Below are 54,808 nucleotides of genomic sequence, written 5' to 3'. Positions count from 1 at the left end.
CTGTCTCACGTAATCGTTGACGAATTCAGGAATAACAAGAAGCTCCCCATTATCCCGGTTCCCCCGGAGGTTCTCCCTGAGGGGACTTCATCAATCGGAATTCCGGAGTCAGTTCTCGTTGCTGAACTCCGAGCCGAGATTTACAAGTTCATCACCGAGTTGCCCAATGCTCAACGGAAGGTTGTTGACCTCGCTATTGTGAGAGAACTTCCGTTGGAGGAAGTGGCAGAGGAGATGGACGTCGAAGTGGACACCGTCCGGAGGTATCTCGGGGCGGCCCGTCGACGGTTGGAGAAGGCAATGGTTGCGTCATCCGAGGAGGTGTCAGCATGAGCAGTTGGATGTTCGATGAGGAGCGCGAAGCGTTCGGACGCCTGGTCCTGCTGGAGCTCTTTGACCAGGCATTGCGCGAGGAAAACCGGTTGGGTGAGGTCTCTTACCTCACCCTCAACCAGGAGGGCCGGCCTTCGGGCCGGCCCCCGGCCGGGGCCTGCCTCGTGACGGTTGAAAACCCGCTTCGGGTGCGGGACCTGCTGCGCGACCGGCGTCAGCGGGATCGACTGTGCGAGCTCTTCAAGCTGCTCAACAAAGACACGAAAAACCAACTAGAGCCCGCCGAAGAAAGAAGAGTCGCCGAAATCGCCGAGGCTTTTGGTGATCTTAAGGCTGCTTACGGTTGGTGGCGAAGGGCTGCTGCCAGCGGCGACGAGGACGCGAAAGACTATGTAGAGATCCTAGAAGAGGAGTTGGGGGTGAGCGATGTTCCAGACGATGCGGCTACATCTAGAAGGCTGTTTCGCGAACACTTCACTGTCCCTCAGGTACGACTCTTGAGGCGTTTCTGCAGTCGTGAGCAAATCGCGGAAGCTGAACTGAACGATCTATTCGGGGAGATCGAGCAGTTCCTTTCCAACCCAGACCAAGTCGCGGACGGTGGAAGGCGTATTTGAGCGAACCTCATTGGTGATCCCTGAACTCTCTCCATGAGAGGGAGTGGGTGAGAACTTCAGCGATGCGGCGGCTACCTCTTGGCAGAGGTAGCCGCCGCGGCCGTTCCGGCAGCACTCAGCAAGGACCGCGAGACAAACAAGGCGATGGTCGGCGCGGTCCTACCGGCGGGCCACAGGAACCTCGCCCCAGGGCAGGTGGAGCGAGGGCGAGGTTCGCCGACCTCGTCGACGCCGACGGCCGCCTGCCCGACATCGCACCCGGCGTCCTCTTCGGCGGCGACGACATCGGACGATGGCTCGCACGGCAACGCGACGCGAGTACCTGGGCGCAGTTGTCCACGAGCAGCAGGAACGGCTGTCCCAGCTGGGGGTGAAGCCCGTCCAGCCGTCATCTTCGGCCCCGGCGGCCACCCGCGCGACGAAGCCGGGCAAGGCGCAGCAGGCGTTCCAGCGCGGCCTGGCTGCCCGCACGCAGTGGGTGGAACGGGAAGGTCACCGGCCTGTACCGCGCGGCCACGCTGAGGAGATCACGGTCGACGGCGCGACGGAGCCGGTGGCCGTGAAGCTGGGCGTCTGGGTATAGAACACCAAATCGAGGCGCGACAAGCTCACCCAGGAGCAGCTGAATGCGTTGCGGGAGCTGGGCGTCACATGGGCGTGACGGAGTAGGTCGCCATGTGCCCATTACCTGATGGGATGCTCGTCAGTTGATGGTGCGTGTGGCAGCAAGGCTCCTCGGCGCACCTGGCGGTCGCTGATCCAGGTTCGTACAGCGCCCGTTTCCTGGATCCGTACGGTGGAGAACAGCTGATGCCGTGGGGCGAGGCCGCTCGTGTCGTTTCGTCTGGAGGACTGCGGTCCGGTACGTCCGTTTCCCCTGCGGTCTGGCCGTCGTTTCGCGCCGGGCTGGTGGTGGTCGGCTACCACCGGGCGGCTGGTGCACTACGGGTCGGGTGTCATGCGCCCCAGGTGATGCTGCTGGACCGTGATCCTTCGGTCACGGCGATGGCATGCCGCCCTGTGGAGCTGTCCTGGCGGGGATCTGAGGGGTCCGGGGTGTCGCATGTGCCGCATCTGATGGCGCGGTTCAGCGACGGCGGCGGTCTGCTGCTCGACTGTGCCGGACGAGGGGAGATCTCTCCCGGCTCGCACACCGTGCTGACGTCATGGCAGCGGCGGCACGTGCGGTGGGATGGCAGTACCGGGTCGCCTCGCCTCCCGAACCGGTTGTCGCCGCCTGGGCTGGCTGTCGGATACCGGCACCCTCGCTACCGGGACACCGCGCTCTTGGAAGAGGCGGTGCAGGTCTTTGCCCGTCCTCGGCCGCTGATCGAAGGGGCACGTGACCTCGGGGACACCATCAGGGTTCTCCCGGCCCTCTTCCATGCCCTATGGACCGGGTCGCTGTCAGCCCCGCTGAACGAGCCTTGCATGAACGGGTGACCGTGACAGCAGGCCCGGGCGAGGGGGCGTCTGCGTGACGGCGGCAGTACTCGATGTGGGGAGCCAGGTGCGGTTCGAGGACCGCTCCTGGACGGTGGTGATGCTCGAAGGGGCCGTGCCAGGTTGGTCGACTCGGACAACTCCCCGGCGACGGTGCTAGTGAGCTATCTGTTCGCCGCTCCTGACTTCGAACTCGTCGGAGCGGCCCGCCCTCAGGTGCCTCCGTTCGGGCTCCTGGAGGAACTGCCTGTGCAGGCACGTGAGCGTGCTGAGGCCTGGGAGCGGCACGTGTGCCGAGGTGGAGACCGGCCTTCCGGTGCCGGGGCAGGGCGGTGTGCCGCGGGCGGAGTTCGATCCGGCGCAGCGGACTGTGGCGGAACGGGAGGAGGCCAAGGCAGCGGAGTTGACCGTGGCGGGGCAGCAGACGAGTGCGGTGACCGTGCGGCGGATGCGGGCCCGTTACCGCGAGAAGGGGCTGTGGGGGCTGGTCGACCAGCGCACGGCGCGTAGGCGTTCTGTGGTGGGACGGGCCGATGAGCGTGTGGTCGCTGCGATCACTCAGGTGCTGGAGGCGCAGCGGGAAACGCTCCAGTGGCACGCTGAGCCGGCTGCGGCGCATGGTCGGGTGGGTTCTGGAGGAACCCATGGTCCCGGCGCGGTGGAGGTGCCGCCGGTGACGACGTTCAACCGGCTGGTGCACGCGCTCGCCGACGGCCACGGGCTGCTGGGGTCGGCGGCACAGCAGCGGCGGCGCACGTCGCGGCCGGCCCTCCCTTCACCCGACCGTGGCGCTGCGGCCGGGTGAGCTGGTGATGCTGGACAGTACGCCGCTGGATGTGCTGGTGGTGCTCGCCGAGGGGGTGACGGGGTCGGTCGAGTTATCGATCGCGTTGGACGTGGCAACGCGCAGTATCTGTGCCGCGGTGGTGCGTCCGGTGGGCACAAGATCGGTGGACGCGGCGGGTGCTGCTGGCGCAGATGGTCACGCCCATGCGGATGCGCCCGGGGTGGGAGACGGCGCTGGCGATGTCCCGGTCAGTCATCCCCTATGAGCGGCTGGTGTCGTTGGATGCGCGGCTGGAAGGGGCAGCGGCCCGGCCGGTGATCATGCCGGAGACGGTGGTGGTCGATCAAGGTGCGGTGTTCGTCTCCCATTCCTTCATTGCCGCGTGCGAGAGCCTGGGGGTGTCCGTTCAGCCCGCGCCGCCGGCCAACGGCCCGGCCAAGGGCCATGTCGAGCGGACGTTCCGCACCATCGGGGACCGGTTCTCCCAGTACGTGGCCGGCTACAGCGGCTCGGATGTCACCCGGCGCGGCACGCGCGTTGAGGACGAGGCGTGCTGGACGCTTGCGCAGGTGCAGGACCTGCTGGATGAGTGGCTGGTCACGACTGGCAGCACCGCCCGCACGCCTCGCTGCGCCATCCGCTGGCACCGGAAGCTCGCCCTGTCGCCGAACGAGATGTGGGGCGCGCTCGTGGGAGTCACCGGCTATATCCCGGTGCCGCTGAGCGCGGACGACTACATCGAGCTCATGCCCATCAAGCGGGTGGCCATCAACGACTACGGCATCCGCTTCGACTACCGCACCTACGACCACAAGGTCCTCAATCCGCACCGCAGCAACCGGTCGGGCGCGCCGGACGGCAGATGGGAGGTGCACCACAACCCCTACGACCCCATCAGATCTGGGTGCGGCTGCCCACCGGGTGGGAAGAGGTGCCGTGGATCCACCGCGGCTGTGTCAGCCTGCCCTTCACCGACTTCACCTGGCAGCACGTCCGTGCCGCAGTCGAGCGCCGCGGCGACCGCGTCGAGCACGAGCGGCAGCTCGCCCAGGCCCTGGACCGCCTCCTGCGGCGTGCGAGCAACGGTGCCGGGACCCGCCGCGAGCAGACGGTGGCGGCGCGCGCCAGCGCAGCAGCGTCCCTGGCCCGACCGGCCGTGCCGCAGGCGGCCCCGGACCCCGTGGCGGCTCCGACCCTCTCCTACGGCCTGGTGGGTGCCTTCACACCGCTGGAAGAAGAGGATCAGCAAGGGGAGACAGGGTTCGAGGACGGCTGGGACGAGGACGACGACCTGCCCGGCCCCGCTGACGTCGATGAGCCTGCCGGAGACGAACAGCCGGACTCCTCAGCCAAAGTTCCGCGTCCCTCTCGGATCTATGACGCCTACCAGGAAGCAGCACAGTGGTGACAGACGCCCCTGCCGACAGCACCCTTCACGACGGAGCGAGGGCTGCGGCGTACGCACCGCCGACCACGCGGGACGGCTGGCAGCAGTTCGTCGCCACTCCCCGCTCCACCCCCGCCAGCAGCACCTCCTCGCAGACCTGGGCCTCACCGCCGAAGGCGCCCGTGCCGCCCGGCCCCGCCGCATCCCCCAAGCCGCAGCCTTCGCGGCCGGTCTCGCCCACGCCCGCGCCTGGGCCCAGCAACACGGCAACCTCGCCGTCCCCGAACCCGCCCGCCACGACGGCTACCGCCTCGGCACCTGGCTGCGCACGCAACGTCGCCGCGCCAGCCGAGGAAAACTGCCCGCCGACCGCATCAAAGCCCTGGAAGCCATCGATCCCCACTGGAACCCGGCGGGAGGACTGCGCTGGCGCCAGGCCTACCTCACCGCCTGCACGCATACCACCGGCCGATCCCCGGCCACCACGGCCGATTTCAACGCGCTCCCAGCCGACACAGCGAAATGGCTGTTCACCCAGTGCTCCAGCTACGACAACCTCCAACCCGAGCAGCAACAGCAGCTCGCCGGCATCGGCCTCACCAGCGAACGGGCCCGCGCGCTGGCGCCACCACCGAAACCTCCCCAACCAACCCGCCCAGCCCGCCCACGGCTGAAGAACCCGCCCTCGGCCGTCGCCGCCGGCCTGCCGTACGCCCGGTCGTGGGCCGCCCAACACGGCAACCTCTCCTCAGCCGGCTACCGCACCGAACACGACGGCTTCCCCCTGGGATGGTGGCTGTACAAACAACGCCGAGCCGCCGGGGCCCACGTGAAACGCACCGGCCGGCCCTGGCCCCACAACCCGCCACTCACCGCGCTCGACCCGTGGTGGAACCCACCCTGGCGCGCCACCTGGAACCACAGCTGGCACCAAGCCCACACCTGCTACAGCACCGGCATGCCCTTCCCCAACCAGACCACCAAATGGATCCGCACCCAACAACGCACCTGGGACCAGCTCCACCCCCACCAACAACACCTGATGGGCACCATCGGCATCCACGGCCCCACACCCCTGCACCGCTACAACAGCCACCCAGCGAACCTGACCGACCAGCCAACAGAACTGATCAACACCCACGAAACCAACCCAGAGCAGCAAACCCGCAGTTCACAGGCCCACCCAGCCGGGGCCCGCAAGCAACGCCCGCCACCTCGCCAGCACACACCACACCGCCAGACCCAACCAACCAACTGATCAGCCCAGCTCAACCCTCCGGCCACCGATCAGAAAGAACGAACCACGACAGGAAAGATGGAAATGGTGGAATCCTGCGGCAGCTCCGCCTGCGCCCGCTTCAGCGCCTCGTAGACCAGCACTTCCTCACGGGAGTCGAAGACGAAGCCGTCCCGGTTGAGGGTGGGGGCTGTTCTCTTGGCACGTGCCCTAGATGCCTGGTTGGATGCTGTTCCCGCAGTCAGTCGCTCCTGCAGGATCTGCCGCCAGTGTCCATCGATCTCGGGGAGCGCGGGTGCGGCGGTGATGCCGCCGATGTCCAGGCCGTGCCGCCCCGCCACATGTTCGAACACCGGCTGGATCGCTGCGGTGACCTCTTCGGTGAACCGGGGGACGAGGTAGGGGGGCACGATGAGGACGGCGTCCTCCCAGTCCCCGAATCGGTTGCCGGGCACCAGTTCCACGTCTTCCACATCCGACAATAGGGCAGCAGCCCGGCTGTTGCCCTGCTCGTACATCAGGAACGCGGTCTGCGCCAGGACGAGTTGCAGGGTGGACGCCGCGGATTCGCCTGGCTGAGGCGAGGGGTCCGCGGTCGTGACGGCGACAGACACATGTACCTGCGCGGCCTGGCCTTCCGGCACGGAGTGGGCGAGGGAAGGCGGTGTTTTCCCCTGCACGACCAGCTCGATGGCGGGCGGGGGATTGAGAAGTTCTGCAAGCGCATCCTCGAGTACCCCGCGCGAACCCGAGCTGATGAAGTTGTCGTACGCGCCCTGATTGTTCCAGCTCAGCGTCAGCGTGGTGCCGTCGTAGGAGAGGACGTTCGCATTCTGCCCCAGGAGGATCCAGGCGAACCGCCGTCGGTTCCTGACCACTTCCAGGAGCTTCGGCCACAACTCGTGCATGCCGGCCGTCTTGTCCGCCATTCCGCCTCCCCACGTTCTGTTCCACCGCCAGCGTACGAGCAGACGCCGACAAGACCGTGCGCCTGAGCTACAGGGCTCCGGACGCCACGGCGCGGTCGCGCAGAGTTCGCAGGCTGGTGCGCACCCCTTGCTCGTCTTCGATGTGCCATTCGTTCATGCCCTGGCAGGTCTTGGTGCCGCGGGCGACAGCGCCGGCCTCGTCGACCCGCCCGTACGGGGTGCCTCCGGTGGCAGTGAGGATGATGCCGCCGTCTTCGTCGATGGTGGCCCAGTGGTCGGTGGAGCGGTAGGTGAGCACGATCCTCGTGCCGCCCGTGAGGATCCGGGCTGCGACCATTCTGGCGACATCCGTGCGGCGGCGCCCTGCAGCGGGCCTGCGGCGCGCGGCGACCACGGGCCTGATCTGAGCAGTCGGCTCGTTGGAGCCGGACGCGCTGGGCAAGGTGACGGGCAGGCCGAGGCGCTCCGGGTTCCAGATGTGCTCGAGCAGGCTCAGATACAGTTCCTGGCGGGTCTGGACGACGGAGGTCATCGCCTCCCGGGGTCCGAACGGTCTGAGGACCTTGTCAAGCTTGTGGGTCTTGATGAACTCGCGCAGCAGGGGATTCCGTTGGTCGTAGCCGGGGGCGATAATGCCCAGCAGGACGTTGCTGCGGGCGTAATAGGCGGCCTTTCCGTTGAGGGGCAGGTCGTTGATGCTGGAGTTCTCGCGCCCCATGAGCAGGCCGAGGCCGCCCAGTTGGTTGCGGCGGCTGCGGAAGACAACCGGGTCGGGTATCTCCTCCTCCACACGGTGGTGGTGGTTGGCCCACAAGTGCTCGATGTGGAACCGTTCCCGGTCGAGGTAGGCGAGCACGTCGTGCGGCCGCTGGCAGGCCTCTTCGACGTAAGCGGTGGCCCGAGCCAGCAGGTAGCGGATCTGGTGGGCGTTGTTGCCGCGCAGTCCCAGGGTGGCCGCATCGCGTATCGAGCCCCCGTCGTGGGTGACGCGATCGCCCAGCGCGGAGGCGACGTCGGCCGTGGTACGGCACTTGCGCAGGAGCGGAACGAGCGTGTCATGGACCAGGGAGTTGGAGTCCGCTGACTGCACAGGCAGGTCCTGCAGGACTCTGAGGGCGTACCAGCGGTCCATGTAGACAGCGACCAGACGGCCCTTGTCCTTGGCGTCGGAGGGCCGGTCGTCGGGATCGATGGCGGCGAGGATGGCGATGGCCTGGCAGCTGAGTCCGTTGCGTTCGTTGAAGAGCACCGTCTCCAGGCGGTCGCCGCCTGTCTTGAGTGCTCGGCTGGCGGCGAGGAACGGCCGAAACAGTCTGGCCGACTTCAGCAGGTCCTGCACGAAGTGCAGAAAGTTACTGGGACGTTCGGGTACCAGTCCCAGGTAAGCGGCGTTGTGGCGGACCCACACATTGAGGTTGCTGTCGATCTGCCGGCGGTCGTCTTCCCGGCCCTCACGTGCGCAGCGGGCCATAAGGAAGGCTTTGATGAAGCGGGAAGCGGCGGTGGGGTCCTCCCGGTCAGTGGCCAGTTCCCGCAGCATCTCGTGCCATTGGGTGTTGAGGTGGTCTTCGTTCGCTCCGACGTGGGAGAGCAAGTGGCTCTTCAGAAGGTCCACGGCGGTGAGGCGGGCGCCACGGTCGTTCATCGTCTCGAACATCCGGTAGCCATGATCGGAGCTGGCCGCCCGGATTCCGACCAGGACCACCCGGTCCAGCAGCCACTCGGTGAACCGGGGGAGGTTCTCCGCATCGAGCTCTTCCGCGAGCTGGGATTCGATCTGCTGGCTACGTGCCCACAAGTTGCGACGGGAGAGGGAGTCCCCCACGCCCGTTTCGTACTTGCGGGCCTCAGCGACCGCCCTCAAGACGGGCTCGTGATCGGTGATGCCGAGCGCGAAATGTTCTCCGTCGATCGTGATCACCCGGTTGAGCCGGTCGACCGCCCTGGCGTCCCCACGCTCCTGCGCCGAAAGCCGCAGCTGCAGGAAGAGCAGATGCAGCGTGACGAACCGCTGCTGCCCGTCGACGAGATAGCGCCGGTTCTTCGACGGCTCGTAGTAGACGAACGGCCCCAGGAAGTACTGCGGTGCGGTGTGCGGCCGGCGCAGGTACGCCGGATCCGTCGACCAGTTCCTGAACGATCCACACAGATCCCGCAGCAGGGTGCGGATTTCGTCCTCGCCCCAGGTGTAGTCACGCTGGTAATAGTCGATCTCATAGGTCACTTCACGGAACAGTTCCTTCAGGCAGAAGCCCTGGGACCTGATCTCGTCCGAACCCATGACACCACTCCCCACCTGCCCGGTTATCTACTCATGCTCCCAACTCCCCCGGTTCCCGTACAGATAGCGTGTGCGCGGCAGGGCCACGGCGGACGGTGCGCCTCACGTGGGGGTGGAGAAAACGGCCACTCTGCAGCGGACTGTTCCGGCTCCCCACCGGTCAGTGAGTGCCCTAGCTGTTGCGGGGCGCGAGGTTGTTGACGGATCGATCGTGACCTCGACCAGCGGCGGGCTGTTCGGTCCCTTTGATGTTGGAGTCGTCCTCGCCCGCGATGTGACGGGTGAGGAGGTGGAGTGCGTCTGCTGAGGATGCGTCGTTGGGGGTGTAGATCTCGAGGCGGTGGTCCGGGCTGTCGGGCTGGAGCCACACTTGGTAGGCGATGCTCGCGGTACCGACGGTGGGGTGTTGCAGGTGCATGTCGCCGGTGGTGCAGTCGGCGACCTCTCCGGTTGCCCACATCTGGGCGAACTGGTCGCTGCGCATGGTGAGCTCGCCGATGAGGTTCGCCAGTCGCGCGTCGGTTGGGAACCGGCCGGCGGTGAGCCTCAGGTACGCGACGTGGACGCGCGCGAGCTCGTCCCAGTTGCGGTGCAGGTCCCGGGTGAGGGGGTCGAGGAAGAACATCCGCGGGATGGAGGGACGACGAGCTGGGTCTGCCGGGGCGTCGAATTCCGTGTGTTCGGCGAGCAGCGCGTGACCTGTGCGGTTCCAGGCGAGCACGTCCCCGCGCCTGCCGAGCACGATCGCGGGAGTAGCCTCGCCCAGCGAGTCGAGCAGCGCGAGCACACGAGGATGGGGATGTTCGGCGGGCGGTTCGGTGAGGCCGGGCCGGTCGGTCTGGCGGGCGAGGTTGTGTAGGTGGACTGTCTCGACCTCGTCGAGTTCCAGCACCCGGGCCAGTGCGTCGAGAACCTGCGCCGAGGCTGTGCCCGCTTGTCCCTGCTCCAACCGCGTGTAATAGCCGGCGCTGACGCCTGCGAGGTGAGCCAGTTCTTCTCGGCGCAGCCCTGGAACGCGCCGACTATTGCCGTAGGTGCGTAGCCCGATCGCGTCCGGTGTGACCTGGTCGCGGCGGCTCTTCAAAAATGCTCCGAAGCTCTCCACACCATCGAGCCTAGACATGGTCCGCGGTGGTGTGGGTGCACCTGCTGGGTGTAGCCACACCAGGTGTCTGGATGCAACGCTCCAGGCGCCTGGAGCGTTGACGACATGACTCACCACGCCTCACCCACGACCAACGCCGGTAACCTCCGGGCCTGGCTCGGTCTGCTCGTCGTCCTCGGCCCCGTGCTGCTGGTCTCGATGGACGGATCCATCCTGTTCCTCGCGATGCCCCGGGTCAGTCAGGCGCTGAGCCCCAGTGCCGACCAAGCACTGTGGACCCTGGACATCTACGGCTTCGCCGTAGGGTCACTGCTCATCGCGTTCGGGAACATCGGCGACCGCTACGGACGCCTCAGGCTCCTCATGATCGGCGCGATTTTCTTCGGCCTCGGCTCTGCTGCCGCTGCCTTCGCCCCCACACCGGAACTGCTCATCGCCGCCCGCGCGGTCATGGGGATCGCCGGCGCGACCCTGCTTCCCTCCGCGCTGGCGGTTCTGAGCGAACTGTTCACCGACCCCAAGCGACGCGCACAGGCCATCGGCATCTTCGCCGCAGCATTCGCTGCCGGCTTCGCGATCGGACCGGTCATCGGCGGCGTGCTGCTGGAACGCTTCTGGTGGGGATCGGTGTTCTTGATCAACCTCCCCGTCATCGTCGGCTTCCTCTGCTTCGCACCGGTGCTGCTCGGCGAGGTCCGGGCGACCCAGCCTGGGCGGATCGACACCGCCAGCGTCGTGACCTCCGCCGTCGGGCTCCTGCTGGCGATCTACGGCATCAAGCACGCGGCCGCCCAAGGCCTGACAGTTACCGCCGTGGCCACCGTGCTCGCGGGCATTGCCGTGCTGGCGTGGTTCGGTCTACGGCAACGGCAACTGGAGCACCCGCTCATCGACTTCTCACTCTTCCGCGACCGGATCTTCACCGTCGCCGTCATCACCGGTCTGCTGCCGCTCGCAGCATGGTCAGCTGCCGCGTACCTGGCCGGGATCTACCTGCAGTCTGTCCTCGACGTCCCCGTCTTGCAGGCCGCGCTCTGGGCGCTGCCTGGAGCCGGCGTACTCACCACCACCTGCATCGTGACCCCGCTGGTCGTCGACCGCGTCGGCAAGCGCGCCGCGCTGCTCGTGTGCCACTTCTCCATCGCCGCCGGTTTGCTCCTGCTGCTGCCCACCACCATCACAGGCGGAATCGGCTGGTACGTCGCATCCACCGCGGTCGCGGGCCTCGGCTATGGCATTTCCTTCGCTGTCGTCGCCGACACCGCCGTTGCCGCAGTCCCTCCCGAGCGCGCCGGATCCGCAGGTGCGATCGCGGAGACCAGCAACGAGATCGGCAATGCTCTCGGCATCGCGTTGCTCGGTTCGCTGGCAGCTCTGCTGTTCCGCCTCCAAGGCCCCGACCTCGCCCCAACCCTCGACGAGACACTCCAGCTGCCTGAACTGACAGCGGCGATCGTGACCGACGCCAAGTCGGCCTTCCTCACCGGACTGCACGTCGCCGCGGCGGCAGCCAGCGTCCTGCATCTCATCCTCGGCCTCGTCGCGCTCCGCTGGCTGCCCCGGCCGGCCAAAGTCACCGCGGCTGAGAATGAGACGGCCGAGACCCGATGACCCACACCAACGCACCTCTCTCAGAGCCTGTCGGGTGGCCGGTTGATTACGCTGCGATGAGGTTCTCGACGGTCTCGGTTCGCGCGGTCTTGCGATGGGGTTCATGGCTCCAGCGTGCTGACTGCCCGGCGAGTCGGACGAGCATCAGGCGGATCATCGCCACCTTAATCATGGCCTCGGAGGTGGCGGTCAGCCGTTCGTAGTCGCGGGCCAGGCGGCGGTTGCGGACCAGCCACCCGAAGGTCCGCTCTACCACCCAACGGCGGGGCAGGATCTTGAAACCCTTGACGTCGTCGGTCCGCTTCACGATCTCCACGACGATATTCAGCGCGTCGCGGGCCCATGAAAGCAGCGTGGAATCAACGGAGTTGGCGTATCCGCCGTCGGCCCACACCAGGCCGACCGTGCGGAAGCCGGCGGCGAGCCGCGCCAGGACAGTGCGGCCTCCGGCCCGGTCCTGCACGGAGGCGGAGGTGACCGCGACAACCAGGAGGAGTCCCATCGTGTCCACGATCGCGTGTCGCTTGCGACCCGTCGTTCGCTTGCCGGCGTCGAATCCGCGGGCCTCGCCGCCCTCGCTGGTCTTGATCGACTGGGCGTCGATCACGGCGGCCGAGGGTTCGGGGTCGCGCCCGGCCTCGACGCGTACCTGGCGGCGGAGCTCGTCGTGGACGCGGTCCCAGGTGCCGTCCTCGCGCCACTTGGTGAACCAGCGGTGGGCGGCGTCGAAGGGCATCAGGTCGTGCGGGAGCATCCGCCACTGGCAGCCCGACCGCAGGACGTAGAAGATCGAGTCGAGGACCAGCCGGTCGCCGTACTTGCGTATCCCGCCACCTTTTCGCAGGTCACGCACGGGAAGGAGCGGCTGGATGGTATCCACATCTCATCGGTCAGGCTGGACGGATAACATGGGCCGCTGACGGCCCCGGAGTTGTCGCACGTACACACACCGCGTGATCATTCCGGGGCCTTCGTCATGTCCGGCGACCCAGGGCCTCAGTTACACACCGCTCTCGATCGTCCACCCGACAGGCTCTGAGATTGGCTGAGACAGCTGGAACTGGGCTGTCTCAATCAACGGCTCAGGGGATCACCTCGATGCGTTCCATGTGTTCCTCGCCCCACTCGCCGAGCGGCTCCAGCGCGGTGTTGAGGGAGCGGCCGAACTCGGTCAGCGAGTACTCCACCTTGGGTGGGACCTGGTGATAGACCTCGCGGTGCACGAGGCCACTGGTCTCCATCTCCCGGAGTTGAAGGATCAGCATCCTTTCGCTGATGCCGGGCACGGCTCGCCTCAACTCGCCAAAGCGCAGCGGTCCTTCGCCGAGTGAGAACAGGATCAGCCCCTTCCATTTCCCCCCATGACGGCGATGGCGGCGTCGAATCCGCAGGTGTAGGTCCGCTTCGTCATCAGCACTCCTACTACTGACGTTGTCGCCGTGGTGTCGTCAAGGTGAGGCCGGTTTCGGCGAGGCATCCGTCGATGAGGTGGCTGCGGTACTGGATCTGGCGGAGACCGTGTCGGAGCGTGCTCATGAGGTGGTCGGGGTCGGTGAAGGCGGTGTTGGCCTGGCTGCTGCGTCGCAGCAGCGACCAGATGCCCTCGACGGGGTTGAGGTCGGGTGCGTAGGCCGGCAGGAAGTAGCAGGTTATCCAGTCGCGGGTGTCGATGAACTGCCGCAGTCGGCGGTCCTTGTGGACGTTGAGGTTGTCCCACACGAGCACGATGGGTGCGCCGAGCTGCTGGTGGGCGGCGATGAGCAGGTCGCGGTAGTCGGTCCAGGTGAAGCTGCGTCTGCCGCCCCGCTTGTGATCGACGTGCCGCTTGGGCCGGTAGATCAGCCGTGAGCGTTCACCGTGCTTGTAGCAGGCCAGAGCGGCGATGGAGAAGCGGCGCTGGGATCGTCCCCGGACCCGGATGAGGGGTGTGTGTCCGCGCCTGGCCCAGGTGCGGCTGGTGGGCGGCGTCATCGAGAAGCCGGCTTCGTCTTCGAAGCACAGCCAGGCATCGAGCGCCGCCACGGACCTTCCACCTGCGGCCAGGTCTCCTTCACCCAGCCCGCCACGGCCTCCTCGTCGCGCTCGACCGCTCGGCGGGCCGGGACCTGGTGGCTGAACCCATGCCGGTGCAGCATCTGCGCGATCGCCGACAGCGTCATGCTCTTGTGGAACCTGCGCCCGATCAACGTCTTGATCCGCGCCAGGGTCCATGTCTGGTCCGGCCATCCGTGCGCGACGGGACCCGTGGCGAGCTCCTGCTCGAGCACGGTGAACAGGGCCTCACTCAGCTTGGGCCGTGACACCGGCCCGGCAGACCGCAGCCCCTCGGTGCCGGCGTCGTGCCAGGCCCGGCGCCAACGCTGCACCGAGCGCACACTCACCCGTAAGTCCTTGGCGACCTCGGCGTTGGAGGCACCGGCAGCGAATCGCTCCGCGGCCTGCAGCCGGATCCGCTCGCGAAACGACTGCCGTTCAGGCGTCAGCCCACCACCCTGCGGATATCTCACACAACCGGCATACCGCGACGATCACGCATCGTCAGCCCCCAACGACATCACGCCGAAAAGGTCAGTAGCGGTGAGGGCCCATGGTGGACCGTCCGGTGGCGGCCACACATTTGCCTCGCCCCTCCTGCGGAGAGCAACCTCAGGCCTGCGCAACCCGAAGCGAAGGAACACCCCGTGCTCGGCCCCGGCCTGCAGCCGGAAACACCACCCTGAGTCGCTGCACCGGCGCGATCTCGGTTCGTCACCTGTAGGTGGCTGGACTGAGCGCGCCCGCTCTGTCCGGCCTTGTTGAAAGGACGGGACGGATGGACGAGGTCACGATCGGTGTGCTGGCACTGTTCGGTTTTCTCAGCATGGCTCTCACTCATGGCGCGAAGCTGGCACGCGACATCGACGAGTTCATCGAAGCGTGGCGTGGGCCGGCACACAGTCTGCGACGGTGGTGGCGTCGGTGGCAGGACCGCCGACGGTGATGCGGTCGGCGGCCCTGTAACTGTCCTTCCTGAAGCCTGCTGGTTGAGTCGCTCGGTTGCTGGAACACAGTGCTGTCGGGCGGAGTGCTCGGCCAACGGAGGCTGTGGCCTGCTGCCATGTTGCCGTCTGACGCCGCGTGGTCGTCACACGGACGGGACGACGAGGAACAGTGGACACCGCGCGGGGACACCCAGATCAATCCGGCCAGTCACCCGCAAGCCAGCACGGCAGATCCCTGCCTCACTCACGACCTAAAGATCAACTACGACACAGCCGCATCGACAGCCAAGTCAGGAAACTATCTATCTAGTTACGACATCTTCTATCTACTCACAGCATCACAGTTGAGAAGCTCAACCGGTCTTCCTGTTAGAACACGCTCAATGAACCACAGCAGTTCAGATGCCATACCAGTCAAGATCACAATGTCATCTCTGGAATCTAAGCACAGCAGGTCAGCAGTGCTCTCATCTCGTAATTACATAGAAGACCGACACGCGGCGCAGCTGCTCCTTGTACTCCCGTTCGCGGGCTTCGTACTCGGCCTGCTGGCGGGCGTCGTGGGCTTCGCGGCGCGGGTTGCCGATCGCCTCCAGAAGTGTCTGGTTGTGCGGGCGGCCGAAGCGCCGGAAGATCGCCCCGGCCGGGCCGTGCTCCTTGAGCTGCTTCATGCCGGTGACGACGATGGGGAGCTTGCCGTCGTACATGTGGAAGCCGTCGTAGGCGGTGCCCTGCCAGTGCCGTTGGGTCAGTTCGGCCAGCTGCGCGATGACGGTATTGGGGTTGCGCGGGCCGACGCGGTTGAAGACGAGCAGCAGCGGCGGGTGCGGCTCATCGGCGTGCCGTCCGTCGGGCACCCACCATCGGGTGCGCCACATCGGCCGTTGCTTGCCGTCGACGTCCTTCACCTTCCGCTGGCAGAACCGCATGTACTTGTCGATCTCCGCGGCGAGGACCTGCGCGGACTCGTAGCAGTTGTCGATCTCCACGAACAGCAGCGGCACCCCGTCCTCGGGAGCGGTGATGACGATGTCCGCCTGGGCGCCGCCCCTGCCGGGGTTGGACCACGTGCCCGTTGCGGGCAGTGCCACCTCGGTCGCGTAGAAGGCGATGGTGGCCAACCCGGGGGGCGCGTCGACGGTGGCCTGCGCGGCGGCGAGGACGTCAGCCAGCTCGTTGGCGAGCTGAGACAGGTCCGGTTTCGGGCGCAGCAGGGCGAGCACGGCTTCGTTGACCACCGGGTGGGAGGCGCCGGTGCGGCCCGCGCCACGGGCCAGGTTGCCCATCTCCCCCACTGGCTGCCCCAGCTCGGTGGAGGCGGCCTTCAGGCCCATGGGCGTCAGGTTGCGCAGCGTGTCCCCGCCTGAGATCTTCCCGCCGTTCTCCGCCAGGCCGTGCTTGCGCAGATCGGAGAGCGCACCCGTGTGCGAGGCGGTACGGGCCTGCTTCCGCTTCGACGGCGTCAGCTTGTCGGTGTGCCGGGCCCCGAGCACGCGCAGCACGTCGCCACGCAGGTTGTTCGACGACCCGGCCGGGTTCTCTTCCCGCTTCCCCGCCATCAGCTCCCCTTCCCGTCGCCTGTCGCGCGCGGCCGCCTGCCGGGCGCCGGCCGCGCCCGGCCGCAGAGGGCATCCGGCCCCCGGACCCGATGATCTCCTCCTCCACGGACAGCTCTGCCTGATCGGCGACTCCGGAACCGGCAAGTCCCACATGCTTATCGCTCTGGGCACCGAGGCCGCCATGAAGGGCTACCGCGTCCGCTACACGCTGGCCACGAAGCTGGTCAACGAGCTGGTCGAGGCCGCCGACGAGAAGCAGCTCAACAAGACCATCGCCCGCTACGGCCGTGTCGATCTCCTCTGCATCGACGAACTCGGCTACATGGAACTCGACCGCCAAGGCGCCGAGCTGCTGTTCCAGGTGCTGACCGAGCGGGAGGAGAAGAACAGCGTCGCCATCGCCTCCAACGAGTCCTTCGGCGGCTGGACCAAGACCTTCACCGATCCCCGCCGCTGCGCGGCCATCGTCGACCGTCTCACCTTCAACGGCACGATCATCGAGACCGGCACCGACTCCTACCGCCTCGCCAGCACCCGGGCCCGAGCCGAAGAGCACATCGCCAGCTGAAGACCTTCCCTCCCGGCCTCCGGACACATCCCCAGGGCCGGGAGGCCCAAGGTGAAGGTGGGGTTCAGCCGAGATGCGCGTCAAGGGGGCAATGAGTAGATCTTGATGCGGCTTTACGCGTGGTCAGCACAGTGACGCCGCACTAAATGCGTACATCTCGCCCTGGAAGCCGGAACGGTCCGCCGCAGGTCGCGACAATTACGGCCAGGGCTCCGTCGCAGTAAAACCGGCATTTACTGCGGCAGTTGTGAATACGTCTCCACGATCGCACAACTGCCCGAATGGGGTTCTGCTGTGGGGGCTTGAGGGGAGGAGACTGTCAGTGCGCGACGCTGACCAGTCCTGGCGCCAGCATGTTTGCCTGGGTCATGCCCCCAGGTCCTCCGTCACGGGCAGGCACTCGGCGAGCAGGTCGACGACGTCGCGCCAGGCTCGCTGCGCGTGCTGTGGGTGGTAGCCGACGCCGGGGACCACGGGGTGGTCGACCGGCGGGTGGTGGAAGGCGTGCAAGGCGCCGCCGTAGACCGTGAGGCGCCAGTCGACGCCCGCGGCCTGCATCTCAGCCGTGAACGCGTTTCGTTGTGCGGGCGGCATGATCGGGTCTTCTGATCCGACCCCGGCCCACACCGGGCAGCGGATGCGCGCTGCCTCGCCCGGTCGGCCCGTGGTAGTTGCGTTGACTGTCCCGATCGCGCGCAGGTTGACGCCGTCGCGCCCGAGTTCCAGCGCGATGGCGCCCCCGGTGCCGTAGCCGACGGCGGCGATCCGGTCGGGGTCGGTCCGGGGCTCGGTGCGCAACTCGTCGAGTGCTGCGTTGCCGATGCTCCGCATCCGGTCGGGATCAGCGAGCAGTGGCATGCAACGGGCCAGCATCTCCTCGGGGTCGCTCAAATAGCGCCCGCCGTGGAGGTCGAAGGCCAGCGCTATGTATCCCAGCTCGGCGAGAGCATCGGCCCGGCGGCGCTCGACGTCGCTGAGCCCCGTGCCCTCTGGTCCGAGCAGCACTGCGGGCCGGCCGTCGACACCGGCCGGGAGCGCGAGGTGCCCGATCATCGTCAACCCGTCGGCCGAGTACTCGACCGTACGCGTCGTAATCGTCGTCATGAGATTGGACTGTAGTGATCGTCGAGCCCGGTCCGGCCGGTGTTCTGCCGCTGGCAGAACAGCGTAGGTGTTCCTCTGAAATACAGGACGGGCCCGGCGCTCAGGGCTTCTAGAGATCTTTAACGGTGCGGGTTACGCAGAGGCGTGACGGCTGTCGTGGGCCGCGCTATGCCGGAAGGATGAGGTATCCCGATGGCGGTGGATTGACGGCCGAGGAACGGACTCGTCGTGAGAGAGTCCGGCTCGCTGCCGCTGACCTGATCGAAGCCGGGGCCAGTGACTGGGAGGTGGCCCGACGGTTCAGGGTGACCCAGATGTCAGCGAATCGCTGGCGGCGGGCGTTGGCTTCGGGCGGTCGGCAGGCACTGGCTTCCAAGGGCCCCGGTGGCGCCCGCTGCAAGCTCGCCCCGGAACAACTCCGCATGTTACAGACGGTGTTGGATGCTGGCCCGGCCGCGTGCGGCTGGAGTGACCAGTGCTGGACTCTGGCGAGGATCGCCGAGATCGTGCGCCGGCGGTTCGGCGTGGAGTACACCCTGGACGGGCTGGACTTGTTGCTGCACCGCATCGGCTGGAGTGTGCAGGTCCCATCCCGTAAGGCCGCCGAGCGGGACGAGGCGAAGATCGCCGCCTGGAAGGACGAGCAGTGGCCCGCCATAAAAGAGGGCGGCGGACTTGGGCGCCTGAGTCTGCTTCGAGGACGAAGCCGGCCAGGGCCTGAGGCCGCCCAAGGGCCGCACGTGGGGCCGCCGGGGCCACACCCCGGTGGTGCGCGTCACCGCCGCAGGCACCAAACGCGTCTCGATGGCGGCACTGATCTGCAGCAAAGACGGTCATCGGCCTCGGCTGATCTACCGCATCCACCTCGACCGTGGTCCCGCCAAGGGCCGCCGCAAGGGCTTCACCGAGACCGACTACGCCCGCCTCCTGGATGCCGCGCACCAGCAGCTCGGCGGCCCCATCGTGCTGGTGTGGGACAACTTGAACACGCACGTCAGCCGCACCATGCACGAGCTGATCGATGCCCGATTATGGCTGACCGTCTACCAACTGCCGCCGTACGCTCCCGAACTCAACCCGGTCGAGGGCGTGTGGTCACACCTGAAGAGGTCGCTGGCCAACCTCACCAAACACAGCCTCGACCAGCTCACCGCGCTGGTGAAGACGCGGCTGAAGCGGATGCAGTACCGCCCCCGTCTCATCGAGGGACTCATCGCCAAAACCGCGCTCGACCTCCAACCTCCGTAACGGAAAGGTCTCCTAGAAGTAGGAGGCCACCAGGTCGCGGTCCACCGTGATGGTGTCGCGATCCAGTGCGGGCAGCCCCAGGTGGTCACAGATCAGCTGGGTCAGCTGCTCCTCGTAGGTCTCGTTCTCGTGGTCCAGTCCGGCCGCCGTGATGAGGGAGGCCATCTTGTTGGGCCAGTAGTCTCCGACGTAGTCGGGGCCTTCGTAGTCGATGCAGGACGATATCTGGCCGTCCTTGTAGTGGTACGCCTTGGGCCGGTGGGCCTGGGCAATGGACGGGTTGGGAACGAACACCATCAGCTCAGCGCCCTGGGGGCACAGCTCGCGGTAGTCGATCTCGTCGAAGTCGCCGCAGGACGGGTTGAACATGTGGTGAACGATCACGCCCCAGTCACCGGGTGCCGTGCCGTTGCCGTAGGCGAACGGCGGCCGGTCGTGCGCGGACAAGCCATCGGCCATGGCGGCCAGGCCGGTCCCCTTGAAGTAGACCAGGACGCTTTCGTCGTCCCCGCCCCACTCTTCTTCCAGCCACGCTATGACGCCGCAGTTGATCCAACTTGTCATGCTCAGCAACATAACCGGCGTCACTGACATACCAACGTCCAGAGCCGCCACTCGACGCCAGGGCCAACCGCCTCCCCGCGCGCCGTCGGGGCAAAACGCTCCACTCTCCGACTCACACGCCCACTCGCTGAAGCCTGCAGTGCCATTCAAATGCCGTAACCCGCACCGTTAAAGATCTCTAGATCATCCCGTTGCCCCTTTGGCGCGTATCTCGGTCACACCCCAAGGTCACAAGGCGATCAGCCCTGCCGCCGTCTCTCTAAAGCCGCAGGCATCGAAGTAGAACGATCGCAAGTGCTCTTCGAAGTCGACATGCATCCACTCACACCCTGCAGCACGGCATCCATCAGCAGCCGCCTTGACCAGCGCGGCTCCCACCCCGTTCGAACGATTGCGCTGAGCTACGACTGTGTCCAGGACGAACGCATGGACGCCGCCGTCCCAGGCGACGTTAACGAAGCCGACCAAACGATCATCCTCCCAGGCGCAGACCCAGCCGAGGCTGTGACGTTGAAGCCTTTCACGCCAGTCCGTCTGCCCGACCGGATGATCGAACCCTTCGGCATGCAGCGCATTGAGAGCTGAGTTGTCGACGTCGCCTCGCCACTCATACGTGATCGTCATGATCCGAACCTAGCGACCACACGGAGTCGGACTGCAGGGCGGGCCGACTCACCTACTCTCGGCTGCCGTCAAAACTGCTGAACAACGAACGCGCCGAAGATCGGTAAGTGCTGCTCAAACTCATCGACAACTGCTGTCGCAACTAACGAACAAAGCCAACCGAGACCATCATCGGCGCCGTCACCGGCTCCCTAAAGGTTGTCCCGCAATTGATCTCCGGCCTCAGCATCGATAGGGCAGGCGGGCATCGGTGTCCACTCTGCGGACCTGGGGTGGCCTGCGAGAGCGGATCGTTGCCATGATCACCTGGTGAACGATGACGAGCGCACTCACCCCTCAAAGGTGGCCGACGACCGTGCGTCGCTCACCTCGTTCCTCGACTACCAGCGGGCGACCCTGGCCCTGAAGTGCGCGGGCCTGACCAGCGAGCAGCTGAAGCAGAAGGCGATCCCGACCTCGGGGCTCACGCTCCTGGGCCTGGTGCGGCACGTGGCCTCCGTTGAGCGGAGCTGGTTCCGCTGGATCATGAACGTCGAGGACGTCAAGATGCCTTGGCCCGGCAAGATCGACGGCACGTTCGCCGAGTTTCAGGTCGAGGACGCCGACGTCGGTGAGGCGTTCGCGGTCTGGCGCGAGGAGTGCGCCCGTGCCCGCGCCGTCACCTCATCCTTCAACTCCCTCGACGACACCGTCGATTTCCGTGGCGAGACCATCTCGCTCCGCTACGTCCTCACCCACATGATCGAGGAGTACGCACGCCACAACGGCCACGCTGACCTGCTACGCGAAGCGATCGACGAAACCGTCGGCGAGTAGTCAGGGGAGCGTCACGGGCCCCATCCCACGAGCACCACGAGATGATCACATCATGGTTGCTGTGATCAGGGTGTCGGAGCCCTCCTGGATAGCCTCGTTCGCCGGGCTGAGTCCGCGTCAGTTCGGCAAGCTCGTCACCGCGTTGCGGCGCGAAGGTGCGGACCCGGTGCGCAGGGGCCGGCCGTGGAGCCTGCCGCTGGAGGACCGGGTGCTGCTGGACGCCGTGTACTGGCGGACCAACCTGACACTGCGGCAGCTGGCACCGCTGTTCGGGGTGTCGAAGTCGGCCGCTGACCGCATCGTCGACCACCTCGGCCCCGCGCTCGCGCTCCAGCAGCGAAAGCGGTTCCACAAGGGCACCGTGTTGATCGTGGACGGCACCCTGGTCCCCACCCGTGACCACACTATCGCCGAGCAGTCGAAGAACTACCGGTACTCGACCAACCACCAGGTGGTCATCGATGCCGACACCCGGCTGGTCGTCGCCGTCGGCCGACCGCTACCCGGCAACCGCAACGACTGCAAGGCATGGAAACTGTCCGGGGCGAAAGCCGCCGTCGGCATGACCACCGTCATCGCGGACGGCGGCTACCGGGGCACTGGCCTGGTCATCCCACACCGCCGAGAGAAAGGCCAGAGCGAACTTCCGGCCTGGAAGGAGGAACACAACGCCTCCCACCGCAAAGTCCGCGCCCGTGTCGAGCACACCTTCGCCCGAATGAAGACCTGGAAGATCCTTCGCGACTGCCGCCTAAAGGGCGACGGCGTCCACTACGCCATGCTCGGCATCGCCCGTCTGCACAACCTCGCCCTCACCGGGTGACCGAGAAGACGAGCAGGTCAGCCAGCACGCCGTAGATCATTTACGGGACAAGACCTAGTGCTGTGACCACGTAGGTTCGCCGGGTTGGTGGTTGGAGCGGTTGGATGTGCGGTGACGTCCGTTCCGACTGCTGGAGGTGTGGTGGCCGAGCCTGTGCGGGTGCGCAGACTGACCGACCAGGAGGGGCAAAAATCGCAGCAGATCGTGCGCCGGGGCAGCACCGGCTCGGTGCGCTACCGGCGGGCGAGGATGCTGCTGGCGTCCGCCGGCGGGAACCGGGTCCCGGTTATCGCCCAGCTGGTCCAGGCCGACGGGGACACGGTGCGAGATGTGATCCACCGGTTCAACGAGATCGGCCTGGCCTGCCTGGATCCTCGATGGGCGGGAGACCGCCCCCGCCTGCTCAGCAATGACGACGAGGACTTCGTCGTCCAGACGGCCACGACCCGCCCCACCAAGCTCGGCCAGCCCTTCACCCGCTGGTCGATCCGCAAACTCGCCGCCTATCTGCGCCGCGCGCACGACCGCGTCATCCGTATCAGCCGTGAAGCCGTACGGTGTCTGCTGCTGCGCCGCGGCGTCACCTTCCAGCGCACCAAGACCTGGAAGGAGTCGCCCGACCCCGAACGCGAGACCAAGCTCGACCGCATCGAGCAGGTGCTGGACCGCTTCCCGGCCGGGTCTTCGCCTTCGACGAGTTCGGGCCCCTGGGGATCCGACCCACAACAGGCTCCTGCTCGGCCGAGCAGAGCAAGCCAAACCGGCTACCGGCGACCTACCGCCGCACCCACGGTGTCACCTACTTCCACGGCTGCTACTCCGTCGGCGACGACCGTCTGTGGGGCGTCAACTGCCGCCGAAAGGGCACCGTTAACAGCCTGGCCGCGCTCAAGTCGATCCGCGCCGCCCGGCCCGACGGCGCGCCGATCTACATCATCCGGGACAACCTCTCCGCCCATACCGGCGCGGATATCCGCCGCTGGGCGCAGAAGAACAAGATCGAACTGTGCTTCACCCCGACCTACGCCTCCTGGGCCAACCCGATCGAGGCCCACTTCGGCCCACTGCGACAGTTCACCCTGGCGAATTCGAACCATCGCAGCCACCCCGCGCAGACCCAGGCCCTGCACCGCTACCTGCGCTGGCGCAACGCCAACGCCCGCCACCCCGACGTGCTCACCGCCCAGCGCAAGGAACGTGCGCGTATCCGCAGCGAGAAGGGCATCCGCTGGGGCGGACAGGCCAGGGCAACCGCAGCCTGACACTCGAGCCGGTCGGCGCCGACAGCGGACGATCAGGGCTCAGACCCGGAGGCAGACCGGTACTCGTCCAAGAGATGGAAGAAGATCGTCAGCGGGTCTTCTCCATCGGCATGCCGCTCGATGGCATCAGCCCAGCCACAAGACATCGACCAGCCTCGACGAGCGCACAACCACTCGGCGAACGGGCCACCGGGCGAAAGGACGAAAGGCTCCTCGACCCCGTGAACGGACAAAGCCGTGGCATAGCCGATCAAGATGTTCTGCAAGTCCCGCAGACGTCCCTGGCGAACCCACATGGAGGGGCGCAGCCGGATCTGGTCCAGGACGTCTTGGAGGTCCCGGCACTGGTCGATCGGTCGCGGACTTTGCCCCTGGTCAACTGACACAGACCAGACTCTACGGCCAGAGCCGGTGAACCTTCCCGGTCACGGCACCAGCGGCGCCCCGAACAGTGCTGCTGGGCCGCTACGACGCTGCGGGCCGCCTGCAGTACACCGGGCGCAGCACAACCCTGTCCCGTGCCGCCAGCCGCGCCCTGGCCGCCGTGCTGGCCCCACCGAGAGGTTCGCACCCGTGGCAGGGGTGGACGTTCTCGGCAGGGTGGGGGACGCAGCGCACGCTCGAGGTGGTCCTGGTGGAACTCGAGGTGGTGATGGAGGTGGCCGTCGACGTCGCCCGGGACAGTGCTGGACGGTTCAGGCACCCGAGATCACTAGGCATGGCGGTGGAGCCTAGCGACAGGCGCCGGAACCATCTCGGACGGGGAGTTCACGTCCACCTTTGACTGAGCGCGAACCGGGTCACCATCGGGCGCGCAGCACGCCGTCGCTGTCCGGCAGGACAGCACAGAGCAGCGGGTGGCGTTCGTCGAGGGACAAGGGCAAGACGCAGGCTGCTCGCGCATCGGTCACTTGGGTGGCGAGCTCGTGGTACTCGGTGTCGTCGACGATCGCGGAACTGATCATCCCGTCTTGCGCCTCCCAGACGAACTCCACGGATCCCTCCTCGGGCAGCGCGGCAAGGACCGCGCCGACGTCCGGGGTCAGGTCAGGCCAGACGGTCAGCCGGGCGCGCGGGCCGAGACCGGCGCGCACTGTGTCGAGATTCTCCTGTGTGAGGCGGTGCCAGCGTGCGGCGTTGCAGACGTAGGTCTCCTCGAGGAGCAACGTCTGCCGCGAGGCAAGCGCGGTGCGCACGCGAGTCCAGAAGTTCTTGTCGGCTGGCTCTATCACTTCCGCTTCGTCGATCTCAGCCGCGTAGGGCAAGGCCGTCAGCGGTTCCGCGAAAAGTCCAAGTTCCCGTGTACGGGCCACGGCGTCCGCGCAGGGCCGATCGCTGCCCACGTACACATACTGGTCCCACCCGACATGCACGGTGAACACATCCCCCGCCTCCAGCCGGCACCAAGCGCCTTGGTCGCGGAGCATGGCCCGGACCAGCTCCAGGGCGACCGAAAGGGAGACCTCGGCCCCGTCGTGGTAGCCAGTGAGGTCGGGCGGGAAAAGGCCGCCGAGGCCGTGCCCCTCAACCGGCGGCTCCACACCGAAGTGGATGAAGCCGGTGACCGCAGGTTCGCGGATCTCCAACCGGTCGATGTCCGAGGCCTCCGCAAAGGCGACGATCGCCGCCAGATACGCCGCTTCGACAGGTCCGTGGTCGCTGACTGTGTCCTCGACGCCGGTGTAGTGGCCGTGCTCGTCGCGGTCGGCGAGGCCGTACTTGGTAATCCGGTACACGAAGGACGGCGGCACACTGCTCCTTGGACGGACGGAAGGGGTGCCAGCGTAGTTTCCAGTTCCGTTTCCGTGACGCACAGAGCGTCACACGCCAACTACCGGCGACCATCTGCCAACTATCGCCGACCGTCTCAGTTCGCCCCATCCGGTGGAGCAGGGAGAAATCTCTGGACTCTGTCCACAGGCCGACCGTCCGAACCTGCTGGGAGTCGTCGTGATCCCCGCGGCGACCGACAGTTGAGGAGACCTCATGCCGAACCTGATCCCGCCCCGCACGCCGCTGACGCCGGAGCAGGTGGAGCAGGGCTTCGACTACCTCCAGGCGCTCCAGATGGGCGGCGGCGCCGCTGTCACCGGGCGGGCGGAAGCGGACCCGGAGCTGGCGTTCGTCATGCTGCGGCTGGCAGAGGACATCGTCTGGCCCGTCACGGCCGTGGACGGGGAGGCCGACCCCTGCGCGGACTCCTTCGCGCTGGACGAGGTCGGGTGCGTGCTGCTGTCCGCGCTGCGGGACTGGGCGCGGGACTCCCCCACCACGGCGGTGCCGGGCATCGCCCGCACCATCATCCGGTTCACGGTGAACGTCATCCCGGACCCCGACCACGCGGACACCGCCGACACCCTGGAGGCGATGCGCGACGAGCGCCTGGTGCTGGCCCACGCGGTGCACTCCGCACCCGATGCGCACCGGTAGCCGCACCACCGTGCGGGTGGATGCGCACCTGGTGCGGTGGTGCGCATCCACCCGGTGCGCACCGAGTCCATCCGTGCGCACCACGATGCGCACCACCCTCTCCATCGCTTCGGCGAGCAGGTGCCGACGGTGGAAGCGGCCGCCTTCGTTCATCACGAACACCGTCGCGGCGACGTCGACGGCCGCCAGGGCCACATCGACCACGGCGGCGACCCGGGCCCGGATCGCCGCAGCCGCAGCCGCAGCCGCAGCCGCAGCGCGGGCGTACTCGAGGAGGGAGTTGATGACGTCGACGGCCACCCCGGAGGTGAGGATCGCGCTCGCCTTCCACCACGCGCGCAGCTGCGCGAGCGGCCGGGCCGACTGCTTCGGCGGGCGAGTCTTGCGGGCGGCCACCCCGTTCAGCTTGGCGCGGGCCCGCTCGGAGACCACGGGCAGGAACTTCAGCTCACCGTCGTCGTCGACGGCGGTGACGTACTCGTGCTCCAGCTCTGCCAGGCAGGCGGCGATCTGGTCACTGCGCCGGGAGGTGAAGCGGATCAGCTCGTGCGGCACCCCGGCAATCTCCATCACAGGCCGGCGCCCCGGGGTGACAACGCGCGGCTCGGTCGCCAGCCCCAGCGCCTCGCAAACCTCAGCGGCCACGAGCTCGTTGTGGAGCGCGGAGGCGGCCACGGTGTTCTCGTGCAGGGCCAGGGTGTGGATCGACCCCCACTTCCCGTCCAGCCGCTGCCCCTTCACGGACAGCAGCAGATGGTCATGGAGCAAGGGCATCCCCGACCGTGCCTCGTAGTGGCGGAAGCGCGCGGCGACCAGACCGCCGGGCGGCCGCACCCGGTAGATGCCGTCCTTGCCGTACCGGATCACCGCAGCCTCGTCCTCGATCCACTCGTCGCGCTCGTTGCCAAGGCGCAGAGGGCGGCAACGACCGGGACGAGGACGCGTGCAGTGCGCATGCTGTTACTCCTGTGAGGTTTGTGTGTCGATGCGTCACAGGGATCCCACAGCAGGCTCTGTTGTTTGAGTGCGGTTGTGATCGAGAATGTCGAATTCCCGATCACAACCGTCCTAATGTTCGACATTGCATGCTCACTGTCATTGATGTACTGCGCTGCGTTGCGGAACCTTTCGGTCCTCTAGTTGGTTCGTCCGGCCTCGTCGACGATGCCGCTGCCGATGACGGCGACGGAGGTGACGACGGTGCCGACCTTGCCCCAGGCGTTGTCCTCCAGGAGGACTGTGCGTTCACCCAGCAGCCGGGCCGTACTCTTGTCGAAGATCCACTCCGTGCGTTCGCCGTCGTGTGTTCGGGCGACGGCGATCCCCTTTCGGCCTGCCGCGTCGACGGCGTCGGGGACGACGTCGACTCCGGGAATGAGGGCAGCGGCACGGTAGAGGGCCGCAGTGGTCTCGGGGGGACTCACCCCGTCGCGCAGCAAGTCGCCGATCGTGACGAAGGCTTCCTGGTCCGGTCCAGTCGTGGAGTCGGAACCGGCTCCGTGATTCTTCTCAGCGTCGTCGCGGATCTGCTTCAGCAGGAGGTCAGGATCAGTTGGAAGGGCAGCCAGGAAATTGTAGGTCGGTGCGTTCAGATTGCCTCGGCCCGGAGTGCCAGGCAGCAGTTTGTCGTTGCCTTCTTTGCGCTGCAGAGTCTGTTCACTGCCGTCCACCGAGGTCCACTGCTCCATGGCCTCGTTTTCGCGCAGGAGTTGCATCTCGCCGGACTTGGTCTCGGACAGCACCGATGTGTGGCCGACCGTTTTCACGTATGAGTACTGCCCGGCGCGTACCTTCGTCTGCGGCGTCGTAGCGGCGGCCAGAGCCGCTCTCTCCAGCAGTTCGACCGACGCTGCAGAAGCCGGTGGCACGTTGGGCGGAGCTCCAGGGGAGCCGAAGTTGAGAGTGAGAACGACGACGGCCGCTCCAGCAGCCACTGCCGCGCCCAGTGCCAGCCCCCAGCGTCCTCTCGACCGCAGTGCCCCGCGGGGGGAGCGGGACCGCGCCTGCCGGTCGATCTCGGTCAAGAAGTGCTCACGGCGGGCTTCAACTCGTCGGGGTGCCGGCTCCGGGTAGGGAGCCGGAGGCAGCATCCGGCTCGCCTGCTCACGCTCGGACTGTTCCCGCTGCTCCAGGCTCATCGTGCACTCCTCCTGTGGGAAGGGCGGGCTGCGGCCTCCCCGCTCTGCGATATGTGTCCGCTGTCGGTGCGCAGTTCCACACGATGCGGATCTGATACAAGCTCCTCCTCGACGAGCTGGCGCAGCTTCTCTCTCGCTCGTGAGAGCCGGGAACGTACGGTGCCTACAGGGATCCCCAACGCCTCTGCGGCTGCGGCGTATCCCAGATCGGACCAGACGACCAGGGTGAAGACCTCGCGCTCGGTCCGCTTCAGACGTTGCAACGCTCGGGCTGCGGCGGCCAGCCGCTGAGCGTCGGCCATCTGGCCGACCACCTCGTCTGAAAAGTCGGGCAACGCTTCCGGCGGTGGTAGACGGGACATCGCCTCCCGATGCCGACGTGCCGCTCGGGCAATGTTGCGCATCACGTTGGTCGCGATGCCCAAAAGCCATGCCCGGACGCTTCTGACTTCCTCGCGCAGCTTGTCGCGCAGCCGCCAGGCCTCCAGAAAGGTGAGGGACATGACGTCCTCGGCTAGGGTCCAGTCACCCGTCGTCCTGATCGCATGGGCATAGACGACACGCGCATGCTCGTCGAAAATCTCGGCGAACGCCGTCCGATCGCCAGACCGGACCCGTTCATGCAATAGGAAGTCCACAACAACAAGTGTCCGCACAGCTGCATCGGTTCCGCTTCTGGTTCCACTTCTCTCCGCCGCAGGCGGAACCCGCTCCGGCCACCAACATGTTCAGACAGTGCGCCACCGCACCAGCCTGGTACGCCGCCGCGCCCTGGAATCGCATCCATCTCTACCCACACCACCGCGAACGCGCCTATGGGAACTGCGGGACACCCTCGCCGCGTGACCACACGCTCCATAGAGCCGGCTGTGCCGTTTCTCTGGTACGACCATTGCACTCACACGAGGGGCGCAACCGCCGTCTCCGGCATGTGCGCCCCAGGTGGGCCGCTACCAACAGGTGCATGAGTACTGCTCTGCTGCGCGGCCTGCCGGCCGCGCTGCTCGCCGTCCTGTCCCTCACCACCGCCCCGCCCGCACACGCGGCGGAGACCGTTCCGCTCGCCGAGGCCGTCGCGAACCTGCCGCTGGCCACCGAGTCCCGCGACGGCTACACGCGCGAGGCGTTCAAGCACTGGACTGGCGGCGACGACCCGGCCGACGGCTGCACCACCCGCAGCGAAGTCCTCATCGCCGAAGCCGTCGAAGCACCCACCGTGGGCCCCAGGTGCCGGATCACCGGCGGCACCTGGTGGTCGTACTACGACCAGATGACGGTGACGTCCGCCTCCGGCCTGGACATCGACCACATGGTGCCCCTGGCCGAAGCCTGGGACAGCGGCGCCTCCGCCTGGACCGCGCAGCGCCGCGAGGCCTACGCCAACGACCAGGGCCAGGAGGCGTCGCTCGTCGCGGTCACCGCCCGCTCCAACCGCAGCAATGCCGACCAGGACCCCGCCCAGTGGATGCCCCCGGCCACCGACGTCCTCTGCCGGTACGCAGCCGAATGGACCGCCACCCTCCGCTGGAACCTCACCACCGACGACACCGAATACGCCGCCCTGAACGACCTCGCCGCAGCTTGTCCCGACCAGACCGTCACCTACACACCCGCCCCGTGAAAATGCCGCCACGGCCCAGCTGCCCAGGACGATGGAGGCATCACGGGGGACATCGGCGGCGGTCGGGAGGAGTTCGGTGAGGCGGTCCGTGCGCGGTCCCGGTAGGCCAGACTCGGCTGGGCGGCGTAGGGGAACGGCTTCGCTCGCTGGAGCGTCCACGAAGGCCGGAGCCCCCGGGAGAGCAGACCTCCCGGGGGCTCGTGGCGCTGTACGGCGGGGCGCTACTGCCCCAGTGCTCCAAGGGCCTGCTCGGCCATCTGGACACCCATCGTGGCGGCCATGGTGGTGCCGGCCTCCCCCAGCTTGTCCTTGAGCTGGGTGGTGAACTGCCGCAGGCGGCCCGGCTCGGGGTTCTCCGAGGTCGCTTCGTCGTGGAGGTCCTGGGCGACGCGCTCGAGCTCTGCGCGTTCCGGCTCGGGCATGCCCAGCGTGGAGCTGATCTGGCCGACGTACCCGGCCAGCTGGACGAACAACGTCGCATCAACGCCATCGGTATTGTTCTGGGTGAAATGCTGCTGCTCGGTGCGCCGCTGTCGGATCGCATCCCGGACTCGGTCCGGCCAGCTGCAGATGCTCAGCAGTTCCTCCGTGGGAAGGATCGCTGCCTCGCACCCGTCCCTGTGGGCGAAGTGGGCGGGGGACTTCCTGCGGAGCAGTCCTTGGGTGCTCTCCTCGTGGAAGATGCCGTTGCAGAGGGGACAGTAGGTGTAGTAGTTCTGCGAGGGCTTAAGGCCTGGATCGGCACCGCTCATGTCGTCACATCCGTTCCTCGGCTTGGCGGACGGGCTGCCTGCGGTGTGGTTAAGGGGATCCGGGTCTTTGGCTGTGCCAGATCCGGGCCGTCGAGATCCCTTCTGTGCCGGCGGAGACTGCGGCGACACCGGACGCCGTCCAGCGGAAGAACGCTTGCCAGAACGTCGTGTCCTCAGGGGGCGCGAGGGCCAGGCAGGCGCCCAGGCCCAGGGTGACGACACCCAGGTTGTAGGCGTTGGTCGCGCCCCGGACGGTTGTGCGCCACTTTTTGACCCCGGCGTGCTGATGCTGTTTCAGGACCGTGTCGGGCGGCCGGTACGCGGTCCCGAACCAGTCGTCGATGTCGGCGGCGCTGAACAGATGCGCCCGCGCGTTGAAGCTGCGTTGGATCGAAAACACGAACAGCGTGACGCAGACGGTCAATGCCAAGACCGCTGCGTCCGGCCACCGCAGTTTGTCGCCGTCCGCGAGGATGACGCCGATTGCGGTGATCGCGGCGGCGGCCAGCAGGGGAGCCGCGACGAAATGGATGGATTCCGATGCCGCGATGTAGCCGATCGGCTTCGGGACCTCCCATCCCTCTTCGCCAGGGCCCGGGTCGGAAGGTGAGGACAAGGCATCGCTCCTTTCAATGCCCCGTGTGCCGGGACGAGTCGGAATGCTCCGCCACGGCCGCCGCGACCCGGCGAGCGTCCCGGCGGCGCATGCCCGGGTGGTACGGGACGCATACGTTGCTGCGCAGCAGTCCTGTCAGTTCCGGGGCGTTGGGCTGGGTCACATCCGAGAATGCGGGATGAGAGGTCCACGGGAAGGCGAACATCACATTGGTGCGGATGCGCCGCAGGTTCAGGTTCTTGCGCAGCAGAGCTGCCTCGCCCGCCGAACGGGCGCGGATCGTGAAGCGTCCCCACGTGTCCTGGGGCACGCGGCCAGGCGGAAGCCAACGAGCCAGCGACGACGCGTACTCCTCGGCCAGCGACCGCAGCCGGTCACGGATCTCGTCCCGGTGGACGAATCGTGCCACGGCAGCAGCGGCGGCAAACTCGCTCAACTCCCGCCCGCGACAAAGAACATCACCCCCCTGCCAGCGGCTCTCCTGACCGCTGTGCGAGCGACGCACGGCCAGCCCGTCGGCGACGCGGCCTTCGCGTGTGAGCACCACCCCTCCGCCAGCCGCACCCATCGGCTTGATTTGATGGAAGGAGAAGATGGCACCGTCGCCCCAGGTACCCGGTCCATCTGCTGGAGCTGAGTCCGGAAGCAGGTACGCACAGTCCTCCACTACCGTGCAACCGGCCTCACGCAGCCGCGTGATGGTTTGCATCGCAGCACTGCCGACCATGCCCGCGTGGTGAACCCACACCACGATCGGCGCCTCCTCCAGGACCTCCCGCCGCCAGGCCTCGGGAGCCAGGCACAGATGGACGTCGTCGATCTGCGCAGAGACCAGTCGGGCGCCCAGCCGCAGGGCGAGCGCGGGAATGGACGGAAAGCAGTTGGCCGGGACAACGACCGTCCGGCCCTGTCCGACGCCGTAGTGCTCCAGCAGCAGTTCGAGCCCGTCCATTCCAGAGGAGACGGCGACCGCGTGCCGGTCGAACGACTCCCGGAACCGCCTCTCCAACTCGCGTGTCGCTCCGCCGCCCAGCATCTCCCCACGCCGTAGCGCGGTCCGCATGGCCCTCGTGGAACGCCAACGGACCTTCCGCGGCACATGCGTCCGCCACACCGGCAACTCCTCGTCCGCGCGCGGCCCGTGCACCGCCTCCCCCAGCCTCACACCCACCAGCATGCCCGCGTTGGCCCAAGATCAGCACACCGAGCGGTTGGGAGGGCGCTGTCACGTTGTTGGGTGCGTGGGTGCCTGACAGCGTGCTGGGGTGTGGCCGGCCCGGGTGTCGGCCTGGATCAGGCTGTTGCGGGCAGGCCGGCGATGTGGTCCCAAGAGGCGAAGCGGATGATCATCTCGGCTCGGTAGTGGGTAGCGAACAGGCTGTGGCGGTGGGGTCGGAAGTGGGGTGAGATCCCGCTGAACGCGGCGAGGAATCTCTGCGCTCCGCCGGTGCTGCGGAAGCCTTTCATGGCCCGTTCGCGCTGCCGGGTCGGCTGGTGGGAGTTCTCGGCCCGGTTGTCCAGGCCCTTGTGGGAGCAGTGCTCGACCGAGGGCATGACCTCTCGTGGGCGGCGCCATAGGAGCGGAGCTTGTCGGTGACGACCACCCGCGGCACGGACCCGGTCTCCTCCTTGAGGAGCCGACGGAAGAAGCGCCTGGCCGCGGCCTTGTCCCGCCGGTTCTGGACCAGGATGTCCAGCACCATGCCGTCCTGGTCGACGGCCCGTCACAGGTACTTCTGCTCGCCGTGGATCTTGATGAAGACCTCGTCCAGGTGCCACTTGTCACCCGGCCGGGGCCGGCGGCGGCGCAGCGAATTGGCGTACTGCTGCCCGAACTTCAGGCACCAGCGGCGGATGCTCTCGTAGGACACGATCACGCCGCGCTCCAGCATCAGCTCCTCGACCTCACGGAAGCTGAGCGGGAAGCGGAAGTACAGCCACACACAGTGGGAGATGATCTCCACCGGGTACCGGTGCCCCTTGTACGACGGCGACGCGGACGACACGAGTGAACCCCTCCCCGGCACGATCAACCACAAGATCATCCCACCCCTGTCAGTAACGTGACGGCACCGTCAGGAGTGCTCGCTGGACACGACTGCACCGACGACGGAGACGGAGGCTCTCGGTCACTGGCTCGTACTCGACGGCTGCTTCAGGCGCAGCCGCGGGGTCGACGGAACACCATCCCCGGTCCCGCGGCCAGGGGCCGAATGCGCTCCCCTCTCTGAACTCCACCACCACAACGGTGTGCGGGAGCTTGCGGGTGCCTGAATCGAGATCCGGCCGGTCGGAAACGAGTGCGCGCGACGTCGTGATGCGGACTCCTTGGTTGTCATGCGGGGACGCTGCCCGTTGACCCTGCCCTGGGTGCACACTCGGCAGGAGCGATAGCAGAGGGTCATGGTGAGAAGATCGGCTCTGGCCGGCGAAGACGCCGTCGGGACACCGCCGCCAGGACAGGTGGTGCACTACACGTGGATGGGCCCCCGGACCGTCCTGGTCGCCTGCGACGGGGGTTCATGAACCGATGAACGAGGAAGGCGCCATGCGCGACGGGCTGGAACAACTGAAGTCCGTGATGCTGCTGCTCCACGAAGAGGAGGCAGCGGGGGACACCGTCGACTGGGGCGTGGCCGCGACCGAACTCGGTGTGCCCTCCTTTCCCAGCGACTACAGGGACTTTGTGACGTCCTTTGGCGCTGGCTCGATCGAGGACAGCGTCTATGTGTGGGTCCCCCGCCCGGGTACGACGGGTGCGCCGCTGACGGTGGGGCGGTTGCCGGCAAGCGCTGTCGGCTCGGAGTCGATGCGCGTGTGGCAGGGGTCGGAGGCGGGCTCCAGGCACCGGCTGGAGGACATGCTTGTCTGGGGGCAGACGAGCAGCGCGGATGCTCTGTGCTGGGTGGCGTCCGACCTTGACCCGGACAACTGGCCCGTCGCGGTCTGGGAACGGCAGGGCGGCGGGTGGCAGGTCCACGACGTGGGTATGGTGGAGTTCCTCCTTGGTCTGCTGCGCGGCACCTTTCCTACATGCCCCGTGAGCGATGAGACCCTGTGGAGGGTGCGGAGCGCCCGGTTCCTGAACTTCCGGGACGAGGAACGCTCCCTCGACGCGGGCGTCGACCCGTGGACGGGCAGGCGTTTGAACAGGTTCGACTGAACCCGCACACCGGGCGGTGGGTCGAACTGACGGGTCAGCCGAGTCGACCACCTACTCCAGACAGCCCGCGCCACAGAACAACAACCACCGATGTGCAGCGCCTGCCCGCGGACGAAAAAGGTATCCGCACCACCCACTTCGCCCCGCCAGGTTGCTCGTGACCGCCCTTCCCGCCGAGTGCGCAACTCCTCATGAAAGGCTGGCAGAATGATGGGCGGACCGTCCGAGAACCCGGAACTCTGGGCGTTCTTGGAATCACTGCACTGCGGCGAGCTCCTTTCCGGCACCGTCACAGCGATCGAACGGTTTGGCGTGTTCGTGGCGCTGGACCATGGTCCGGACCACCCGGTCTTCCCCGGCGTTGGGTTCATCACGATCCCCGAACTCTCCTGGCGGCGCATCGAAGCCGCCTTCGACGTTGTGCAGGTCGGACAGCGCGTCTCAGCCGAATTCCTTCAGTTCGACACATGGAACCTGGAGGCCAGACTGTCCTTGCGGGCGACACAACCGGATCCGTTCCAAGCATTCGCCGACCGCACTGCAGTGGGGCAGAAACTGCACGGCCGGGTCACCAAGCTGGTCCCGTTCGGCGTCTTCGTCCAGGTCGCCGACGGGATCGAGGGACTGGTCCATCTGCGAGAGCTCACATCGACGTCCGTGGAAAGTCCGTCAGATGTGGTCCAGGCCGGCGACGAGGTCACGGTCGTCGTCACTGCGATCGACCGGGAGCGACGCAGGCTGGTTCTCTCTCGACGACAAAGCTCATCCGACGACCGGTGACTCCTCTACGGGGGTCGATACTGGTGGGCTCTCGTATTCAAGTGTCGCCAGTTCTGGCGCTTGGGAGACGGGGCAGTGACTGTGCGCGTTCGCTGGGAGGCAGGGATCGCGTGCTGTCAGTGGGCGGTTCGTGAGTTGATGTCCGTTCCGGACTTGGTTACTGCTTCTTGCTGAAGGTGCCGGGCTCGGCCTCGGCGAGGATTCCTAGTGTGACCAGGCCTTTCATCTTGGCTCGGGTGCGTTCGATGTGTTTCGGCAGGAGCTCGAAGTCAAGGGCCTGGCAGATGTCGCGGGCCCTCAGTGGGCCGGTGGTGTCGTTGAAGACGGCGAGGATGCGCGGGTAGTCCGGGTGCTCGGGCAGCTCCAGACTCCCTGATGGGTCGGGGCTCTGGACCGGGATTCGGTCGGCGAGACCGGTGATGGTCGTGCGGGTGATGGCGAGGTGTTCCAGACGCAGTTCGGCCTCTCGGAGCTCGGTCTGAAGGGTGTCGATCTGGGTGCGGAGATCGCCGGCCAGGGCCCGGGCTGCGTCTTCCTGAAGGTCGAGCGCCTGAAGGAGGGGGTTGAGGTTCACGCGCCGGCCACCTGCGGATCGCGCCAGGTGAGCGTGCTCGCGTCGGTGAGCCGACGGGCCATGACGTCGGTCATGGCCCAGTAGACGCCTGAGGTGGAGGAGGCCGGGCGGTGTTCGTAGTCGCGGACCAGGCGCCGGTGCAGTATCAAGATCCCGAACGTCTGCTCCACCCGCCACCGTTTCGGCTGCGGAACGAATTCCCGCTCCTCAGGGTTGCGCCGGACGATCTCGACATCGATGCCGAGGGCGGCCCCGTGCGTGACGACCTGGTTCTTGAAGCCCTGGTCGACCAGGGCCTTGCTGACCGAGCCGCCGGCCGCGACGGCGACCTGGTCGAGCAGAGCGATGCCGGCGGCGTTGTCGTGGACACTCGCGGCCACCACGGTGACGGCGATGACCAGGCCAAGGACGTCCACGGCCAGTCCCCGCTTGCGGCCCGGCATCCGTTCCGCGGCGTCTTTGCCCGTCGTGACTGCGGGGACCCCGGTGGCCGCCCGGACACTCTGGGTGTCCAGGATCACCAGTGTCGGGTCCTCTAATCGCCGGTTCCTCTCCCGCACCTGGCAGCGCAGGAGTTCATGGATCTGCTGGTCGGTGCCGTCGTCCCGCCAGGCGGCGAAGTAGTAATACGTCGCGCTCTTCGGCGGCAGGTCGTTCGGCAACAGGGCCCACTGACAGCCGGTCCGGGACTGGTAGAGGATCGAGTTCACGATCTCCCGCATCGGATAGCGGCCCTGGTGGCCGCTCACGGAACGGTGCCGGTTCTTCCAGGCCGTGAGCACCGGCTCGATCAACGCCCACTGCTCGTCGGACAAGTCGCTCTGGTACGGCTTGCGTTCACTCACCCCACCGATCCCAGCAGGCCACCGGCACCGAACCGGAACGTTCCGGCTTCGCCCACACCATCAGGCGACACCAGAACCACTCATAGACTCACGAACCGCCCACTCAGGGCCGCAGGAGCCTGACAGCAAGGAAGCACGGAGCCTGGTGGAGCTTGTTGTAGGCCGTTTCGTCGAGCTCTCGCAGTCCGGGCGTCGGGCGAGGCTCGATGAGTCTTTGAAGCATGAATCCGGCGGCCAGCAGCTCGTTCAGGAACGTTTCCAGCGGCATGCGCTGGTAGTGAACCGCCAACGGCCCCCCGGCGAGCGGGAGGTCAACCCAGTCCTCGGCGTAGTACGAGCCACCGAATTTCCGCCAGTCAGCCGTCGGGTGGGTAGTCGAAACGAGCAGCCACCCTCCAGGACGCAGGACGCGTCGTAGGTCGCTGAGGAGACGCGGCCGGTCGGCGATGTGGTGGAGCATCAATGCGCACACGACTCCGTCGAACGACGCGTCGTCGATGAAGTCCAGCGGCTTCTCCGCGTCGTGCATGCGCAGTTCGGCCCGGTCGCCCAATCGCTCCCGCGCGTGTCTCAGCAGAGTTGCGCTGCCGTCGATTCCGACTACTTCGGCACCACCCGCCAGGAGTTCGGCCGCGTAGTGCCCGGCCCCGCAGCCGACATCGAGAATCTTCAGCCCGGCAACATCCCCCGCTAGCGCGAGCATCGCCGGCCGGTCGGTGTGTGCGTTGTAGGGGCTGGTGTCGGCGTTCTTTGCGAAGTAGTCGCCGACTTCGTCGTGGTAAGCGGTCTCTGCAGGCATCGTGACAGCATCGCGCCGGTGGCTGCCAACCGCGAGCGGTTTTGTGCAACCGAGGGTGCCTCCGGTCAACGGCTGCCTTGACTTGGGTCTGATTGTGGTCGGCTCGTTTTCAGCTGTCGCTGATTCCCCGGGACCCCAGCCAGATGGTGACCGTGTGTGATCTCCAGGGGCGTATCGGCTCCATGTCCCGCCGGTTTCTCTAACGAGGCGGCTGGTGGTCTTGTCGTGGTATCCGAGAGCGTCCGCGACGACGGGAGCGGGCATCTCAAAGAGTTGTTGTCGGATGGCGGCGCCGCGGGCGGCGGCCACCGGGACGCCGATCTCGTTGAGGAGTGCGGACAGGTGGTCGGGGCGGAAGGGCTGGCCCGCCCGGTCCGGGGAACAGCCAGGGGGATGCCTGGTTGGTGGCGGTGTTCATGTGGTCGCGGTCGGCGATGTAGTCAAGCAGCAGGGAAGCGGCTGGCTCGGGGACGGGTGAGGCCGGTTCCCCGAGTCGGAGCAGTACTGCTTCTCCGTCGTGCACCACATCGTCGACGGCGAGCCGGACGATCGGCAACTCCCGCTCCAAGACGGTCCTGACCGATGGCGGACCGGTGGAGATAACCGTGCCCCGCGACCGCGACGGCTCCTTCGAACCGAAGATTGTCAAGAAGCGGCAGAAGCGCCTGAGCGGCGTCGACGAGATGGTGATCTCGCTGGCCGCGAAGGGGCTGACCACTGGCGAGGTGCAGGCGCACCTGGCCGAGGTCTATGGCGCCGAGGTCTCCCGGCAGACCATCTCCGCCATCACCGACAAGGTGCTGGAGGGCATGGCCGAATGGCAGAGCCGGCCGCTCGACGCCGTCTATCCGGTGGTCTTCATCGATGCTGTCCACGTGAAGATCCGCGACGGTGTGGTGGCCGACCGGCCCATCTACGTGGCTCTGGCCGTGACCACCGAGGGCCGACGGGAGACTTTGGGGCTGTGGGCCGGTGACGGCGGCGAGGGCGCCAAGCACTGGCTGCACATCCTCACCGAGATAAAGAACCGCGGCGTGAGCGATGTGCTGATGCTGGTCTGTGACGGGTTCAAGGGCCTGCCCGAGGCGGTGGAGACCGTCTGGCCCAGGACGATCGTGCAGACCTGCGTGGTGCACCTGCTGCGGAACTCCTTCCGCTATGCCGCCCGTCAGGACTGGGACAAGATCGCCAAGCTTTTGAAGCCCGTCTATACGGCGCCGACGGAGGAGGCCGCCCTGGACCGGTTCGCCGAGTTCGCCGACGCCTGGGGCCGGAAGTATCCGGCGATCGTGAAGCTGTGGGAGAACGCCTGGGAGGAGTTCACCCCGTTTCTGCGGTTCGACACCGAGATCCGCCGCATCGTCTGCACGACGAACGCCATCGAGTCGGTCAACGCCCGTATCCGCCGGACGGTCAAGGCCTGCGGACACTTCCCGAACGAGCAGGCCGCGTTGAAGTGCGTCTACGTGGCGATCATGTCGCTCGACCCCACCGGCAAGGGACAGGCCCGCTGGACCATGCGCTGGAAGACCGCACTGAACGCCTTCGACATCACCTTCGACGGCCGCCTCTCCGCAGCCCGTCAGTAACCAACTACCCCAGTTACACCGCTCGTTTTGACAGACCCAGGCGAGGGCCGAGCGGGGTCTCGCTGCGTCAGACAGCATCTCCAGGCCGGGGAAGGCGTGATCAGACCGTTGCCGGTAGCGGGCTCTGGTCAGAGCACCCGAACGACCGACCGCGGTGGAAGGCATCGTTCGTGACGTGGACGCTGCCGGAGCCGATGCTGAGAGGCCGCCCGGTGGCCAGCTGCATCGCGGGCGCGCGACTCGCCCGTGCGGGCCTCAGCAGTCGTAGCGGTGGGTGTAGGGGGTGTCGGGGCAGCCGCGACAGACGAAGAAGTACATGCCGCCGAGGTCGCCCAGGGCCATGTCGTGCCCGAACGCGTCGAGAGCGGCGGGATCGGCCTCGGCTATCCAGCACGCAGTCGCGGTCTCATCCTGGCCGGAGGCCCAGTCATTCAGGGGGAGCCACCGGCCCACGCCCGGCTCCGTCGCGGTGACGCTGAGCAGGTGTTCCATGCGGGTGCCGCAGCCTGCGCAGTCAGGCCAGTCGGGCGGCTGGGTCCACCCCGGGTAGCCCCCGACCTTGCTCTGTTGCGTGGTGGCAACTTCGGAGTAGTCGTAACCGTCTTCCTCCTTCAGGGCCTCGAACCGCTGGTCAAGCAACTCGCCGAGTCCCTCCGGCAAGTCCCAGTTCGGGTACTCCACGGCCGGAGTGGGGAAACGGTGCATGGGCGAGGCAGGTAGTCCTCGTCCGCGGTATGCGGGCGAGGCGGCTCCCCGGCCATGGCGCCGGCGGACGTCAGCGCCGCGTTGCGCCAATAAAGCCGGGGGTTGGCCGCGTACTGGTCGTCATCATGAACGAGCGGGCACCACAGAATCTGCAACAGGTCGGTGCCGACGGGGAAGACGAGGCCGGGCACATCCCGTGCGTACAGCTGGACTACCGGGACCATCGCGACCGGCTCCGGCCCGACGGGCGGGTCGAGCGGCTTGTAGTGGCCTGGTTCGGCGCACATCGGCCAGGGCTCGTCGGCCGACCACAGCAGCGGCCCGCCGATAGAACTGTCACCCGGTCCCGGCTGCCCGGCCCGGGGGTAGAGGAGGGTGACATCGCGCGCCGACCGATCAACTCCGGAAAGACGGCCTCGACATCGCAGGGAAGCGGAGCCAGCGGCCGGGGCCCGGTCGGCTGGTCCTCGGCGGTGTCCGGCTGCGCGTTCCCTGGCGGCATGGCGTCTCCTGCTGCTGGTGGTCCTTAAGAGGTCGTTTTCTCCCGTTGCTTCATCCCGGTATGCGGATTTGATCCGGTGATGTCGGATCGCGCCAAGAGACGGTGTTCTCTGCGGTGAGGCGGCGGGCCATGAGGTCGGTCATGGCGAGATGGATCATGGCTTCGGAGCGGTGCGGATGGGTTTCGTAGTCGCAAGCCAGACGCAGGTGCAGCATCAACCAGCCGTAGGTCCGCTCGACCGTCCACCGCTTCGGGATAGGGGTGAACCCCCTGCTCCCAGGGGTGCGTTGGACGATTTCGAGGTCGATGTCGAGGGCTGCGGCGTGCTCGACGAAGTGCTTGCGGTAGCCGCCGTCGACCCAGATCTTGCGCAGGGTGGGGTAGTCGGTGGCGGCCTGCTCCAGGAGGGTGCGGCCAGCGGTGGAATCCTGGACGCCGGCCGCGGTGACCAGCACCGCGAGCAGCAGGCCGAGGGTGTCCGTGATGATGGTGCGCTTGCGGCCCACGATCTTCTTGCCCGCGTCGATGCCCTGTGTCCTGGCAGGGGCGGAAGTGGAGGTCTTCACGCTCTGGGCGTCGATCACGCAGGCCGAGGGGTGACGGTTTTTGCCCTCCTGTAGACGCACCAACTCCCGTAAGAGGCCGTTGAGCTGGGCGAAGATGCCGTCGGACTGCCATTTGGCGAAGTAGCCGTAGACCGTGTTCCAGTTCGGGAAGTCGTGAGGCAGGTAGCGCCACTGCACCCCGGTGCGGTCCACGTACAGGATCGCGTTCATGATCTCGCGCAGATCATGCTCGGGCGGCCGACCGAAGTCCAGGGCCCGACGCCGACGCTCGAAGCGCCACGCGGACAGGACCGACTCAATCAACTCCCAGCGGGCATCGGACAGATCACTCGGATACGCACGACGGTCGGCCATGTCCTGGAGGTACCACCGGCCGGGGGCGTGCGCCCAGGCGTGCATCCTGGCCGGCGGAAGCACGGAACAGATCCGGGCCTCCTGGAATGAGACAGGCGCAAGCCGACTCGTGCCCCAGAGGTCACACCATCGACCCCAGGAAGCAAGACCACCCCGGCGGCCCCACCCGCACCAGTTCATCGACGGGTGCAATAACGGAGCTATCGCCGCACTAGAGATGAAAACGACCTCTTAAGGCGCCGACCTTAGCCCGCGCGCGACCCGGCCCAGCAAGGGGCGTGACGCTCCTTCGCCAGCCTGCCTGCTGTTACTCACTTTCGGGTGACGGCCCGATCCCCTGCGGGGTGGCGCATCGCGGCGGACAGACACCTCACCCCCCAAGCCCCCCAAGGCTGCTCAGTCTGTCGGTGCGTCAACATCACGCATGGGCGGCATAGACAGATGTTGCATGTGAGGGTCATAGAAAAATGGACAACAGGTAACAGGGGTCACGTTTTCCGCACATCTTCTCCACGGCGTGAACAGAGTGTGTGCGGCCAGCCGGTCGCCGACGCACACCACACCCACTGCCCGGGCAGCCCCAGCGGCTCTCCGGGGAAGGTGTCCGCTCCCTAAGGGGACCTCTTGTCCGCTTTCGATTCCGTCACCGCTCGCCGTATCGCCGCCGCCGCGCTCACCGCCGGCGCTCTCGTCTCGGTGGTGACGCTGCCGGCGTCCGCCGCCGACCACGCCCGCCCCGAGCGGTCCAAGGTGAAGATCTCGGACGTCCAGTACGACTCCCCCGGCCGGGACGACCGCTCCAACCGCTCCCTGAACCGCGAGTGGGTGGAGATCACCAACACCGGCCGCCGCTCTGTCAACCTCGACGGCTGGACCCTTCAGGACGAGGACGGGCGCACCTACACCTTCGACCACTACCGCCTGGAAGGCCGCGCCACGGTCCGCGTCCACACCGGCATCGGCCGCGACACCGACAGCGACCTGTACCAGGACCGCCGCCACTACGTCTGGGACAACCGCTCCGACACCGCCACCCTCCGCAACGACCGCGGACGCTTCATCGACGACGAGTCTTGGGGCCACCACCGCCACGGCGGTCACCACCGCTGACCCAACACCGCGGGCGTGAGACGACGGCATCGACTGGAGCGACCACCGAATGGGAGGACAGCCCAGGAACCCCGGCCCCAAAATCTAGGGTGCCCTCACGATCCAGAAACATGATCGGCCTACTGCAGGAAGTACGCCTGGTCCGGACGTGAGCGCCTGGGCCTGCTCCGGGTCCGCGAGGACGTCATCGTTTTGCACGCGATGCGCTGGCCTGACGAGATCAGGTCGCCGGAGGAGCTGCTGGCGCCCGTCGAGCTGAGCGACGAGGAGATCGACGCGCGCTCGCGCTCATGGACAGCATGACCCGCGAGGATCTTGAGGGTGAGGAGTAACCAGGACACCTACACCGAGGCACTTGCGCAGATCATCGACGCCAAGCGGGAGCACCGCGAGCCGCCGAAGCTTCGGGAGCCGGGGTCGAAGCCCGGGCAGATCGTAGACCTGATGGTCTCCCTCAACGAGTCCGTGCAGAAGGCGCGGGCCTCGCGCGGCGAGGACGCTGACGTGCACGAGCTGCCGAAGAAGAAGGCGGCAAAGAAGCAGCCGCGGCCAAGAAGACGGCGGCGAAGAAGACCACGAAGAAGTCCGTGGCCAAGGAGACCTCCGGGCGCCGACCGCGCAGCGCCTTGAGTGACAACCTCGTGGCTCTGGGCCCGTCATGCGGGAGACGCCCGGGCCCTCAGCCAGGGTCTTGATAGAGCCCTTCTCCTGCGTGTGAAGGAACCGCATCTCGGATCGCGCTGATCTCGGCGCGGGCCGGGTGAACAGGGCACGCTCTGCGCGGGCGGCACACGGGCGGGGTGTCAGGCGAGTTGCTGCGCTGTCAGCCGCCGAGCGGCGATGGCTCGCACTGCGCAGCCGCTCATCCTTCCCTGCACGTATCCAGCGGCTTGATCTGAGGGGCCCGGACGATTCGGCCCGGCGAAGCCGCCAGCCCGTCGACCGGGTAACCGATCCCGTCCCTCTGGTCTCCTAAGCGACCGTCCTTGTCACGAGACCACTGGGCGCCGTCCCTGTCGGTGAAGAACAGGCTCAGCATCTCCAGGCGCCGCAGCGACTTCAGCCCCCGCCATGTGCCCTCCTCTCGTGGCAGGCCAGGAAGGACAGGGTGCTGAACGGTCAACTCGTTCAGGTCGGCGCGCTTCCAACGGAAACCGACAGTCTTTTCGGAGAAGGCGATTGTTGAGCACGGAGGCAGGCTGCCCAGCTTGATCACGAAGGTCACCATGCCGCGCGGCGGCTGCTGGTTCTTACCCAGTGCGGTCCGTGCGTGGAACGCCAGCGACACTTCGTTGACCGGGTCCAAGCTCCTGTTCATGACGTGCAGGCTCGACTCGCCGTCACCGGTCCAGTGAGAGACGAGCACTGCCTGCCCTCTCGCTTCATTGTCGGAGGTCCGGCGGGACTGATCGAGCTGATCCTGTGCCACCCGCGCCTGGAAGAACGTGGCGATGGCCGTGAGTAGCAGTGTGCCAGCACCCACAAGAACTGCTGCAACAGTCGCGATCTGGGTCCAGTCGTCGCGTTGCCACCACCGCTTGGCTTGATTCCCCTGCATGCGCGCCTCCCCTAAGCCGTTGGACATGAGGACGTTCGTGAGACGCGTGCGGATCCGGCTGCGGGTCTTTGCCGATACGCCGACACCGACCTGGCGACTTGGCCGCGCCCGACTGTCCGGTCGGCAGGGAGCGGGAAGCACGGCCCGCTTCGGATCGGCAACGGGAGCGTGCGGGGTGTGCGTCAGGGGGGCAGCGGGCCAGACGCCGAAGCCACCTGTGAGCGATCGCCGCCCCGCCCAACTCCAGCAGCTCGCAGACCTCGGACTCGACTGGGCGGTGGCTCGACGGTCGATCGACCGCACCGTCCGTCAGCTCACCAGAACTCCGGCTCTTGCCATTGGACGCACTTCGGACGCTGCCCACCGGAACACAAAAACTCGTTTACCGCCTGCCGCACAAGAGCGACAGGAAGTTCTGAGCTTTCTGGAAATTCAGTCGCATTTCCCATAATCGAGTAGGAGACCTCCCCCGACCCCTTCAAGGGATCGAGCGAAACGAAGTTGCCGTCGTCCATGAAGGCGAGGACTCCGACCTGCGATCCTGCGTCGACCCCAACCAGCAACTCATGGTCGGGAACCCCCGCAGGCATCAACGGACGTTCCGCATGGTGCAACGACGCCAAGTTCTCCGACGGACCGCCAGCACGGAGCGCCTCGATCAAGTCGTCAACATCGCTCGAGCCTTGGAGCAAAACCGGATTATCTCCGTGTTCACGCCGAAAGTAGGCTTGCACCTTACGGTTGGTCACTTCGCGCCTCCCTAGGTCCAACCCTCCCAGCCGCCCTTTCCATTGGGCCAGTGTACAGTGAGCTGCCTCTTGCCCAAGATGGCGTCGAGTACGCGATGACACCCGAGCGGCTGCGCGCATGGTCCAGCTGGATTGTTTATTACGAGTTCCGCCTTATCTACGCCATCCCTGATCATAGTAGCGGCCATTTTCTGTTCGACATCGCTTGCACGAGCAGACTTTGCAGCCCCTTTCAGGAATCCCGCCTTGCGGAGACGATCATTGACTATATCAATCAGTTCGGCGTCTGCCCTCTTGTTCCCACTCACGAGCCGAATCGCGTGACCGGAAGAAGTAGAACCGACCCCAGTTTGTCGCTCCACCCTCAACGAACTTCGGGATTACACGAGTGGCGAACTCCTTAAGTCCTGCGGCACCCTTTCCGACACCCAGGGCGCGCGCCCATCCCGGTCCTGGAGCCCATGGGACGACGTTCTCTTGGAGATTCACATATCCGCAGTATGATCCGTCGTCAGTGCAATTAAGCGCTGGATCGGACTCCCCAAAGAGCTGACTGAAGACCCATTTAAGCGCGTTGAGAGCAGGATCGCTTATCTGCTGCTTGTACGGGCCGGGAACTGGGTCTGGACCTGGGCTAGGAGCCGGGGTGGGGTTTGTGCTGTTCGTGGTGGACGTGCCCGCATCACTATTGGATGCGCCGTTGGCCGCACCGCCGCTCCCCGGGACCGGACCCGTGATGTCGGCAGTACCGTCTGGGTTCTCGCCGTAGCAGTAAATGTCAGGATCGCTGCACTTATCGCCCGGGTGTCCGCACTTGAGGCCACCGCATGGGTCGAGGCCTGTTGGGTCAGCCAGTGTCGCAGGGGAGTTGTTCGCGTAGCTGTAGCCGTTGAGGGACTGTACTTCCGAGGGGTTGAGGACGGGGTCGACAGAGAGAAACTGTCCGAGTGTGGGGTCATATTCGCGAGCGCCGATATGTATCAGGCCCGTTGACTCGTCTCGGGTTTTTCCGAGGAAGCCCTTGTCGTCGTCGGGCCAGGTGGTGATATCGCCAGCGGGTTCTCCTCGTTCTGCGCCGAAGGGAGTGGTGTAGCGCTTGGTGAAGGTCTGGCTGGTGTCGGCGCTGATGGCGAGGCTTGATGTGCCGTGGTGGTCGCCGGTGAGGTAGGTGAGGGTATTGGTACCGGACTTATTCGAGCGAACGGCAGCCGTCACGCTCTGAGCTGTGTAGTAACGCTGCGCCCAGGTAGTGCCGTCGGCGCGCAGGTGTAGTTCTGTAGCGCCGGCGTACAGGATCCGTTCGCCGTTCTCCGTGGCGCGTATCAGCAGCTGGCCGTCCGGGCCGTAAATGTAGGTGGTCTTGATGCCGTTGGGGGCGGTAGTGGTGGCGATGCGGCCTTCGTCGTCCCAGGTGTGGGTGTACGTGCCGGAGGAGACAGGCGCGGAGCCGATCCAGGAGCCTGCAGTCCATTGCAGTTTCCAGGCGGCGTCGTAGACGGCGAAGCTGCCGCCGTCCTGCAGGGTGGCGAAGTAGCCGGAGCCTGCACCCTTGGGACCACAGCTTGGTGTTGTCGGCCGAGTAGACAACGAAGTTGCCGTCGTCTTGCATGGTCGCCCATGCGACGGGGTTGCCCGCGGTGCCGGTGTGCCAGCGGACCTCGTCGGTGTCACGGTTGTAGATGACGAGGTCGCCGTCCTCACGCATGACCATGCGAGCCTTCTGGCTGCGTACCTCCTGGCCCGCGGTCAGTTTCCACCCGGCGCGGAAGTACTGGTGCTGCACTTCGGTGGCACGTTTGGCGGTGTTGCCCGCGGCGTCATAGGTGAAGGACTGGGTGCGGGTGCCGTCGCCGGTCGTGTCAACCATGGTCAGGGTATGCGGCTGTGGCTGGCCCGAGGCGGGGTAGCTGTATTCGCGCTGAGTGTTCTGGCCCGCGCGGATGCCGACCCCGTGCTGAGTCTCGGTCTTGCGCTGCCCGCCTGCGTTGTAGGTGTAGCTCGTCCAGTAGGGCGCCGGACCACCCATATCTGAACCGGTGCGGGCGCTGGAGCAGTCGTCGGTTTTGGGCGTCCAGGCCTCGATCATCCGGCGGTGACCGTCGTAGGCGAAGCACTGAGTGTCCGCCGAGCTCTCACCGCCAAGCGTGGTCGGATCCTTGATGGAGGTGACGTTCCCGGCCTGGTCGTGGCTGTAGTTGAGATCCTGCAGCATGTACGGGTGGGTTTGGTCCGTGACATGGCTGCGGGTCAGGCGGCCGGTTCCCTCCTCGAAGAGGTTGGTGACGTAGATGCTCTTGCTGCCGGTACCGCCGGTGCCCAGCGTCAGCTGCTGCGGCTGCGAGAGCGCCGAGTAGGACACGTCGCGCAGGTAGCCGGTGGAGCCGCCGATGGACGTGAGGTTGCCCAGGCCGTCATAGGTGAGTCCGATGTTCTCGGACGGCAGACCGCCCAGCGCCGGTTCCTTGCTGTATTGCAGGGTGCCGTCGATGTTGTAGTAGCTCTCGTAGGCCAGCTTGGCCGGTGCGCCCGTCGCCACGAACGGATCGTCGGCCGGCAGCTCGAGTTCACTGCCGGTGGCCCTGTTCAGGCTGTCGTAGGCGGTGACGGTCTGGGTGTAGGGCTGGCCTGTTTTGCCGCCGACATAGCGGGTCGAGGACGTGGGCTGGCCCTTGAGGAGGGTGTCGTAGGTGTAGCCGGTGAGCTGGTTGGCGTCCGTCTTCGAGCCGGTCCAGGTGCCGGTGGGGCGGCCAAGTTCGTCGTAGGCGGTCAGGATCGTCTTGCCGCGCGAGTCCGTGGTCTTGATGACCTGATCGAGCGCGTTGTATTCGGTGGTCGCCTTGCCCTTGTCGGGGTCGTCGGCGCTGATTTGGCGGCCGAACAGGTCATAGCCGTAGGACCACTTGGCACCGTCGGGGCCGGTGATCGACTTTTGCTGGCCGTCCAGCCCGTAGATGAACTTGGTGGCCGCATAGGCGGCGCCGGGCCCGCTGCCGTAGTCGGGGTCGCCAGGCGTGTTGCTTGCGTACTGGCGGGTCTCGCTGGTGCGGCCGCGGATATCGCTGATCGTCCGCAGGGCCGAGCCGCCCTCGAGGGCGGTCGTCGCCACGGAATCACCGGTGTAGCTCGTGGTCGTGGACCACTTCTTGACGCCGTAGACGTACAAGGTATTGGTGGTGGCTCGGCCCGCCCCGTCGAAGAATGTCTCCGTCTGCGTGGGCGCTTCGCCGTACTCGGCGCGCGTGTACGTGCCGTTGGGGGTGCTGGTCGTGTCGAAGATGTCCGCGTACGTCTCGTACGCCAGACCGCGGCTGTCGTAGCGCGTGTCGGTCAGCAGCCGGCCGCCCTGCGGGGTCGGTACCTGGGTCTGCAGCGGGCGCAGGAGCGCGTCGTAGAGCGTGTAGCTGGTGTTGTAGGTGTCGCCGTCCCTCTTCAGGGTCGAAGTCGATACCCAAGAAGGCTTGGCGTTTTCCAGGTGGTAGGCGGAATTTGGTGTTCGGGTTCTGGCTGCCGCGGATGCGGTTGGGCAGCCATACCTCGGTCAGGCGGCCGAGCGCATCGTAGTTAAGCTCGCTCTTCTTTTGGTTGATGTCATAGCTACGCAGCGGCAGACCACGGCGAGGATCGAGGAAGCTGACAGCCTGGTACTGCTTGGGGTCGGTGGTGACTGTCTTGGTCACCGGGCCCGCTGTCGCGGGGGTGTAGGCGGTGGAGGTGGCATGTCCTGCCGCATCGGTGATGCTCGTCGGCCAGCCGAGGGCGTCGAAGGCCGTCTTGGTGACGGTCTGCCAGCCGTTCGGAGTTCGCTCGCCGTTGGTGTCGGCGGTCGCGGTGTAGCCGGTGGCGCGGCCGGTCCAAGTCGCCTCGCCCCTGGTGGGCTTCTGAGTGGCGGACCATACGGTGGCGTTCGAGTTGTCGTAGACGACGGCGGTGTGTGGAGTTGGTGCGCTCGGTGCTGGCACCGTCCAGCTTGTTGAGACCGAAGACGTACTTGGTGCCGTCCCCTGTGGTGACGGTCCAGTGCTCGCCGTTGTCGTCGCCGGTGGACCGGGTCACTTTGGAGGCATCGTCGTCCTCCAGCCGCCATTGCCCGTCGGTCTTGTCCTTGATCAGGCGGGTGGACTTGCCGTTCAGCACCAGACGCGCGTTGTCGTACTTCCAGCACAGGTCGAAGACGTCTGTGTGCCCGTCGTCGTCGCAGGATCCGTAGGAGCGCTCGATGTAGGACTCGGTCAGCGTGAATCCTTCGCCGACCGATGTGCCCTGGTTGTTCGTCGTTGCGGTCCGACCGTCGACGCTGCCCCCGAGTCGTACGACAGCGACAGCGGCGGTTTGGGACCGGCCGCCGCGGGCGGGAGGGTGAAGTCGTAGGACCAGGTGAAGGAACCGGAGCTGCCTCCCGCCTCCCACGCGGATGACGCCGACAGTGGCGTTGCGGAGTAGTCTCCCGCGCCCGTCGGCGACTGGCCGGACCCGGCGGAAGCCGCGGTGACGGCAAGAACGGTTGCTCCTGATGCCGCGGTGCCCGCGGCCTTCACCAGCTGAGTGGACTCACCGGATGGCTCCGCTGCCGCTAGACGCACCGTGGCCGAGATGTTCTGGGCCGCGAAATCGTTCTCCGATGCGAGCGGCTTCTGTGTGCGGCATTCCTTCTTCTGCGGAGTCGTCAGCGCACAGGCCGGCAACTGGACCAGGTGCAGCCGCTGGGACCAGTCACCGCCGACGGCGGACGCGAAGGAGCTGTAGTCGATACTCAGCTCGGCGGTGCCTACCTTGCCCGCCTCGGCGGTCAGCAGGACGCCGGTGACACCCGCCTTGTGGGCCGCTTTCTGGTTCAGCACGGTGACCCGTGCCTCGCCTGCAGCGACTTTGGCGGCGGAGCTCTGTGCGGGTGTGATTGTGACCGGGATGTCGCCGAGGGTGGTCTTTCCACGGTCGAGGGCGACCGTGGCCTGTGCGGACTTGGGCCAGCTAGCTCTTCGCTCTTGGGCGGCTCGCTTGGCCTGGGTGGCATTGGCCTTGCGTTCCTTCGCCACCTTGGCACGGGCCTTGCGTGCTCCGGGCCCGTCGAATGTCTCAACCTTACTCACCCGGGGCTTCGGCACGTCCGGCCGTCCCAGCCCGCCCGGCTGCGGTGCTGCCTGGGCTACCTGCGTCCAGCCCAGGGGCATCACCAACGCCAGAGCCAGCGACTGCACCAGCAAACGGCTGCCGCGCCGCCGTGTGACTCCTCCGCGCCGCCTGTTTGAGGTGCTTATACCAAAGGCCATCGTTCCGCCTGCCCAAGTCCCAATGAGTAGTTGGTAAGGCGCCGCAGACTGCGGCTGCTGTGTGTCACGAGGCCGGGACGGCTGCTGTGTGGCAGCCGTCCGCCCGCAAGCCCGGGTTCAGTCGCCCACGGCCTGCTCGATCTGCTCCCAGCCGGGCATCGCGCCGGCCCACACCCGTACCTCGGCGATACGTTCGGGCAGGTAGTGCTGCCACACGCCGCCCGTGAATCCCCTGCCTACGGCGAACTCGCCGGTGCCCAGCTTGGCGGTGAACGAGCGAGGTTCGTCGTTGCGTGCGCCGCCGAGGTAGAGGCTGACGGTGCCGTCCTGGGCGTCGAAGACGCCGGTCAGTCTGACCCTGCCGTCCATCAGCGCGCTCTCGTCGGACGACACCGCGCTGAACGTGCCGTCGGCGTTGAGTCGCCCGAACCGCCAGAAGCCGACGGGCACGGTCTTCTCCGTCAAGGTCTCCGGGTCGAGCACGGTCTGCTTGCCCGTCAGCTCGTACCACAGTCCCCAGGCGGATCCGTCCGCCGTGCGCTGCCCGACGACCTGGCCCTTGTAGCCAGCGTTCTTGCCGGCGAGCTTGTCCCCGTCGAGGGTGGCCAGCGCGGTGACGGTGAAGGATCCCGTGTCATCCACCAGCGGGCCGGGCACTGACGCTGAGTCGTCCACTCCGTCCAGAGTGATCTCCTCGCCGTTCAATGACGCTCCTCCGTTGAGGGTCATCTGGCGGCCGTAACCGGACAGTGTGTCGGGGATCGTGGTGCCGGTGCCCTGATCGGGACGCCAGCCGCCCACGAGCTCCACACCGGCAAAGTGCTCGGACGTCAGCAGCCGTGCCTCGTCCCTGACCTCTTGGTCGGTCAGCGTGCGCTGCCACACCGTCACCTCGTCGATGACGCCCTTGAAGTGGTCCACGTAGCTGTCGCCGAACATCACCCGGCCGATCTCCAGGTTTCCTCGGCCGACCAGGGCGTGCCGGCGTCCGCCGAGGCCTCACGCTTGCCGTTGACGAAGAGGTGGACCTTCTTGGCCGCCGTATCGTGCACAGCCGCCACATGGGTCCACACTCCCTTTGGGTGCGAGACCGAGGCCGCGGCTTCCCGGGTGAAGGTGCCATCGGTGGAGAACGCGCGGATGCTCCACTTGCCGCCGTAGGAGATGACGAACGGGCTGTACTTCTGGGTCCAGGGGCTTGCAGCCGTCGGCGTCTAGCTGAGCACGGAGACGGTCTGCGTCACGGACGGATCCACCCGCACCCAGGCCGCCACCGTGTACGACGAACGGGTCTCCAGCACCGGACCGGCCGTTGCCGCGTATCCATTACTGGTGCCGTCCAGCAACAGACCTGTGTCGGTCACCGCCTGGGCTAGCGGTTGGCCTTGGGCGTCATGGGTTAGCAGGCCCCGTCGTCCGCTGTGATGCCGCGCTGCCCCCGACGCGAGGGTGGCGTCGTCCTTGCCATCCTGCGTCGCCGAGTCGACAGCTGCACCGTTGCCGCACCACTCCGCTCTCCCGCCCGCCGCCCGTACCCGCCCGCCTCTCGCCGCCCGCGGGTTCCCGGACCCGGTACGGACGGCTGCCGGCCATCCTCCCAGACCTGCTTAGGTGCGCCGAACACGGGCGAGCAGTGGTGCGTTCGGCGGGACCGGCACGTCGTGCCGGTGGTGCTGCCCGGCGGCCGCGCAGGACACACAGATGGACGGTGTGCCGTGTAGCCCGGTGCAGATCCAGCAGGTACGGAAGCGCGACGCGGCCCGCTCAGCGAGGCACCCTGGCGGTGAAGAAGCAGCTGGACAAGAAGACCGCGAAGAAGGCCACGGCCAATAAAACGTCCGGGCGTCGGCCAGGTGCGCGGTGCGCGCGGTCGGGTCGATGCGCAGGTCTGCCACCTACAGGCGGCCTGGCCGAGCATCTGGCGTTTGAGCATCTTGATCCGGTTGACGTGGCCTTCGACGACGCGGGAGCTCCAGAGGGTGAAGCCGGACGGGTGCAGGGGACCCTGGCCCAGGCACTAGTAGGTTCCCGAGCGGGCTGGGCCAATACAACATTTCGGCCAGGCGAAAGCTCCCCTGTGGTGCCGTGACAGACCTCGAGCCCTTCCTGCCACTCGAACATGCCCCCGTCAAGAAAGCGCTTTCAGCCTAAGTGATCGAACGATCTAGCGATTCCCTCTCGCTCTCTGGTTGAGTACTCCCGGCGACGACGAGCCAACCTAAAGTGAAGGAATGCAACGTGCGTAAGAGACACAACAGGAACATCGTCGCTGCGATGATGGCCGGTACGCTGATGGCGGCAGTCAGCCCTGCGATCGCTAGCGCTCAGTCGCCGCAGGACAGCGACGCGAAGCCCGTGCCGATCCTCAAGGCCTCCGCCTCTGCGGGGATTCAGGACTTCGCCCGCGCCGAGTCGCCTCGGAGCAGCGAGCCGGCACCCCAGAAGGTAGCGGTGACTACGGCTCGGCTCGTGAACCTCAAGTCCGGGAAGGCGTTGCAGGCTGTCAGTACCGCCAACGGAGCAAGGGTCGTCCAGCAGCCCACGACCAGTGGCCAGGGGTTGCAGATCTGGGAGGTCTACCTCTTCGGCGACTACTACACCTTCGAGAACCAGGCGGCGGGGCGGAACCTCGGCATCAATGGTGCGAGCACTTCTGCCGGCGCGGCGGCTATCACGGCAACTCCGTCCGGCGACCTCAACCAAGACTGGTTCGCAGACTGGAATGGCTACGGCGGAGAGTATTTCGCCATGGTGAGCCGCAAGAGCGGCCTGTGTCTTGGCATCACGGGCGCCAGCACCGCCAACGGCGCTGCGGCCGCCCAGTTCCCCTGCGATGACTCGGCCAACCAGGGCTGGGCGATGCATTAGCAAGCCCACCGGGAGACCCCAGCCATCAGGTTTACCTGGCGTCGTCACTTACGACGGCACCCCAACGCCAAGAGGAGACATCACATGCGCACATCGCGCGCCAGGAAAGTCATCGTCGCAGGCGCCGTGGTCGGAGCGTTGATGGCCGTCACCAGTCCGGCGATCGCCTCCGCATCGCCGACGGACCGCGTCTCGGCCCCAACTCCCCTGCCGCTGTCGAGCCTCAAGGACCGGTCAGTTGCCGCCAAGACCGTCGGGCTCAGGAACGTAAAGTCCGGGAAGTACCTGCAGCCCACAAGTAACAGCACTGCCAACGGAGCCAGAGTCGTTCAGCAGCCGGGAAACGACCAGAACTCCTCGCAGCACTGGAACATGATCCAGGACGGCGACCTCTTCAGCTTCGAGAACGGTCGCGCGGGCAAAAACCTGGGGGTCGACGGCGCTAGCACCCAAGCCGGCGCTGCGGCCATCATCGCGAATCCGTCCGGCGACGCCAACCAGGACTGGCTGATCGTCCCCACGAGTGGGGACCGGGGCGCACTGCAGAACCGTAAGAGCCACCTGTGCCTGGGCATATCGGGTGCGAGCACCACGAACGGCGCACAGGCCGCCCAGTTTGCATGTGATGGGTCGAGCAACCAACAGTGGCAGCTCATCGTGCTGTGATCAATCCGGCTGCGCCACCCGGCCACATGCCCCTCTTGGCCTAACGGGCCGTCAGCACTGATTCCTACACAAGGAGAAGATTGTCATGCGCGCAACACGAACTGCAGCCGCCGTCTCGGCGATCCTGGCGGGAGCGCTGCTGGCCGCGGCCAGCCCTGCGATCGCTCTCACCCCGGCGCCCCACAGTGGTGAACCGGCGCCGAAGCGTGCCCTCGCCACCATCAAGATCAAGAACTACAAGTCCGGGAAGTACCTGGCGGCCGTGAGTTCCGCCAACGGGGCAAAGGTCGTCCAGAAGTCCAGCAGCGACAGCTACCTGCAGCGATGGGAAACCATCCTGACCGAGGGCGGTACCACGTACAGCTGGGAGAACTGGCAGTCGAAGTTGAACCTCGGTATCGACCGCGCCAGTACTTCAGCTGGGGCGGCGGCCATCACGGCAACTCCGTCCGGCGACCTTAACCAGGACTGGGACAGGGTCTGGGAGGACTACGGCCCGGACGGCCACGCAATCAAGAATCGCAAGAGCGGCATGTGCCTGGGTGTCTCCGGCGCCAGCACCGCCGACGGTGCGCAGGTAGCCCAGTTCCCCTGTGACGGATCCGCCAACCAGGGCTGGATCATAGTTCCATAGTGGTCGAACGGTCAGCGGGGAGGTCTCCCCATCGCGTGTGCTGACGCACAGGGGGAGCTGGCTCCTTCGGAGCCGTGGATCCTCTTCGCGACATGCACTTGCTACGCAGGTGGCCCCGGGCCCATCTGGACCCGGGGCCACCTGCCTTCCATAAAGGATCAAGCACGCTCTCAGCCCGGCGGGAGTTGCGGCTGAATGCGCCGTGCCACCCGTCGGCCCCACGCTTGCCCTGGAGCCTCGATGCAACGGTAGGTCAGCCATGACAGCGGCAGAAGCACGGCGTAGAAGGCCAACTCGAGCAAGGGCGCGTCCTGTCGCCACCGGCCGATCGTTCCGTCGGTGACTGCGAGCAGGACAGGATGGACCAGGTAGACCGAGTAGCTGATCGTGCCCAGCCAGGTCAGCCAGCGCGGTATCACACGTCGGCGAACAGCCAGGCCGACACCGAAGGTGAGCACGGCCAGGAGAAACGCCGCTATCCATCCGCGCCGTGTGAAGTTGGCCCCGTCACCATAGTGATAGGCAGCACCTACAGCGCAGGCCACCACCACGGTCGCGGCGCAGGCTACGGACTTCCAGGAGCTCTGACCGTGCTCGGCTCGATAGACGGCGGTGCCGAGGAACATCACGGCGAGAATCACCAGCCCCTCCCACGCGGGAACTGTGCTGTTGAAGGTCACCAGCACGAGGGCCAACAGCCCGCCGAGCACACCGCCGGCCAGGCGCGGGGCGGCTGACGTCGAGCTGGCGCAGCAGATGGCGACGACCATGGCGATGGCGGTCACAGCTATCAGCAGGTTGGAGCCGATCGCATTAGAGAGGGCGGACACGGACAGAGTGCTGAGCGCTGTCACGCTCACTGCGGCGAGTACGCCCAGGGTCAAGGCAACCGCTGCTGACTTGTGATGAAGGCGGAGCGAAAAGAGAGCGACGACCAGCAGGTAGAAGGCCATCTCATATGAGAGCGTCCACAGGACAAGAAGAAGGTTGGGCGTCCCTAACAGTTCTTGGAAAAGGGTGAAGTGAGCGGCCATGGCCGCAGCGACACTCTGTCCGTCGAAGTCGCGGATCTGCGCAACCCCGAGCAGGTTGGCGGCGAGGACCGCAGTGACGACAGCCGCCCACAACGGGTAGATGCGGAAGATGCGTCCGACCCAGAAGGTCCGGACACATCCTCGCCGCTCCAGCGAGGCGGGAATGATGTAACCGCTCACGAGAAAGAACACCATGATGCCGTACCGGC

Annotated in this window: 50 protein-coding genes and 9 pseudogenes (1 of these 59 running past the window's edge); 27 read left to right on the top strand and 32 right to left on the bottom strand. The window is 66.6% G+C overall.

Annotated features, from left to right (window positions below):
- The 8 genes and pseudogenes from CEB94_RS40335 to CEB94_RS40310 form a co-directional block, all read left to right on the top strand.
- Positions 1-333 (top strand): sigma-70 family RNA polymerase sigma factor (locus tag CEB94_RS40335; RefSeq protein ID WP_175436811.1); only part of this gene is annotated, 333 nt, incomplete at its 5' end.
- A complete protein-coding gene (locus tag CEB94_RS41615; RefSeq protein ID WP_246111624.1) occupies positions 330-950 on the top strand; it encodes a hypothetical protein in 621 nt (206 codons plus the stop codon). The genes CEB94_RS40335 and CEB94_RS41615, both read left to right, overlap by 4 nt.
- A gap of 215 nt (positions 951-1,165) precedes the next feature.
- A pseudogene (locus CEB94_RS41610) lies at positions 1,166-1,611 on the top strand (helicase associated domain-containing protein); the annotation flags it as partial.
- A gap of 149 nt (positions 1,612-1,760) precedes the next feature.
- Positions 1,761-2,393, top strand: a complete 633-nt coding sequence (locus CEB94_RS42460; RefSeq protein WP_425472570.1) for a TnsA-like heteromeric transposase endonuclease subunit — start codon at positions 1,761-1,763, stop codon at positions 2,391-2,393.
- 265 nt (positions 2,394-2,658) lie between these two features.
- Positions 2,659-3,198: a hypothetical protein gene (locus CEB94_RS41605; RefSeq protein ID WP_246112105.1), complete on the top strand. Its 540-nt coding sequence runs from the start codon at positions 2,659-2,661 to the stop codon at positions 3,196-3,198.
- A 7-nt stretch (positions 3,199-3,205) separates the two neighbouring features.
- A complete protein-coding gene (locus CEB94_RS41600) occupies positions 3,206-3,445 on the top strand; it encodes a hypothetical protein (protein WP_246112104.1) in 240 nt (79 codons plus the stop codon).
- Between the two features lie 639 nt (positions 3,446-4,084).
- Positions 4,085-4,588 (top strand): hypothetical protein, encoded by a 504-nt coding sequence (locus CEB94_RS41595; RefSeq protein WP_246112103.1) that lies wholly within the window; start codon positions 4,085-4,087, stop codon positions 4,586-4,588.
- Positions 4,557-5,825 (top strand): helicase associated domain-containing protein, encoded by a 1,269-nt coding sequence (locus tag CEB94_RS40310; RefSeq protein WP_175436809.1) that lies wholly within the window; start codon positions 4,557-4,559, stop codon positions 5,823-5,825. The genes CEB94_RS41595 and CEB94_RS40310 overlap by 32 nt, the downstream gene beginning before the upstream one ends.
- 29 nt (positions 5,826-5,854) lie before the next feature.
- Here the strand turns inward: CEB94_RS40310 and CEB94_RS40305 are convergent, their stop codons facing one another.
- The 3 genes from CEB94_RS40305 to CEB94_RS40295 all read right to left on the bottom strand — a co-directional run bounded on the left by CEB94_RS40305 (position 5,855) and on the right by CEB94_RS40295 (position 10,119).
- Positions 5,855-6,733 (bottom strand): hypothetical protein, encoded by an 879-nt coding sequence (locus CEB94_RS40305; RefSeq protein ID WP_175436808.1) that lies wholly within the window; start codon positions 6,731-6,733, stop codon positions 5,855-5,857.
- 67 nt (positions 6,734-6,800) lie between these two features.
- Positions 6,801-9,014, bottom strand: coding sequence for a DUF262 domain-containing protein (locus tag CEB94_RS40300; protein WP_175436807.1), 2,214 nt, complete (start codon positions 9,012-9,014; stop codon positions 6,801-6,803).
- A 172-nt stretch (positions 9,015-9,186) separates the two neighbouring features.
- Complete coding sequence (locus CEB94_RS40295) at positions 9,187-10,119, bottom strand: helix-turn-helix transcriptional regulator (protein WP_246112102.1); 933 nt, start codon at positions 10,117-10,119, stop codon at positions 9,187-9,189.
- 105 nt (positions 10,120-10,224) lie between these two features.
- Here CEB94_RS40295 and CEB94_RS40290 point away from each other — a divergent pair, with 105 nt between their 5' ends.
- Positions 10,225-11,730: an MFS transporter gene (locus CEB94_RS40290; protein ID WP_175430219.1), complete on the top strand. Its 1,506-nt coding sequence runs from the start codon at positions 10,225-10,227 to the stop codon at positions 11,728-11,730.
- Between the two features lie 46 nt (positions 11,731-11,776).
- Here CEB94_RS40290 and CEB94_RS40285 read toward each other — a convergent pair.
- The 3 genes and pseudogenes from CEB94_RS40285 to CEB94_RS42455 form a co-directional block, all read right to left on the bottom strand.
- Positions 11,777-12,612, bottom strand: a protein-coding gene (locus CEB94_RS40285; RefSeq protein WP_246111627.1) for an IS5 family transposase whose coding sequence is annotated in 2 segments (ribosomal slippage) — positions 11,777-12,606 and positions 12,606-12,612 — 837 coding nt in all. Because the reading frame shifts where the segments join, the coding sequence is not laid out codon by codon here.
- A gap of 200 nt (positions 12,613-12,812) precedes the next feature.
- A pseudogene (locus CEB94_RS40280) lies at positions 12,813-13,141 on the bottom strand (winged helix-turn-helix transcriptional regulator).
- An 11-nt stretch (positions 13,142-13,152) separates the two neighbouring features.
- Positions 13,153-14,237 (bottom strand): IS630 family transposase gene (locus tag CEB94_RS42455; RefSeq protein ID WP_425472408.1). Its coding sequence is split into 2 segments (ribosomal slippage): positions 13,153-13,712 and positions 13,712-14,237, totalling 1,086 coding nucleotides; the frame shifts between segments, so codons are not numbered across the junction.
- A 305-nt stretch (positions 14,238-14,542) separates the two neighbouring features.
- Here CEB94_RS42455 and CEB94_RS40265 point away from each other — a divergent pair.
- A complete protein-coding gene (locus CEB94_RS40265; protein ID WP_175430221.1) occupies positions 14,543-14,710 on the top strand; it encodes a hypothetical protein in 168 nt (55 codons plus the stop codon).
- 468 nt (positions 14,711-15,178) lie between these two features.
- Here the strand turns inward: CEB94_RS40265 and CEB94_RS41590 are convergent, their stop codons facing one another.
- Positions 15,179-16,270 carry a replication-relaxation family protein gene (locus CEB94_RS41590; protein WP_246112101.1) on the bottom strand — a complete coding sequence of 364 codons (1,092 nt, stop codon included), beginning with the start codon at positions 16,268-16,270 and terminating at the stop codon, positions 15,179-15,181.
- Between the two features lie 112 nt (positions 16,271-16,382).
- On the opposite strand from CEB94_RS41590, the pseudogene CEB94_RS40250 reads away from it, so the two are divergent.
- A pseudogene (locus tag CEB94_RS40250) lies at positions 16,383-16,838 on the top strand (ATP-binding protein); the annotation flags it as partial.
- A 366-nt stretch (positions 16,839-17,204) separates the two neighbouring features.
- Here the strand turns inward: CEB94_RS40250 and CEB94_RS40245 are convergent.
- Entirely contained in the window at positions 17,205-17,942 is a 738-nt protein-coding gene (locus tag CEB94_RS40245) for a dienelactone hydrolase family protein (RefSeq protein ID WP_175436804.1), read from the bottom strand.
- Between the two features lie 179 nt (positions 17,943-18,121).
- On the opposite strand from CEB94_RS40245, the pseudogene CEB94_RS42450 reads away from it, so the two are divergent.
- Positions 18,122-19,190, top strand: a pseudogene (locus CEB94_RS42450) (IS630 family transposase).
- Positions 19,191-19,202: 12 nt separating this feature from the next.
- Here the strand turns inward: CEB94_RS42450 and CEB94_RS40230 are convergent.
- Positions 19,203-19,754: a hypothetical protein gene (locus tag CEB94_RS40230; RefSeq protein WP_246112099.1), complete on the bottom strand. Its 552-nt coding sequence runs from the start codon at positions 19,752-19,754 to the stop codon at positions 19,203-19,205.
- 228 nt (positions 19,755-19,982) lie between these two features.
- The gene (locus CEB94_RS40225; RefSeq protein WP_175436803.1) at positions 19,983-20,378 is read right to left on the bottom strand and encodes a GNAT family N-acetyltransferase; all 396 of its coding nucleotides are present in this window, start codon (positions 20,376-20,378) and stop codon (positions 19,983-19,985) included.
- Positions 20,379-20,687: 309 nt separating this feature from the next.
- On the opposite strand from CEB94_RS40225, the gene CEB94_RS40220 reads away from it, so the two are divergent.
- From CEB94_RS40220 to CEB94_RS40210, 3 genes and pseudogenes are all read left to right on the top strand, one after another.
- A complete protein-coding gene (locus tag CEB94_RS40220) occupies positions 20,688-21,194 on the top strand; it encodes a DinB family protein (protein ID WP_175436802.1) in 507 nt (168 codons plus the stop codon).
- 52 nt (positions 21,195-21,246) lie between these two features.
- Positions 21,247-22,017, top strand: coding sequence for a transposase (locus tag CEB94_RS40215; RefSeq protein WP_175436801.1), 771 nt, complete (start codon positions 21,247-21,249; stop codon positions 22,015-22,017).
- A gap of 141 nt (positions 22,018-22,158) precedes the next feature.
- Positions 22,159-23,279: pseudogene (locus CEB94_RS40210) on the top strand (IS630 family transposase).
- Positions 23,280-24,079: 800 nt separating this feature from the next.
- On the opposite strand, the gene CEB94_RS40205 reads toward CEB94_RS40210, so the two are convergent.
- A complete protein-coding gene (locus CEB94_RS40205) occupies positions 24,080-25,030 on the bottom strand; it encodes an RNA-binding protein (protein ID WP_175436800.1) in 951 nt (316 codons plus the stop codon).
- A gap of 235 nt (positions 25,031-25,265) precedes the next feature.
- Between CEB94_RS40205 and CEB94_RS40200 the strand changes: the two genes are divergently transcribed.
- Complete coding sequence (locus tag CEB94_RS40200; RefSeq protein WP_175430206.1) at positions 25,266-25,709, top strand: hypothetical protein; 444 nt, start codon at positions 25,266-25,268, stop codon at positions 25,707-25,709.
- A 375-nt stretch (positions 25,710-26,084) separates the two neighbouring features.
- Here the strand turns inward: CEB94_RS40200 and CEB94_RS42445 are convergent.
- The 3 genes and pseudogenes from CEB94_RS42445 to CEB94_RS40185 all read right to left on the bottom strand — a co-directional run.
- Positions 26,085-26,543: pseudogene (locus tag CEB94_RS42445) on the bottom strand (relaxase domain-containing protein); the annotation flags it as partial.
- A gap of 302 nt (positions 26,544-26,845) precedes the next feature.
- On the bottom strand, positions 26,846-27,799 hold the full coding sequence (locus CEB94_RS40190) for a CU044_5270 family protein (RefSeq protein WP_281292595.1): 954 nt from the start codon (positions 27,797-27,799) through the stop codon (positions 26,846-26,848).
- A 44-nt stretch (positions 27,800-27,843) separates the two neighbouring features.
- Entirely contained in the window at positions 27,844-28,485 is a 642-nt protein-coding gene (locus tag CEB94_RS40185; RefSeq protein WP_175436798.1) for an RNA polymerase sigma factor, read from the bottom strand.
- A 326-nt stretch (positions 28,486-28,811) separates the two neighbouring features.
- Between CEB94_RS40185 and CEB94_RS40180 the strand changes: the two genes are divergently transcribed.
- Complete coding sequence (locus CEB94_RS40180) at positions 28,812-29,468, top strand: HNH endonuclease family protein (protein WP_175436797.1); 657 nt, start codon at positions 28,812-28,814, stop codon at positions 29,466-29,468.
- 221 nt (positions 29,469-29,689) lie between these two features.
- On the opposite strand, the gene CEB94_RS40175 is transcribed toward CEB94_RS40180, so the two are convergent.
- From CEB94_RS40175 to CEB94_RS40160, 4 genes and pseudogenes are all read right to left on the bottom strand, one after another.
- Positions 29,690-30,220, bottom strand: coding sequence for a hypothetical protein (locus CEB94_RS40175; RefSeq protein ID WP_175436796.1), 531 nt, complete (start codon positions 30,218-30,220; stop codon positions 29,690-29,692).
- A 49-nt stretch (positions 30,221-30,269) separates the two neighbouring features.
- On the bottom strand, positions 30,270-30,836 hold the full coding sequence (locus CEB94_RS40170; RefSeq protein ID WP_175436795.1) for a hypothetical protein: 567 nt from the start codon (positions 30,834-30,836) through the stop codon (positions 30,270-30,272).
- A gap of 13 nt (positions 30,837-30,849) precedes the next feature.
- On the bottom strand, positions 30,850-31,899 hold the full coding sequence (locus CEB94_RS40165; protein WP_281292568.1) for a DegT/DnrJ/EryC1/StrS family aminotransferase: 1,050 nt from the start codon (positions 31,897-31,899) through the stop codon (positions 30,850-30,852).
- A 230-nt stretch (positions 31,900-32,129) separates the two neighbouring features.
- A pseudogene (locus CEB94_RS40160) lies at positions 32,130-32,881 on the bottom strand (IS6 family transposase).
- A 485-nt stretch (positions 32,882-33,366) separates the two neighbouring features.
- Here CEB94_RS40160 and CEB94_RS40155 point away from each other — a divergent pair.
- A complete protein-coding gene (locus CEB94_RS40155) occupies positions 33,367-33,999 on the top strand; it encodes an SMI1/KNR4 family protein (protein WP_175436793.1) in 633 nt (210 codons plus the stop codon).
- A 207-nt stretch (positions 34,000-34,206) separates the two neighbouring features.
- Positions 34,207-34,779, top strand: coding sequence for a S1 RNA-binding domain-containing protein (locus CEB94_RS40150; protein ID WP_175436792.1), 573 nt, complete (start codon positions 34,207-34,209; stop codon positions 34,777-34,779).
- A 157-nt stretch (positions 34,780-34,936) separates the two neighbouring features.
- On the opposite strand, the gene CEB94_RS40145 is transcribed toward CEB94_RS40150, so the two are convergent.
- From CEB94_RS40145 to CEB94_RS40135, 3 genes are all read right to left on the bottom strand, one after another.
- The gene (locus tag CEB94_RS40145) at positions 34,937-35,353 is read right to left on the bottom strand and encodes a hypothetical protein (RefSeq protein ID WP_175436791.1); all 417 of its coding nucleotides are present in this window, start codon (positions 35,351-35,353) and stop codon (positions 34,937-34,939) included.
- Positions 35,350-36,198 carry an IS5 family transposase gene (locus CEB94_RS40140; RefSeq protein WP_175436790.1) on the bottom strand — a complete coding sequence of 283 codons (849 nt, stop codon included), beginning with the start codon at positions 36,196-36,198 and terminating at the stop codon, positions 35,350-35,352. Before CEB94_RS40140 ends, CEB94_RS40145 begins: the two co-directional genes overlap by 4 nt.
- Positions 36,199-36,301: 103 nt before the next feature.
- The gene (locus CEB94_RS40135) at positions 36,302-36,997 is read right to left on the bottom strand and encodes a class I SAM-dependent methyltransferase (RefSeq protein ID WP_175436789.1); all 696 of its coding nucleotides are present in this window, start codon (positions 36,995-36,997) and stop codon (positions 36,302-36,304) included.
- A gap of 560 nt (positions 36,998-37,557) precedes the next feature.
- Here CEB94_RS40135 and CEB94_RS40130 point away from each other — a divergent pair.
- Positions 37,558-38,586, top strand: a pseudogene (locus CEB94_RS40130) (IS256 family transposase); the annotation flags it as partial.
- 255 nt (positions 38,587-38,841) lie between these two features.
- Here CEB94_RS40130 and CEB94_RS41585 read toward each other — a convergent pair.
- Both CEB94_RS41585 and CEB94_RS40120 read right to left on the bottom strand, forming a co-directional pair.
- Complete coding sequence (locus tag CEB94_RS41585; protein ID WP_246112097.1) at positions 38,842-39,291, bottom strand: hypothetical protein; 450 nt, start codon at positions 39,289-39,291, stop codon at positions 38,842-38,844.
- A 552-nt stretch (positions 39,292-39,843) separates the two neighbouring features.
- A complete protein-coding gene (locus tag CEB94_RS40120) occupies positions 39,844-40,713 on the bottom strand; it encodes an IS5 family transposase (RefSeq protein ID WP_175436788.1) in 870 nt (289 codons plus the stop codon).
- Positions 40,714-41,337: 624 nt separating this feature from the next.
- Here CEB94_RS40120 and CEB94_RS40115 point away from each other — a divergent pair.
- The 3 genes from CEB94_RS40115 to CEB94_RS40110 all read left to right on the top strand — a co-directional run bounded on the left by CEB94_RS40115 (position 41,338) and on the right by CEB94_RS40110 (position 42,453).
- Positions 41,338-41,823: a lamin tail domain-containing protein gene (locus CEB94_RS40115; RefSeq protein WP_175436787.1), complete on the top strand. Its 486-nt coding sequence runs from the start codon at positions 41,338-41,340 to the stop codon at positions 41,821-41,823.
- Between the two features lie 156 nt (positions 41,824-41,979).
- Positions 41,980-42,126 carry a hypothetical protein gene (locus CEB94_RS42045; RefSeq protein ID WP_342790450.1) on the top strand — a complete coding sequence of 49 codons (147 nt, stop codon included), beginning with the start codon at positions 41,980-41,982 and terminating at the stop codon, positions 42,124-42,126.
- A gap of 18 nt (positions 42,127-42,144) precedes the next feature.
- Complete coding sequence (locus tag CEB94_RS40110; RefSeq protein WP_175436786.1) at positions 42,145-42,453, top strand: Ku family protein; 309 nt, start codon at positions 42,145-42,147, stop codon at positions 42,451-42,453.
- A gap of 232 nt (positions 42,454-42,685) precedes the next feature.
- Here CEB94_RS40110 and CEB94_RS40105 read toward each other — a convergent pair whose 3' ends face one another.
- From CEB94_RS40105 to CEB94_RS42435, 4 genes are all read right to left on the bottom strand, one after another.
- Complete coding sequence (locus CEB94_RS40105) at positions 42,686-43,408, bottom strand: hypothetical protein (protein WP_175436785.1); 723 nt, start codon at positions 43,406-43,408, stop codon at positions 42,686-42,688.
- Between the two features lie 287 nt (positions 43,409-43,695).
- Entirely contained in the window at positions 43,696-44,130 is a 435-nt protein-coding gene (locus tag CEB94_RS40100; RefSeq protein ID WP_175436784.1) for an Imm1 family immunity protein, read from the bottom strand.
- 11 nt (positions 44,131-44,141) lie between these two features.
- Entirely contained in the window at positions 44,142-44,438 is a 297-nt protein-coding gene (locus CEB94_RS42440; RefSeq protein WP_175436783.1) for a DddA-like double-stranded DNA deaminase toxin, read from the bottom strand.
- Positions 44,401-45,801: an RHS repeat-associated core domain-containing protein gene (locus CEB94_RS42435; protein WP_484422084.1), complete on the bottom strand. Its 1,401-nt coding sequence runs from the start codon at positions 45,799-45,801 to the stop codon at positions 44,401-44,403. Before CEB94_RS42435 ends, CEB94_RS42440 begins: the two co-directional genes overlap by 38 nt.
- A 1,502-nt stretch (positions 45,802-47,303) precedes the next feature.
- On the opposite strand from CEB94_RS42435, the gene CEB94_RS42425 reads away from it, so the two are divergent.
- Positions 47,304-47,447, top strand: coding sequence for a hypothetical protein (locus CEB94_RS42425; protein WP_175436782.1), 144 nt, complete (start codon positions 47,304-47,306; stop codon positions 47,445-47,447).
- Here the strand turns inward: CEB94_RS42425 and CEB94_RS42420 are convergent.
- The 4 genes and pseudogenes from CEB94_RS42420 to CEB94_RS41560 all read right to left on the bottom strand — a co-directional run.
- Positions 47,438-49,298: pseudogene (locus CEB94_RS42420) on the bottom strand (hypothetical protein); the annotation flags it as partial. The gene CEB94_RS42425 and the pseudogene CEB94_RS42420 overlap by 10 nt on opposite strands.
- Positions 49,299-49,514: 216 nt before the next feature.
- Positions 49,515-50,336: a LamG domain-containing protein gene (locus tag CEB94_RS41570; RefSeq protein ID WP_246112096.1), complete on the bottom strand. Its 822-nt coding sequence runs from the start codon at positions 50,334-50,336 to the stop codon at positions 49,515-49,517.
- A complete protein-coding gene (locus tag CEB94_RS41565; protein WP_246112228.1) occupies positions 50,336-50,539 on the bottom strand; it encodes a LamG-like jellyroll fold domain-containing protein in 204 nt (67 codons plus the stop codon). Before CEB94_RS41565 ends, CEB94_RS41570 begins: the two co-directional genes overlap by 1 nt.
- 72 nt (positions 50,540-50,611) lie before the next feature.
- Positions 50,612-50,761 carry a hypothetical protein gene (locus CEB94_RS41560; protein WP_246112095.1) on the bottom strand — a complete coding sequence of 50 codons (150 nt, stop codon included), beginning with the start codon at positions 50,759-50,761 and terminating at the stop codon, positions 50,612-50,614.
- An 874-nt stretch (positions 50,762-51,635) separates the two neighbouring features.
- On the opposite strand from CEB94_RS41560, the gene CEB94_RS40070 reads away from it, so the two are divergent.
- From CEB94_RS40070 to CEB94_RS40060, 3 genes are all read left to right on the top strand, one after another.
- On the top strand, positions 51,636-52,265 hold the full coding sequence (locus CEB94_RS40070) for an RICIN domain-containing protein (protein WP_246112094.1): 630 nt from the start codon (positions 51,636-51,638) through the stop codon (positions 52,263-52,265).
- Positions 52,266-52,349: 84 nt separating this feature from the next.
- Positions 52,350-52,931 (top strand): RICIN domain-containing protein, encoded by a 582-nt coding sequence (locus tag CEB94_RS40065; protein WP_175436780.1) that lies wholly within the window; start codon positions 52,350-52,352, stop codon positions 52,929-52,931.
- Between the two features lie 85 nt (positions 52,932-53,016).
- Positions 53,017-53,565: an RICIN domain-containing protein gene (locus CEB94_RS40060; RefSeq protein WP_175436779.1), complete on the top strand. Its 549-nt coding sequence runs from the start codon at positions 53,017-53,019 to the stop codon at positions 53,563-53,565.
- Positions 53,566-53,735: 170 nt separating this feature from the next.
- On the opposite strand, the gene CEB94_RS40055 is transcribed toward CEB94_RS40060, so the two are convergent.
- Positions 53,736-54,808 carry the 3' portion of an acyltransferase family protein gene (locus CEB94_RS40055; protein WP_281292567.1) on the bottom strand. It continues 247 nt past the right edge of the window, so 1,073 of the gene's 1,320 nt are visible here — the last part of the coding sequence; its start codon lies beyond the right edge, outside the window; it ends in the stop codon at positions 53,736-53,738.

The organism is Streptomyces hawaiiensis (assembly GCF_004803895.1).
Classification (GTDB): domain Bacteria; phylum Actinomycetota; class Actinomycetes; order Streptomycetales; family Streptomycetaceae; genus Streptomyces; species Streptomyces hawaiiensis.
The sequence above is the reverse complement of the archived record's forward strand: the minus strand, read 5'-3'. Positions and strand labels throughout refer to the sequence as shown.

Coding starts and splice junctions, on each gene's coding strand:
- CEB94_RS40225 (WP_175436803.1), bottom strand. CDS start 20,378: ATGACGATCACGTATGAGTGGCGAGGCGACGTCGACAACTCAGCTCTC.
- CEB94_RS40165 (WP_281292568.1), bottom strand. CDS start 31,899: ATGCGGACCGCGCTACGGCGTGGGGAGATGCTGGGCGGCGGAGCGACA.
- CEB94_RS41585 (WP_246112097.1), bottom strand. CDS start 39,291: ATGCACCGTTTCCCCACTCCGGCCGTGGAGTACCCGAACTGGGACTTG.
- CEB94_RS40230 (WP_246112099.1), bottom strand. CDS start 19,754: ATGACAAGTTGGATCAACTGCGGCGTCATAGCGTGGCTGGAAGAAGAG.
- CEB94_RS40310 (WP_175436809.1), top strand. CDS start 4,557: ATGACGCCTACCAGGAAGCAGCACAGTGGTGACAGACGCCCCTGCCGA.
- CEB94_RS41600 (WP_246112104.1), top strand. CDS start 3,206: ATGCTGGACAGTACGCCGCTGGATGTGCTGGTGGTGCTCGCCGAGGGG.
- CEB94_RS40215 (WP_175436801.1), top strand. CDS start 21,247: ATGGTTGCTGTGATCAGGGTGTCGGAGCCCTCCTGGATAGCCTCGTTC.
- CEB94_RS40300 (WP_175436807.1), bottom strand. CDS start 9,014: ATGGGTTCGGACGAGATCAGGTCCCAGGGCTTCTGCCTGAAGGAACTG.
- CEB94_RS40135 (WP_175436789.1), bottom strand. CDS start 36,997: ATGCCTGCAGAGACCGCTTACCACGACGAAGTCGGCGACTACTTCGCA.
- CEB94_RS40060 (WP_175436779.1), top strand. CDS start 53,017: ATGCGCGCAACACGAACTGCAGCCGCCGTCTCGGCGATCCTGGCGGGA.
- CEB94_RS40190 (WP_281292595.1), bottom strand. CDS start 27,799: ATGCTGCCTCCGGCTCCCTACCCGGAGCCGGCACCCCGACGAGTTGAA.
- CEB94_RS40150 (WP_175436792.1), top strand. CDS start 34,207: ATGATGGGCGGACCGTCCGAGAACCCGGAACTCTGGGCGTTCTTGGAA.
- CEB94_RS40120 (WP_175436788.1), bottom strand. CDS start 40,713: ATGGCCGACCGTCGTGCGTATCCGAGTGATCTGTCCGATGCCCGCTGG.
- CEB94_RS40105 (WP_175436785.1), bottom strand. CDS start 43,408: ATGTCCAACGGCTTAGGGGAGGCGCGCATGCAGGGGAATCAAGCCAAG.
- CEB94_RS40175 (WP_175436796.1), bottom strand. CDS start 30,220: ATGAGCGGTGCCGATCCAGGCCTTAAGCCCTCGCAGAACTACTACACC.
- CEB94_RS40065 (WP_175436780.1), top strand. CDS start 52,350: ATGCGCACATCGCGCGCCAGGAAAGTCATCGTCGCAGGCGCCGTGGTC.
- CEB94_RS42460 (WP_425472570.1), top strand. CDS start 1,761: ATGCCGTGGGGCGAGGCCGCTCGTGTCGTTTCGTCTGGAGGACTGCGG.
- CEB94_RS41590 (WP_246112101.1), bottom strand. CDS start 16,270: ATGGCGGGGAAGCGGGAAGAGAACCCGGCCGGGTCGTCGAACAACCTG.
- CEB94_RS40305 (WP_175436808.1), bottom strand. CDS start 6,733: ATGGCGGACAAGACGGCCGGCATGCACGAGTTGTGGCCGAAGCTCCTG.
- CEB94_RS41615 (WP_246111624.1), top strand. CDS start 330: ATGAGCAGTTGGATGTTCGATGAGGAGCGCGAAGCGTTCGGACGCCTG.
- CEB94_RS40200 (WP_175430206.1), top strand. CDS start 25,266: ATGCCGAACCTGATCCCGCCCCGCACGCCGCTGACGCCGGAGCAGGTG.
- CEB94_RS40180 (WP_175436797.1), top strand. CDS start 28,812: ATGAGTACTGCTCTGCTGCGCGGCCTGCCGGCCGCGCTGCTCGCCGTC.
- CEB94_RS40245 (WP_175436804.1), bottom strand. CDS start 17,942: ATGACGACGATTACGACGCGTACGGTCGAGTACTCGGCCGACGGGTTG.
- CEB94_RS40155 (WP_175436793.1), top strand. CDS start 33,367: ATGAACGAGGAAGGCGCCATGCGCGACGGGCTGGAACAACTGAAGTCC.
- CEB94_RS41570 (WP_246112096.1), bottom strand. CDS start 50,336: ATGTTCGGCGACAGCTACGTGGACCACTTCAAGGGCGTCATCGACGAG.
- CEB94_RS40290 (WP_175430219.1), top strand. CDS start 10,225: ATGACTCACCACGCCTCACCCACGACCAACGCCGGTAACCTCCGGGCC.
- CEB94_RS40265 (WP_175430221.1), top strand. CDS start 14,543: ATGGACGAGGTCACGATCGGTGTGCTGGCACTGTTCGGTTTTCTCAGC.